Source organism: Primorskyibacter flagellatus, assembly GCF_900176485.1.
GTDB lineage: Bacteria > Pseudomonadota > Alphaproteobacteria > Rhodobacterales > Rhodobacteraceae > Primorskyibacter > Primorskyibacter flagellatus.
This window is the reverse complement of sequence record NZ_FWYD01000003.1, coordinates 339,223-396,010: the sequence shown is the minus strand read 5'-3', so window position 1 is coordinate 396,010 and position 56,788 is coordinate 339,223. Positions and strand designations below refer to the sequence as shown.

The 56,788-nt window shown below is 60.5% G+C and carries 54 protein-coding genes; 28 read left to right on the top strand and 26 right to left on the bottom strand.

Going from position 1 to position 56,788, the window contains the following annotated elements; translation table 11 throughout:
• Positions 1–86: 86 nt before the first annotated feature.
• From B8991_RS07360 to phbB, 3 genes are all read left to right on the top strand, one after another.
• Complete coding sequence (locus B8991_RS07360; RefSeq protein ID WP_084351901.1) at positions 87–920, top strand: EAL domain-containing protein; 834 nt, start codon at positions 87–89, stop codon at positions 918–920.
• Positions 921–1,053: 133 nt separating this feature from the next.
• Positions 1,054–2,229: an acetyl-CoA C-acetyltransferase gene (locus tag B8991_RS07355; protein ID WP_084351899.1), complete on the top strand. Its 1,176-nt coding sequence runs from the start codon at positions 1,054–1,056 to the stop codon at positions 2,227–2,229.
• A 167-nt stretch (positions 2,230–2,396) separates the two neighbouring features.
• The gene (gene phbB, locus B8991_RS07350) at positions 2,397–3,119 is read left to right on the top strand and encodes an acetoacetyl-CoA reductase (protein WP_084351897.1); all 723 of its coding nucleotides are present in this window, start codon (positions 2,397–2,399) and stop codon (positions 3,117–3,119) included.
• A gap of 198 nt (positions 3,120–3,317) precedes the next feature.
• On the opposite strand, the gene B8991_RS07345 is transcribed toward phbB, so the two are convergent.
• From B8991_RS07345 to B8991_RS07335, 3 genes are all read right to left on the bottom strand, one after another.
• Positions 3,318–3,482, bottom strand: a complete 165-nt coding sequence (locus B8991_RS07345) for a YdcH family protein (RefSeq protein ID WP_084352246.1) — start codon at positions 3,480–3,482, stop codon at positions 3,318–3,320.
• A gap of 113 nt (positions 3,483–3,595) precedes the next feature.
• Positions 3,596–4,351: a tRNA1(Val) (adenine(37)-N6)-methyltransferase gene (locus tag B8991_RS07340; RefSeq protein WP_235866572.1), complete on the bottom strand. Its 756-nt coding sequence runs from the start codon at positions 4,349–4,351 to the stop codon at positions 3,596–3,598.
• Complete coding sequence (locus B8991_RS07335) at positions 4,341–4,556, bottom strand: putative signal transducing protein (protein ID WP_084351895.1); 216 nt, start codon at positions 4,554–4,556, stop codon at positions 4,341–4,343. The genes B8991_RS07340 and B8991_RS07335 overlap by 11 nt, the downstream gene beginning before the upstream one ends.
• A 55-nt stretch (positions 4,557–4,611) precedes the next feature.
• On the opposite strand from B8991_RS07335, the gene B8991_RS07330 reads away from it, so the two are divergent.
• Positions 4,612–5,613: a polyprenyl synthetase family protein gene (locus B8991_RS07330; RefSeq protein ID WP_084351893.1), complete on the top strand. Its 1,002-nt coding sequence runs from the start codon at positions 4,612–4,614 to the stop codon at positions 5,611–5,613.
• Here B8991_RS07330 and B8991_RS07325 read toward each other — a convergent pair.
• From B8991_RS07325 to B8991_RS07315, 3 genes are all read right to left on the bottom strand, one after another.
• A complete protein-coding gene (locus B8991_RS07325; RefSeq protein WP_084352240.1) occupies positions 5,589–6,437 on the bottom strand; it encodes a 4-(cytidine 5'-diphospho)-2-C-methyl-D-erythritol kinase in 849 nt (282 codons plus the stop codon). The genes B8991_RS07330 and B8991_RS07325 overlap by 25 nt on opposite strands.
• A complete protein-coding gene (locus B8991_RS07320) occupies positions 6,427–8,139 on the bottom strand; it encodes a tetratricopeptide repeat protein (RefSeq protein ID WP_084352242.1) in 1,713 nt (570 codons plus the stop codon). Before B8991_RS07320 ends, B8991_RS07325 begins: the two co-directional genes overlap by 11 nt.
• Before the next feature lie 187 nt (positions 8,140–8,326).
• A complete protein-coding gene (locus B8991_RS07315; RefSeq protein ID WP_084351890.1) occupies positions 8,327–9,973 on the bottom strand; it encodes an electron transfer flavoprotein-ubiquinone oxidoreductase in 1,647 nt (548 codons plus the stop codon).
• Between the two features lie 271 nt (positions 9,974–10,244).
• Between B8991_RS07315 and greA the strand changes: the two genes are divergently transcribed.
• The 4 genes from greA (at position 10,245) to B8991_RS07295 (ending at position 12,884) form a co-directional block, all read left to right on the top strand.
• Positions 10,245–10,715 (top strand): transcription elongation factor GreA, encoded by a 471-nt coding sequence (gene greA / locus B8991_RS07310; protein WP_084351888.1) that lies wholly within the window; start codon positions 10,245–10,247, stop codon positions 10,713–10,715.
• Positions 10,716–10,740: 25 nt separating this feature from the next.
• Positions 10,741–11,757: a hypothetical protein gene (locus tag B8991_RS07305; protein ID WP_084351886.1), complete on the top strand. Its 1,017-nt coding sequence runs from the start codon at positions 10,741–10,743 to the stop codon at positions 11,755–11,757.
• A 93-nt stretch (positions 11,758–11,850) separates the two neighbouring features.
• Complete coding sequence (locus B8991_RS07300; protein ID WP_084351884.1) at positions 11,851–12,564, top strand: AzlC family ABC transporter permease; 714 nt, start codon at positions 11,851–11,853, stop codon at positions 12,562–12,564.
• Positions 12,561–12,884 (top strand): AzlD domain-containing protein, encoded by a 324-nt coding sequence (locus B8991_RS07295; protein WP_084351882.1) that lies wholly within the window; start codon positions 12,561–12,563, stop codon positions 12,882–12,884. The genes B8991_RS07300 and B8991_RS07295 overlap by 4 nt, the downstream gene beginning before the upstream one ends.
• On the opposite strand, the gene B8991_RS07290 is transcribed toward B8991_RS07295, so the two are convergent.
• From B8991_RS07290 to B8991_RS07270, 5 genes are all read right to left on the bottom strand, one after another.
• Positions 12,872–13,501, bottom strand: a complete 630-nt coding sequence (locus B8991_RS07290) for a hypothetical protein (RefSeq protein WP_084351880.1) — start codon at positions 13,499–13,501, stop codon at positions 12,872–12,874. The two genes, B8991_RS07295 and B8991_RS07290, sit on opposite strands and share 13 nt — an antisense overlap.
• Before the next feature lie 46 nt (positions 13,502–13,547).
• Complete coding sequence (locus tag B8991_RS07285) at positions 13,548–13,682, bottom strand: aa3-type cytochrome c oxidase subunit IV (protein WP_084351878.1); 135 nt, start codon at positions 13,680–13,682, stop codon at positions 13,548–13,550.
• Positions 13,683–13,777: 95 nt separating this feature from the next.
• Complete coding sequence (locus B8991_RS07280; RefSeq protein WP_084351876.1) at positions 13,778–14,227, bottom strand: DUF6173 family protein; 450 nt, start codon at positions 14,225–14,227, stop codon at positions 13,778–13,780.
• On the bottom strand, positions 14,224–15,285 hold the full coding sequence (locus tag B8991_RS07275; protein ID WP_143514520.1) for an MBL fold metallo-hydrolase: 1,062 nt from the start codon (positions 15,283–15,285) through the stop codon (positions 14,224–14,226). Before B8991_RS07275 ends, B8991_RS07280 begins: the two co-directional genes overlap by 4 nt.
• Positions 15,285–17,003 carry an acyl-CoA dehydrogenase gene (locus B8991_RS07270; protein ID WP_084351872.1) on the bottom strand — a complete coding sequence of 573 codons (1,719 nt, stop codon included), beginning with the start codon at positions 17,001–17,003 and terminating at the stop codon, positions 15,285–15,287. Before B8991_RS07270 ends, B8991_RS07275 begins: the two co-directional genes overlap by 1 nt.
• 145 nt (positions 17,004–17,148) lie before the next feature.
• On the opposite strand from B8991_RS07270, the gene B8991_RS07265 reads away from it, so the two are divergent.
• The gene (locus B8991_RS07265; protein WP_084351870.1) at positions 17,149–18,090 is read left to right on the top strand and encodes an L-threonylcarbamoyladenylate synthase; all 942 of its coding nucleotides are present in this window, start codon (positions 17,149–17,151) and stop codon (positions 18,088–18,090) included.
• 128 nt (positions 18,091–18,218) lie between these two features.
• Here B8991_RS07265 and B8991_RS07260 read toward each other — a convergent pair whose 3' ends face one another.
• Positions 18,219–18,785, bottom strand: coding sequence for a YqgE/AlgH family protein (locus B8991_RS07260; RefSeq protein WP_084352239.1), 567 nt, complete (start codon positions 18,783–18,785; stop codon positions 18,219–18,221).
• Between the two features lie 143 nt (positions 18,786–18,928).
• Between B8991_RS07260 and B8991_RS07255 the strand changes: the two genes are divergently transcribed.
• Positions 18,929–19,720: a protein-disulfide reductase DsbD domain-containing protein gene (locus B8991_RS07255; RefSeq protein WP_143514512.1), complete on the top strand. Its 792-nt coding sequence runs from the start codon at positions 18,929–18,931 to the stop codon at positions 19,718–19,720.
• A gap of 25 nt (positions 19,721–19,745) precedes the next feature.
• Here the strand turns inward: B8991_RS07255 and B8991_RS07250 are convergent, their stop codons facing one another.
• The 4 genes from B8991_RS07250 to B8991_RS07235 form a co-directional block, all read right to left on the bottom strand.
• Positions 19,746–23,147: an efflux RND transporter permease subunit gene (locus B8991_RS07250; protein WP_084351866.1), complete on the bottom strand. Its 3,402-nt coding sequence runs from the start codon at positions 23,145–23,147 to the stop codon at positions 19,746–19,748.
• 5 nt (positions 23,148–23,152) lie between these two features.
• Positions 23,153–24,610: an efflux RND transporter periplasmic adaptor subunit gene (locus tag B8991_RS07245; RefSeq protein WP_084351864.1), complete on the bottom strand. Its 1,458-nt coding sequence runs from the start codon at positions 24,608–24,610 to the stop codon at positions 23,153–23,155.
• Positions 24,611–24,889: 279 nt separating this feature from the next.
• The gene (moaB, locus tag B8991_RS07240; protein ID WP_084351862.1) at positions 24,890–25,432 is read right to left on the bottom strand and encodes a molybdenum cofactor biosynthesis protein B; all 543 of its coding nucleotides are present in this window, start codon (positions 25,430–25,432) and stop codon (positions 24,890–24,892) included.
• Entirely contained in the window at positions 25,429–26,220 is a 792-nt protein-coding gene (locus B8991_RS07235; RefSeq protein ID WP_084351860.1) for a uracil-DNA glycosylase, read from the bottom strand. The genes moaB and B8991_RS07235 overlap by 4 nt, the downstream gene beginning before the upstream one ends.
• A gap of 118 nt (positions 26,221–26,338) precedes the next feature.
• Between B8991_RS07235 and B8991_RS07230 the strand changes: the two genes are divergently transcribed.
• Genes B8991_RS07230 through plsY form a run of 4 tightly spaced genes read left to right on the top strand, consistent with a single transcriptional unit; the run spans position 26,339 to position 29,829 of the window.
• Positions 26,339–27,289 carry an aspartate carbamoyltransferase catalytic subunit gene (locus B8991_RS07230; protein WP_084351858.1) on the top strand — a complete coding sequence of 317 codons (951 nt, stop codon included), beginning with the start codon at positions 26,339–26,341 and terminating at the stop codon, positions 27,287–27,289.
• Positions 27,286–27,867, top strand: a complete 582-nt coding sequence (locus B8991_RS07225) for a hypothetical protein (protein ID WP_084351856.1) — start codon at positions 27,286–27,288, stop codon at positions 27,865–27,867. Before B8991_RS07230 ends, B8991_RS07225 begins: the two co-directional genes overlap by 4 nt.
• Positions 27,868–27,916: 49 nt before the next feature.
• The gene (gene pyrC / locus B8991_RS07220) at positions 27,917–29,209 is read left to right on the top strand and encodes a dihydroorotase (RefSeq protein WP_084351854.1); all 1,293 of its coding nucleotides are present in this window, start codon (positions 27,917–27,919) and stop codon (positions 29,207–29,209) included.
• Positions 29,209–29,829, top strand: a complete 621-nt coding sequence (gene plsY, locus B8991_RS07215) for a glycerol-3-phosphate 1-O-acyltransferase PlsY (RefSeq protein WP_084351852.1) — start codon at positions 29,209–29,211, stop codon at positions 29,827–29,829. The genes pyrC and plsY overlap by 1 nt, the downstream gene beginning before the upstream one ends.
• On the opposite strand, the gene B8991_RS07210 is transcribed toward plsY, so the two are convergent.
• Positions 29,826–30,425 carry a 2-hydroxychromene-2-carboxylate isomerase gene (locus B8991_RS07210; RefSeq protein ID WP_084351850.1) on the bottom strand — a complete coding sequence of 200 codons (600 nt, stop codon included), beginning with the start codon at positions 30,423–30,425 and terminating at the stop codon, positions 29,826–29,828. The two genes, plsY and B8991_RS07210, sit on opposite strands and share 4 nt — an antisense overlap.
• A 108-nt stretch (positions 30,426–30,533) precedes the next feature.
• Between B8991_RS07210 and B8991_RS07205 the strand changes: the two genes are divergently transcribed.
• The gene (locus B8991_RS07205) at positions 30,534–31,550 is read left to right on the top strand and encodes a ribose-phosphate pyrophosphokinase (RefSeq protein WP_084351848.1); all 1,017 of its coding nucleotides are present in this window, start codon (positions 30,534–30,536) and stop codon (positions 31,548–31,550) included.
• Positions 31,551–31,760: 210 nt separating this feature from the next.
• On the opposite strand, the gene B8991_RS07200 is transcribed toward B8991_RS07205, so the two are convergent.
• From B8991_RS07200 to B8991_RS07175, 6 genes are all read right to left on the bottom strand, one after another.
• The gene (locus B8991_RS07200) at positions 31,761–32,195 is read right to left on the bottom strand and encodes a F0F1 ATP synthase subunit epsilon (protein WP_084351846.1); all 435 of its coding nucleotides are present in this window, start codon (positions 32,193–32,195) and stop codon (positions 31,761–31,763) included.
• Between the two features lie 50 nt (positions 32,196–32,245).
• Positions 32,246–33,670, bottom strand: coding sequence for a F0F1 ATP synthase subunit beta (atpD, locus tag B8991_RS07195; protein WP_084351844.1), 1,425 nt, complete (start codon positions 33,668–33,670; stop codon positions 32,246–32,248).
• Positions 33,671–33,687: 17 nt separating this feature from the next.
• A complete protein-coding gene (locus B8991_RS07190) occupies positions 33,688–34,569 on the bottom strand; it encodes a F0F1 ATP synthase subunit gamma (protein ID WP_084351841.1) in 882 nt (293 codons plus the stop codon).
• Positions 34,570–34,584: 15 nt separating this feature from the next.
• Positions 34,585–36,123, bottom strand: coding sequence for a F0F1 ATP synthase subunit alpha (gene atpA, locus B8991_RS07185; RefSeq protein WP_084351839.1), 1,539 nt, complete (start codon positions 36,121–36,123; stop codon positions 34,585–34,587).
• A complete protein-coding gene (locus B8991_RS07180; RefSeq protein ID WP_084351837.1) occupies positions 36,124–36,690 on the bottom strand; it encodes a F0F1 ATP synthase subunit delta in 567 nt (188 codons plus the stop codon).
• Positions 36,691–37,036: 346 nt separating this feature from the next.
• Positions 37,037–37,780, bottom strand: a complete 744-nt coding sequence (locus tag B8991_RS07175; RefSeq protein ID WP_084351835.1) for a class I SAM-dependent methyltransferase — start codon at positions 37,778–37,780, stop codon at positions 37,037–37,039.
• Positions 37,781–37,841: 61 nt separating this feature from the next.
• Here B8991_RS07175 and gloB point away from each other — a divergent pair, with 61 nt between their 5' ends.
• The 3 genes from gloB (at position 37,842) to B8991_RS07160 (ending at position 42,050) form a co-directional block, all read left to right on the top strand.
• A complete protein-coding gene (gene gloB, locus B8991_RS07170) occupies positions 37,842–38,603 on the top strand; it encodes a hydroxyacylglutathione hydrolase (RefSeq protein ID WP_084351833.1) in 762 nt (253 codons plus the stop codon).
• Positions 38,604–38,766: 163 nt separating this feature from the next.
• Positions 38,767–41,088: an ATP-dependent Clp protease ATP-binding subunit ClpA gene (clpA, locus tag B8991_RS07165; RefSeq protein ID WP_084352237.1), complete on the top strand. Its 2,322-nt coding sequence runs from the start codon at positions 38,767–38,769 to the stop codon at positions 41,086–41,088.
• On the top strand, positions 41,088–42,050 hold the full coding sequence (locus tag B8991_RS07160) for a M23 family metallopeptidase (RefSeq protein WP_084351830.1): 963 nt from the start codon (positions 41,088–41,090) through the stop codon (positions 42,048–42,050). The genes clpA and B8991_RS07160 overlap by 1 nt, the downstream gene beginning before the upstream one ends.
• Before the next feature lie 14 nt (positions 42,051–42,064).
• Here the strand turns inward: B8991_RS07160 and B8991_RS07155 are convergent, their stop codons facing one another.
• On the bottom strand, positions 42,065–42,811 hold the full coding sequence (locus B8991_RS07155) for a glycosyltransferase family protein (protein ID WP_084351828.1): 747 nt from the start codon (positions 42,809–42,811) through the stop codon (positions 42,065–42,067).
• 219 nt (positions 42,812–43,030) lie between these two features.
• On the opposite strand from B8991_RS07155, the gene ffh reads away from it, so the two are divergent.
• The 9 genes from ffh to B8991_RS07110 all read left to right on the top strand — a co-directional run bounded on the left by ffh (position 43,031) and on the right by B8991_RS07110 (position 49,432).
• Positions 43,031–44,530, top strand: coding sequence for a signal recognition particle protein (gene ffh, locus B8991_RS07150; protein WP_084351826.1), 1,500 nt, complete (start codon positions 43,031–43,033; stop codon positions 44,528–44,530).
• Positions 44,531–44,611: 81 nt separating this feature from the next.
• Positions 44,612–45,142 (top strand): GNAT family N-acetyltransferase, encoded by a 531-nt coding sequence (locus B8991_RS07145; protein WP_084351824.1) that lies wholly within the window; start codon positions 44,612–44,614, stop codon positions 45,140–45,142.
• Between the two features lie 102 nt (positions 45,143–45,244).
• On the top strand, positions 45,245–45,541 hold the full coding sequence (locus B8991_RS07140) for a chorismate mutase (RefSeq protein ID WP_084351822.1): 297 nt from the start codon (positions 45,245–45,247) through the stop codon (positions 45,539–45,541).
• A gap of 45 nt (positions 45,542–45,586) precedes the next feature.
• Entirely contained in the window at positions 45,587–45,976 is a 390-nt protein-coding gene (gene rpsP, locus B8991_RS07135) for a 30S ribosomal protein S16 (protein ID WP_084351820.1), read from the top strand.
• Positions 45,977–46,203: 227 nt separating this feature from the next.
• Complete coding sequence (gene rimM, locus B8991_RS07130; RefSeq protein ID WP_084351818.1) at positions 46,204–46,707, top strand: ribosome maturation factor RimM; 504 nt, start codon at positions 46,204–46,206, stop codon at positions 46,705–46,707.
• 178 nt (positions 46,708–46,885) lie between these two features.
• Entirely contained in the window at positions 46,886–47,707 is an 822-nt protein-coding gene (trmD, locus tag B8991_RS07125; RefSeq protein WP_084352234.1) for a tRNA (guanosine(37)-N1)-methyltransferase TrmD, read from the top strand.
• 51 nt (positions 47,708–47,758) lie between these two features.
• Complete coding sequence (gene rplS, locus B8991_RS07120; RefSeq protein WP_084351817.1) at positions 47,759–48,142, top strand: 50S ribosomal protein L19; 384 nt, start codon at positions 47,759–47,761, stop codon at positions 48,140–48,142.
• Between the two features lie 11 nt (positions 48,143–48,153).
• The gene (gene rpmE, locus B8991_RS07115; protein WP_084351814.1) at positions 48,154–48,375 is read left to right on the top strand and encodes a 50S ribosomal protein L31; all 222 of its coding nucleotides are present in this window, start codon (positions 48,154–48,156) and stop codon (positions 48,373–48,375) included.
• A gap of 247 nt (positions 48,376–48,622) precedes the next feature.
• Positions 48,623–49,432: a division plane positioning ATPase MipZ gene (locus tag B8991_RS07110; protein ID WP_084351812.1), complete on the top strand. Its 810-nt coding sequence runs from the start codon at positions 48,623–48,625 to the stop codon at positions 49,430–49,432.
• A gap of 164 nt (positions 49,433–49,596) precedes the next feature.
• On the opposite strand, the gene B8991_RS07105 is transcribed toward B8991_RS07110, so the two are convergent.
• Together B8991_RS07105 and carB are read right to left on the bottom strand one after the other, a co-directional pair.
• Positions 49,597–50,901: a calcium-binding protein gene (locus tag B8991_RS07105; RefSeq protein ID WP_084351809.1), complete on the bottom strand. Its 1,305-nt coding sequence runs from the start codon at positions 50,899–50,901 to the stop codon at positions 49,597–49,599.
• A 187-nt stretch (positions 50,902–51,088) separates the two neighbouring features.
• A complete protein-coding gene (gene carB, locus B8991_RS07100) occupies positions 51,089–54,421 on the bottom strand; it encodes a carbamoyl-phosphate synthase large subunit (protein ID WP_084351806.1) in 3,333 nt (1,110 codons plus the stop codon).
• 418 nt (positions 54,422–54,839) lie between these two features.
• Between carB and aspS the strand changes: the two genes are divergently transcribed.
• Entirely contained in the window at positions 54,840–56,699 is a 1,860-nt protein-coding gene (aspS, locus tag B8991_RS07095) for an aspartate--tRNA ligase (protein WP_084351803.1), read from the top strand.
• Positions 56,700–56,788 lie beyond the last annotated feature (89 nt).

The window sequence follows — 56,788 nt, the reverse complement described above, 5'->3', positions numbered from 1 at the left end:
AATGATTCAAATTAGAACAAAACGTGAAATTTAAGCGTAATTTAAGGTCTTAAGGTCCAGTCTGCAAGCAACCGAATGGAGGGCACATGGGTCTTCAGAGAAAAGCCGCACTGAACGAACAGCCTCGTAATGCGCTGACGCTTGCGATAGAACAGCGCGATGCAAACACCATTAAGATGGTCGAGGCCGCAGTGCGCCATCGGCAGGTTCTCCTTGCATTTCAGCCAGTCGTCCAGGCCCGCGATCCGAGGCGCACGGCATTCTATGAAGGGCTGATTCGCGTCCTGGATGAAACCGGACGGGTGATCCCCGCCAAGGACTTCATCAACGTCGTGGAAGAAACAGAAACCGGGCGCCTGCTGGATTGCATCGCCCTGGAAAAGGGTCTGCGTGCGCTGGAAACGCAACCCACGTTGCGGCTGTCGATTAACATGTCGGCCCGATCCATCGGATACAAGAAATGGCTACGCGTCTTGCAACGCGGGCTGGCACGCAATCCAACTGTCGGCGAACGTCTCATTCTGGAAATCACTGAGAACTCCGCGATGCTGGTTCCTGAACTGGTGGTCGGGTTCATGCAAGACCTGCAACACAAGGGCATTTCTTTCGCGCTTGACGATTTCGGGGCAGGCTATACCGCCTTTCGCCACTTCAAGGACTTCCAGTTCGACATCCTCAAGATTGACGGGCAGTTCATCACTGATATTGCGCGTGATGCCGACAATCAGGTTCTTACCCGCGCCATGGTCTCTGTCGCACAGCAATTTGACATGTTCACCGTGGCTGAACGGGTTGAGCGGGCAGAGGATGCCGCATTTCTGCAAGACCTTGGCGTCGATTGCCTGCAAGGGTATTTCTACGGCTCTCCGACTGTCTGTCCGCCGTGGGAAAAAGACGCGCTACAACGCGCCTCAGCCTGAGGCAATTTCGGGTCATGACTGTAGTTGCCCCCCACCAATGCATAATATAGTTACGTTACGGTAGGGTGGGGGTTGTGCGCTTTGCTGGAACTGTGCGGACCTCCGTCGCAATTAGTTAAGGTGGAGCACATCTATGACCAATGTCGTAATCGCATCTGCGGCGCGGACCGCAGTCGGCAGTTTTGGGGGCGCGTTCGCCAATACCCCCGCCCACGATTTGGGATCGGCCGTTCTGCAAGCGCTGGTAGAGCGCGCCGGGATTGACGCTGCGGACGTCTCCGAAACGATCCTGGGGCAGGTTCTGACCGCAGCGCAGGGACAAAACCCGGCGCGTCAGGCACATGTTAACGCAGGCCTGCCGATTGAATCCTCGGCCTGGAGTATCAACCAAGTTTGTGGATCCGGTCTGCGCGCCGTAGCGCTTGCCGCCCAACACATCCAGCTAGGCGATGCAGATATCGTCTGTGCCGGCGGTCAGGAGAACATGACACTCAGCCCTCATGCCGCGCATCTGCGAGCCGGTCACAAGATGGGCGATGTAAAATATATCGACACGATGATCCGCGACGGTCTGTGGGATGCATTCAACGGCTATCACATGGGTCAGACCGCCGAAAATGTTGCAGAAAAATGGCAGATCAGCCGTGAACAACAGGACGAGTTCGCCGTCGCGTCGCAAAACAAGGCAGAAGCGGCACAGACAGCCGGCAAGTTCGATGACGAGGTGATTGCCTTTACCGTCAAGACCCGCAAAGGCGAAACTGTTGTCGATAAGGACGAATACATCCGTTACGGCGCGACGATCGAAGCCATGCAAAAGCTGCGCCCAGCCTTTACAAAAGATGGCAGCGTCACAGCGGCCAACGCATCCGGCCTTAATGACGGGGCCGCCGGTGCCCTGCTGATGTCCGCACAGAATGCCGAAAAGCGCGGGATTACCCCGCTTGCACGCATCGCCTCCTACGCCACTGCGGGACTTGACCCGTCGATCATGGGCGCAGGTCCGATCAACGCCAGCCGCAAAGCGCTGGAAAAGGCGGGTTGGAAACCGGAAGATCTGGACCTTGTCGAAGCGAACGAAGCTTTCGCCGCTCAGGCTTGCGCCGTGAACAAGGAGATGGGCTGGGATCCGGCTATCGTGAACGTGAATGGCGGCGCAATCGCCATTGGTCATCCGATCGGTGCCTCCGGTGCCCGTGTCCTCAATACCCTCCTATTTGAAATGCAGCGCCGCAATGCCAAGAAAGGCCTCGCGACATTGTGCATTGGCGGCGGTATGGGTGTGGCGCTCTGCGTTGAGCGTCCCTGACTTCAGCAGTTCGGAAAGGGGCGCCTCAGGCGTCCCTTTTCCAGTCCCTCTCAGGCCAAAGCCAACAGAAATTCCCCCAAAGCGCCGATATCGTGACGCAATATTGTTGCGCATGATGCAATCAAACGGTAGCAAAGTTACTGGACCCTGACAGATTGGAGAATATCATGGCAAGAGTAGCACTCGTAACAGGCGGCAGCCGAGGCATCGGTGAGGCGATCTCGAAAGCGCTGCAAGCCGCCGGTTACACGGTCGCAGCAACCTATGCCGGAAATGACGAAGCCGCGGCCAAATTTACCGAAGAAACCGGTATCAAGACATACAAGTGGAACGTCGCCGACTACGATTCCAGCGTCGCCGGCATTGCCAAGGTCGAAGAGGATCTGGGTCCGGTTGATGTGGTCGTAGCCAATGCCGGGATTACCCGCGATGCCCCCTTCCACAAGATGACCAAGGACCAATGGCAACAGGTGATAGACACCAACCTGACCGGCGTGTTCAACACCGTGCATCCGGTCTGGCCCGGCATGCGCGAGCGCAAGTTCGGCCGCGTCATCGTGATCAGTTCCATCAATGGTCAGAAGGGTCAGTTCGCTCAGGTCAACTATGCCGCGACAAAGGCCGGCGATCTTGGCATCGTCAAAAGCCTTGCTCAAGAAGGTGCCCGCGCCGGGATCACCGCCAACGCGATTTGCCCTGGATATATCGCGACCGAGATGGTGATGGCTGTGCCTGAAAAGGTACGCGAATCGATCATCGGCCAGATCCCGGCAGGACGCTTGGGCGAGCCTGAAGAGATTGCACGTTGCGTGGTGTTCCTGGCGTCTGAGGATGCCGGTTTCATCAACGGTTCGACAATCAGTGCGAACGGCGCCCAATTCTTCGCCTGATACCCCGCGAACATCGCGTCAAAACATTGCGCCCCTGCCTGTATGGCCGGGGCGCTTTCATATTGAGATACTTCTTTTTGTCTTCTGCCTGGTTTTATGCAACCTGGCCGGCTTTTGGATGGTTTGGACCAAACCTCAGCTTGAGCCATGATTTTCAGAAACGGGCCTCCGGCCCTAAAAGCTACCAGAACAACGACTTCAGACGCTGAGTCGTTCGATTTCTTCTTTCAGCTTCAGTTTCTGTTTCTTCATTTCAGCGATATGAAGATCGCTAACGCTGGGGGCACGCTGTGCCTCTTCCACAGCAGCCGAGAGGTGTTGGTGTTTCTTCTTCAGTTCCTGCACATGCGAACTCAAGCTCATCACGTCCTCCATTGATATGACAACATCTTCAGTCCAGCATATTCCAGCACGTCTGTCACGCTGCATTGTCACCAGTTGTTTTCCAAAGCACTAACTTGCCGGTGAAGCTTACATTACGCCGGAAAATTCAGCGGGGCTCCGCGCCTTAACACGTCGCTGATCGGGGCCGCGTAATCTTCGCCGTCCTGTCCATGGGTGTGCCCTTCGTGAAGAATCACCGGGGCGTGCAACCGGAAATCGGCCCGCCCGCCTTTGCGCCCCCTCACCAGCACCAGCCGAGGGTCACGCCCGACGCGCGGGGCCAGTGGCAGAACCTGAACAGACCCAAGCCTTTCTTGCATCGCAGTCAACAGCTCTGGCAGCCTTTCCATCCGCTGAATGAATGTCGCCTGACCACGCGGGACCAATCGTCGCGCCGCCACGTTGACCCAAGCGGAGAGCGGCGTTTGCGCGGCGAGTGCGATTTCCCGGCCGTCATCATCTGCCTGGCTGCGCTTGCCGGATTTGAAATAAGGCGGGTTCGCAAAGACATGGTCAAATTGACGCGCCAGAAGCGACGCGGGCGGAGATGAAAGGTCAGCCTCAACCACCTCTGCCGTCAACCCGTTCTCGGCCAGATTGCGGCGCGCGAGGTTGACGTAGAACGGTTGGATTTCCACGCCGGTCAACGTCAGGCCCGGGACGCGGACACCAAGGCAACATAAGCCAGGGGCAGCGCCGCAGCCAAGTTCCAGCACCGAATCGCCTGAAGTTGCTGCGACGCTTGCAGCCAACAGGACGGGATCTATCCCGGCCCGATAGCCGCCGATCGGCTGGAACAGGTGAACCCGTCCGCCTAAAAAAGCGTCGCGGCTCAGCTCAGCGGTCAAGCGGAACGCCACTATCAAGCATCAACTGTCGGGCCGCCCTCAGATCCGCAGACCGCACCATCAATCGCCGCGGCAAAATGCCGATGCTGCCTTCAAGAACGCTCATGTTTACGTCCAATTCAAAGCTGTCTATACCCTCGTCCTGCAAGAGCGCGCGGGCCAGCGGGATGATCGTGATGTCGGTGGTGCGCAAAAGCTCTTCCATGTCGGGGATGTAAGGACAAGGTGGCACGATTGTCGAGCCTTGTGACGGGAGTGTGATGAGTTTGGACGACGCCACCGTGAAACCACATGACCGCCTCGCTGCCGCATTGGCCGAGGATATGATGGCGGTCAACGATTTGATTCGGCTGCGCATGGCCTCTGAGCATGCGCCGCGCATCCCCGAAGTGACGGCCCATCTGGTCGAGGCCGGCGGCAAGCGTCTGCGTCCGATGCTGACATTGGCCGCGGCGCGGATGTGCGGCTATGACGGTCCCTATCATGTGCATCTGGCCGCAACGGTAGAGTTTATTCACACCGCAACGCTGCTGCATGACGACGTGGTGGATGAGAGCGCGCAGCGGCGTGGACGGCCGACAGCGAACCTGCTTTGGGACAACAAATCCAGCGTGCTGGTCGGCGATTATCTGTTTGCGCGCAGCTTTCAGTTGATGGTCGAAACCGGGTCGATCCGCGTGCTCGACATTCTGGCAAATGCCGCCGCCACCATTGCGGAAGGCGAGGTGCTGCAATTGTCGGCAGCGCAGGATCTGCGCACCGGCGAGGATATTTACCTCAAGATCGTCCGTGGCAAGACGGCCGCGCTGTTCTCGGCCGCGACAGAGGTCGGCGGCGTCATCGCCGGTCAGCCCGACGAGATTGTGCGCGCGTTGTTTGACTATGGCGACGCCTTGGGGATTGCGTTCCAGATCGCCGATGATCTTCTGGATTATCAGGGCGACAGCGGCACGACCGGAAAAAACATCGGTGACGATTTTCGCGAACGCAAGCTGACACTGCCGGTGATCAAGGCCGTCGCGGCAGCCGATGCAGAGGAGCGCGCTTTCTGGTCGCGGACCATCGAGAAGGGCAAGCAGATGGATGGCGACCTGGACCACGCCATCGCCTTGCTGCACAAGCACGACACGCTGACGGCGACACGCGATGATGCAAATGCCTGGGCGGCAAAGGCCAAGGACGCGCTTGGCACCCTGCCCCGGTCCGATCTTCGGGACATGCTGATTGATCTTGCCGATTATGTGGTGGCGCGCCTCGCCTGACCCGCGCCTTCGGTTTGCGTGTGCACAACCCACCAATCCGGATGTCGGGCCGCGATTTCGCTGGCGGTTTCGTGCGCCTGTGCAGGGGTTTCGTAGATCCCGAAACATGTCGCGCCGGAGCCCGACATACGCGCAAGCAGAGACCCGCTTAAGGCGTCAAGCGCAACTCTGATCGCCGGGGCCAGATCACAGGCTGGCTGCTCCAGATCATTGCGCTGCCGGGTCAACCAGTTGATGAACTGCGCTTCGCACGTCCAACCATCACAATGGGGCATTTCTGGGTTTTCGCGTTGGGCGAGGGCACGAAAGACCTCTGGCGTCGCGACTTGAACGCCCGGGTTAACCAGCACGAGGTTCAGCACCGGCACAGGGCTGACCAGCCTCAGCCGTTCGCCGATACCTTGCATCCGCTGCGGTATTGGGGTCAGGCACACAGGCACATCCGCCCCAAGCGCAAGAGCCGTGTCCAACCCGATCACCTTCGCAGCATCTGCCCCGCACAGGCTACGCAATACGGCTGCGGCATCGGCAGAGCCACCCCCCAGCCCCGCGCCATGCGGAAGGCGTTTTTCAAGCTCGATCCGCCCCGTCCAGCCGACAGCCTCGGCCGCGTGCCAGATCAGATTGCGACGATCCACCGGGACGCCTGCGGCAAACGGGCCCGTCACATCCAGAACCATCTCGGGTTCGGGCGTAAGACGAAGCCTGTCACCGACATCACCGAACACGACCAGCGAATCGAGCAGATGATAGCCGTCCGGCCGCCTGCCGGTCACATGAAGTGTAAGGTTGATCTTGGCCGGGGCAAACGCCTCAACCGCCATCATTGGCGACCTTCAGAGGTGGCAACCCTTCTTCTGAAAGCAGCGCGTCCAACCCGATGTCCAGCTTGCGGCGAATCCGGTCCGGATCCACCTCGTCAGAGGCCACTTCGGAATCCACGAAACTCAGCGCGCGGTGCCACATGAATTCCGCCTCAAGCTTGCGTCCGACGGCCCAGTAGACATCTCCCAGATGGTCGTTCACCACCGGATCGACAGCCATCAACTCTGCCGCGCGCTCCATATGGGGCACCGCCTCGTCGTAGCGCCCAAGCCGGTAAAGCACCCAGCCCAGAGAATCGACGATGTACCCGCTGTCAGGACGTGCCGCGACTGCGCGCTCAATCATACTCAACGCTTCATCCAGCTTTTCCTGCTTTTCGACCAGTGAATAGCCAAGATAGTTCAAAACCTGCGGCTGCTCGGGATTCAGTTTCAGCGCAGACCTGAAATCCGCCTCCGCCTTTGGCCAGTCGTCAAGCCGTTCGTGGCTGATCCCGCGGGCATAGTAGAGAAACCATTGGCCGGGCTCGGGCCCATCGAACGCCGCTAACGCGCGATCATAGGCTGTCACGGCGTCATCAAAGCGTTCCAGTTGCCGCATCAGGTCGCCCAACGTCGACTGAACCACTGGCAGATCACCGTGGGTTTCGGCAAGTCGTTCCAGAACCTCAACCGCCGCGTCGACCTTGCCACTGGCGCGCAGAGCGTCCGCACGGCCCAGCTCTGCGGCATGGAAGGCCGGATCGTCACGGGGCACGCGTTTGTATGTCGCAACGGCAAGCTCGTGCTGTTCAAGCCGTTCAAGCATATCGGCAGACAGCAGGATCGCGTCAACGTGGTCCGGGCGCAGATATTCTGCCACGCGCGAATAAAGCAGGGTGTAGTCGTCCTCGGCTTCGTTGGAAAGCGCCACGGCCAGCGTATAGAACACCTCGGCAAGGCCCTGACGTGCGCCTGAAACAGCCGTCCAGGGCAGGTTTTCACCTGCCTCCAGCCGCCTGCGCAACGCCTCGATTCCGGGATCGCCGCCCTCGGCAAAGGTATCGTTGATCAGTTGCAGCGCGTCGTCGTTCCGGTCCAGTTGCGACAACACCTCGACATGGGCAACGATCGCGCGGCGCGTCTGTTGTATCGGGCCGGTTTGCTTGCTGGCAAAGATCGCCTCGGCGCTTTCGTGATCGCCAACAGAAGCCAGCGCAAGCGCCTTGTGATAAAGCGCAAAGCCCTCAAGCCCGCGCTGGTCGGATACGTCGTCAAAAGCCACAAGCGCCGCGCTCATGTCACCGCGCCCCAATTCTGACCATGCGTCGGCCAACCCGTCAATCAGCGGCCCTACGCCGCGATCTTCACGCAGCCGCTTCAGGATCTCGGGATAGGCCTCGCGGTGCGCTTCACCAGCCATCAACGCGATCTGGGCGATCTGGCTGCGCTCGCCGTCCTTTTCCAGGCGCGCCGCAAGATCAACGGCACGTTCCAGATTGCCAAGCGATAGATTTGCCAAAACAGCGCGTTCCAACAATTGCGGATTGGCAGAATCGTAATAGAGCGTCCGGTTGTAATACTTGGCCGCAGCCGTGAAGTCCCCGATATAGCTGGCCTGCCTTGCGGCCAGATATGAACCGGACAGGCCGTTTGCCGCGACCACCTCGGGAAGACACAAGCCTAGAGCCAATATCGCCGCGCCGATCGTTCTCGCTGTCATTCTGGGCACCAAGGCCTCCATCGTTCATGCGTCGCAGTTGTGGAAAAACTAGCCCGCAGCCGATCATTACGCAATGCGGCGCGTCAAAAACGTCCTTTCCCAGCCTTATCGCGAGTTTAAGGCGCTCGAATCATCGTGAGCAGGGCGTTGTCGCGACGACGTAGCGCCACGGCAACGCAGCAGCGGCTTACATATTCGGATAGTTTGGCCCGTCGCCGCCTTGCGGGGTTGTCCAGGTGATGTTCTGTGCGGGATCTTTGATGTCGCAGGTTTTGCAGTGCACGCAGTTCTGAAAGTTGATCACGAATGCCGGCTTTCCGTCCTTTTCCACAAATTCGTAAACGCCCGCCGGACAATAGCGCGCCGATGGGCCGCCATAGGTCGCCAAACCGACCTTTACCGGAACGTCGGGATCCTTCAGCTTCAGATGCGCAGGCTGGTTTTCGTCATGGTTGGTGAAGGAAAAGCTGACATTGGTCAGCCGGTCAAAACTCAGCTTGCCGTCGGGTTTGGGGTAGTCAATCGGCTTGTGCTTGTCCTCGGGGTCGGTCGCCTCGGCATCCGTTTTACCATGGCCAAGGGTGCCAAAAAACGAAAAGCCAAGCGTGTTGGTCCACATATCCAGACCGCCAAGCGCCAGACCCGCCGTCAGGCCCCACTTTGACCACATCGGTTTGACGTTACGCACTTTTTTCAGGTCTTGGCCAATCGCACCATCGCGCACATCAGCCTCGTAATCGTTCAACTCATCCGACGCCCGCCCGGCCTGAAGCGCCGCATGGGCCGCTTCTGCCGCCGCCTTGCCGGACAGCATCGCGTTGTGGTTGCCCTTGATGCGCGGCACATTGACCATGCCCACCGAGCAGCCCAGCAATGCCACCCCCGGCGCGACCATCTTCGGCATCGACTGATAGCCGCCTTCGGTAATCGCGCGCGCACCATAAGCCACGCGTTTACCGCCTTTCAGCAGCTCTGCCACCATCGGATGATGCTTGAAGCGCTGGAACTCCATATACGGGTAAAGATGCGGATTCTTGTAGTTCAGGTGCACCACAAAGCCGACATAGACCTGATTGTTATCAAGGTGGTAGATGAAGGATCCACCGCCCGCATTGCTGCCCAGTGGCCAGCCCATGGTATGGGTGACGCTGCCTTCGCGATGCTTGGCAGGGTCAATTTCCCATATTTCCTTCATCCCGAGGCCGAATTTCTGCGGCTGTTTTCCGGCGGAGAGGTCGTATTTGGCGATCACCTCTTTCGACAGTGACCCGCGCACGCCTTCGCCAAGGAAGACGTATTTTCCGTGCAATTCCATCCCCGGCTCATAGCCCGGCCCCGGTGTGCCATCGGGGGCCTTTCCGAACTCTCCGGCGACCACGCCTTTGACACTGCCATCCTCGGCATAAACCAGTTCGGAGCAGGCCATGCCGGGGAAAATCTCGACACCCAACTCCTCTGCTTGTTCGGCCATCCAACGGCAGACATTGCCCATCGAGACGATGTAATTGCCGTGGTTGTTCATCAGCGGCGGCATCGGGAAATTCGGTACCTTTTTCTTCCCCGCTTCGCCCAGAACATAGAAATTATCGTCTTTTACAGGCACGTTAAGCGGCGCGCCCCTGCTCTTCCAGTCCGGGATCAGCGCATCAAGACCGCAAGGATCAAGGACCGCGCCGGACAGGATATGCGCCCCAACCTCAGAGCCTTTTTCCAACACCACGACCTGCAAGTCCGCGTCCAACTGTTTCAAGCGGATTGCCGCAGACAGTCCGGCAGGCCCTGCCCCCACGATTACCACATCATATTCCATCGCTTCGCGCGCTTCGTCGGCCATGTTGCTCCTCTTCCCGGCCCGTGCGGCCGCAATAATGTTGCGCGAATGGCTATAGTGATGGGCCTATCCGGTCAATCGCGACACTGCGTTATTGCCAGAATCAAGGTCGGTATTTTCCCGCCTATGCCCAGAATTGATCCAATTGCGCGTCAACCTCTTCTATCCTATTGCAATAGGCTACGGCGTCGGGTCAGTCTTGCAGCGCCTGAAATGTCGATCATTCATCAATTATGCGGCACCGACGACAGGGTGCCTGCTTCGGAACAGACCAATGGAAAAGATACCTATGACCCGCGCGGGCCATACCGCGCTCGAGACCGAATTGAAGACGCTCAAATCCGAGGAGCGTCCGGCGATTATCCGCGCCATCGCCGAAGCGCGCGAACATGGTGACCTGTCGGAAAATGCCGAATATCATTCCGCCCGCGAAAAACAGAGCTTTATCGAAGGCCGGATCAAGGAACTGGAAGGCGTTATCGGTCTGGCCGAGGTGATTGACCCGACGAAGCTGTCCGGCGCGATCAAATTCGGCGCGACCGTGACGCTGGTGGACGAGGACACTGACGAGGAAAAGACCTGGCAGATCGTCGGCGAACATCAGGCGAATATCGAAAAGGGGCTTCTCAACATCAAGTCGCCCATCGCCCGCGCCCTGATCGGCAAGGAAGAAGGCGACAGCGTCGAGGTGCGCACACCGGGCGGCGACAAATCCTACGAAGTACTCAAGGTCGCGTATATCTGACACGAGGCTAGCCAGAGGCACGGATATGGCCAACGTTCCTGACAGTCGCCCGACACCGTTGGGCATCTATGACCGGCCCCGCGCCAAAGGGATAACGGGGATAGAGGTCGCTGCAATCGCACTTTCGGCGCTGTGGTTACTGGTGGCCGGAGCGTTTTTGCTGTTCGGATCATCAGACGATGACAGCTTTGGCGGGTTGCGCGTATTGCTGTCGTTGATGTCCGTGTTTCTGCCTGTCGCAATGGTCTGGGTGGCCGCGATAACAGTGAAATCGTCGCGCGTGATGCGCGACGAAAGCCGCCGGATACAGGCTGCGACCGACGCCATGCGACAGGCCCATGTGGCGCAAACCCAAGGCAAGGGAGACACTGGTTCCGCCAGTATCGCCAAAAAGCTGGATGAGATCGCCGCCGCCCAACGCAAGACCGACTCGGCGCTGGCGATGTTCACATCATCGCGCGAAATGCCCCGCGCGACACCTGGCCCTGCACCAACGGCCCCGTCTTCTGCACCGCAGGCCGACGAACAGGGCATGTTGGCGCTTGGCACCCCTGCCGAGGCACTGGCACCGCCCTTGCCCAAGGCCGACATGATCCGCGCACTGAATTTCCCCGACACGGCCGAGGATGAGGAAGGCTTTGCCGCGCTACGTCGCGCCCTGAAAGACCGCGCCACGGCGCAATTGATTCAGGCGGCACAGGACGTGCTGACCCTGCTGTCGCAGGATGGCATTTATATGGATGACCTGCCTCCTGACATGGCCCGCACCGAAATCTGGCGCCGCTTCGCCACCGGAGAGCGGGGCCGCACCATTGCGACGCTGGGCGGCATCCGTGACCGGTCCTCGCTGGCGCTGGCCGCGGGGCGGATGAAGCAGGATCCGATCTTCCGCGACGCCGCGCATCATTTCCTGCGGCTGTTTGACCGCAATTTCGCCAGCTTCGAGACCGACGCCAGCGATGCCGATATATCGGAGCTTGCCAACACCCGCACCGCACGCGCCTTCATGTTGCTGGGGCGGGTCGCGGGCACGTTCGACTGACGCGGCGTCGCTGACAAGAGCTTCCGCACATTTGCAACTCTGCCCCGGTTTGACTAGGACATCCGGGAAGAGTTCATTCCGGACGACATCCCCATGACCCTACCCACCGAAAATGCCACCTTCTGGCGCGGCGTTGTCGACGGCCTGCCGTTCGTTCTGGTCAGCGCGCCCTTTGGTGTGCTGTTCGGTGTCTTGGCAACCGAGGGCGGCTTGAACCTGCTGGAGATTCTGTCTTTCAGCCTTGTCGTTGTGGCAGGTGCGGCACAGTTCACGGCCCTGCAACTGATGCTTGATAATGCCCCGACCATCGTGGTTCTGGCTTCTGCGCTGGCGGTCAACTTGCGGCTGGTGATGTATTCGGCGGGCCTTGCCCCGCATCTGGGTGGGGCACCGCTAAAGGCCCGTCTGGCCGCCGCCTATATGCTCGTCGATCCGGTCTATGCGCTAACTGCCGCGCGCTACGATGCACAGCCCTCCATGCCGATGCCGCTGAAGGTGGCGTATTTCTTCGGAACAGCCGCGCCGGTGATGATCGGCTGGTTTGCCAGTACGCTGATCGGTGCCGCACTCGGCACCCAGATCCCCGAGGCCTATGCGCTGGATTTCGCACTGCCCATCGCCTTCATTGCCATGGCCGGCCCGATGATGCGCACCGCCGCCCATATGGCCGCTGCCTTTGTCGCCGTGGTTCTGGCACTTAGCCTGACATGGTTGCCCTACGGCACCGGACTGCTGGTGGCGGGGCTGGGCGGGATGCTGACCGGCGCCCGAGTTGAACTGATGCAACGCGAAAGGATCACGCCATGATTGATCGTTGGCAATTATGGGTGGTGATTGCCGGGCTTGGCCTTGGCAGCTATGCGATGCGATTCGTCTTCATGGGACTTGTCGGGCGACGCCCCCTGCCCGAATGGGCCTTGCGCCACCTGCGCTATACGGCCGTGTCGATTTTTCCCGCCTTGGTGGCTCCGCTTGTCGTCTGGCCGGAGGCGACCGGCGGCACGCTTGACGCGCCGCGCGGACTTGCGGCTCTTGCGGCGCTGGCCGCGGGCATTCTTACGCGCAACGTCTTTGCATCGATGGGTGCCGGTGCGCTGGTGCTGTTCGCCATGCTTTACTGGTTCTGAGCCGCGACTTTTTGCGGATCATAGGCGCGCAAGGCCACGCTTTTGTCCTCGTCGTCATATTCGTAGAACCGTTCGGTGACAACGCCGGGAACCTGCCCAAAGCTCTCGCTCAGCTTCACCGGGAACCAAGTTGATTTCACGCCCTGAAAGCCCGGCAGCTGCCGCAGGATAGCAGACACACTCAGCGCGCATTGCGCCTGACCGACGGATCCGTTGGATATTGCGAGTTGCAGCGCGCGTTCCGCCACTTCCGGCGACACGACGATCCGCTGTACGACAACATGATGCGTCGCGCGGGCATGGGCACGGGTGTAGAAATCCGCAACGCCCGGCGTGATCCCGTACAGGACGTCATTGCGTTCGGGCACCGTTTCATGGCGCACGGAGCCTGCGGGGTCAAAGATCACCCGTTGCGAGCCGTTGATCATCAGGCTTGAATGCCCGCCCGCGCCGGTACGATTGTTGACCATGGTGAAAAGCGTCAGCGCCGGTGGTCCGCTGTGAACGTACCGCGCCTGCGATACGACTTCGGGCGGCGCATTGCCCGCCTGGTGCGCGCCGCAAGCCGATAGCAGCACGGACGCCATGACGACCAGAATTACCGTATAGAAACGCATCGCAAACCCCTTTAGCAACGCACCCGCCAAGGGGCCGCGCCAATCGTTAACCGTTAATCAAAGCCACCAGAATCAGCATCACGATGACCACGATGACCGCGTTCGTGGCGAAGCGGATAAATCCCGCAAACGTCTTTTCCTGTGCTTCGATATCCATCGAGCCATGCTTGTGTTCAGCCATGTCAGTTCCGCCCTTCGCTAAGCAATTTCCAGCCTCATACTTCATTTGAAAATATCTGTCACCACGTCAAGGCCGCGCATGTCGCACAAGCCGCCCTAGGCCTTGTCCAGTTCCTGCACCAGACGAAAGCCGATACGTTGCGCATTGGCCTGTTCAGGCTCTTTCGGCACGGCGCGCAGCATCACGTTCAACTGGCTGACATGCTGGATCAACTGGGTCCGTTTGCCCCCCGGTTCGCTGCCATAGAAGGTCAGAATGTCAGGATCGAAAAAGCCCATGCCCTCGATTCGCAGCACGCCGACCTGCCCGCCGGCCAGCCCCATGGCGACCTCATGTTCGTTGTCCAGCTGCTCCTCGAAGCTTTGGATATACAGCACCAGCCGCTCATAGGCCCATTCGGCCTGGCTTTTGTGCTTCAACGGTTTGCGTTGCACCGCCTGGGGAAGATCGGCGGTGCCAGAGCATCCTTCCTCGCCATTGGTATGCACTTCGTGGCGGCGTGGCAGGGCATCGTTTTCGGCATATTCCGCCGAGGTTTCGATCATCCCTCGTTCTGTTTGCTTGTCCTGCGGCAATATACCATCGCTCCATCGCTGCGTGTCGACTGAGTCACCAGCCCCTGACGATGAAGATGGTTCAAATGTGCCACGGCCTCAACCATGGCGAGGCCGAATTCCGCGTCGCCAATCTGGCGTTTGAACAGGACCGGGAAGCAATCGGTAGCCGCTTTTGGCGTTTCCAACTCCACCAGAAGGCGCTTCAGCGCACCGTGATGGTTGTCGATCAATTGTCGCATGCGCGTCGGCAGACCCGTGAAAGGCAGCTTATGCCCGCCCAGAACAAGGTGATCGGGACGCGCGAGCTGCGACAGTCGTTCACACGCCTCCAGCCAGTCACCCACCGGATCGGCCTTGGGTTCCGTCGCATAGACCCCGAGGTTGGAACTGATAGAGGGCAGGATCTGATCGCCCGCGATCACCAGATTGTCATCACGGCTCCAAAGCGTTGCATGCTCGGGCGCGTGGCCATTGCCGATATGTACGTCCCAATCGCGCCCGCCTGCGCGAATCACGTCGCCCTGCTTGATCCGGGTAAACCCCAGCGGCATCGGATAGACGACATCCGAGAAGTTGAACGGTCGTTCCTCGGCCCGGCGCGCGATGTCCTTTGCGCCCATGCCAGCCCGGCGATAGTAGGCCAGCGTTTCACTGGCGGGGCGCGCCTGTTCGTCCAGTTGCAACATACGCGCGAACAGCCAGGCGGTGCGCGTCGCGATCAGCTCTGCCCCGTGTTCGGTCTGGAACCACCCGGCAAGCCCCACATGATCCGGGTGGTGATGCGTGACAATGACACGTCCAACGGGCTTGCCCGCCAACGGGCCATCCAGCAAACCCTGCCACAGCGCGCGAGTTTTCTTCGACGAAAACCCGGTATCGACCAGGGTCCAGCTGTCGCCCTCGTCCAGCGCATAGACATTGACATGGTCAAGCTTCATCGGCAGCGGCAGGCGCATCCACAACACGCCCGGTGCCACCTCGATCGCCTGATCGCCTGAGGGTGGGTCTGCCCATGGGTAACCGATCACCTCCGTGCCACCATCCATCATGATACCAACTCTTCGATACCCAGGGCGTATACCCCGTCGGCACCCTCGCGGGCATGCGTCAGCGCACCTGCATATTCCGGCAACATCCGTTTGATATAGAATCGGGCCAGGCCGCTGCGCGGGCCGTCGCCGCCTTCGGCCTCCGCGGCCAGAAGATGGAAATGCGCGCCCAAGACACGGGCAAAGCCCTTCAGAAACGGCACCGAGCCTGCAAAGCGGTTGTTCATATCCTTCTGCGCCACCATCCATTCAATGGTCTCGCGCAGGGTCTCTGCCGCTTCCCACACGGGCTCGGCAAGATCGGACAGCGTGCCGCGCGTGCGTTCGGCCACGGCCTCGATCTCGTCCATCAGGCGGAAAGCGGCCTCGCCGCCATCCATCAGCTTGCGCCCAACAAGGTCCATCGCCTGAATGCCATTGGTGCCCTCGTAGATCGCGGTGACGCGCACATCGCGGGAGTATTGAGCGGCACCGGTTTCCTCGATGTAGCCCATACCGCCATGCACCTGCACACCCATCTCTGCCACGGCGATGCCCGTATCGGTGCCGAACGCCTTGACGATCGGCGTCAGCAGGGCAGCGCGCGCACCCCATTCGGCATCGCCGGTCGCTGTCTTCATGTCGATGGCGACAGCACAGGCCAGCGCGATGGCGCGCACCGCGAAAATATTCGCCTTCATCGTCATAAGCATCCGCCGCACATCGGCGTGATCAATAATCGTGCCCGTGCCGTCGCTGACCGGCACCCGGCCCTGCTTGCGTTCCTGCGCATAGGCCAGCGCATGCTGATAGGCACCCTCGGCCACGCTCAGCCCCTGAATGCCGACACCCAGCCGCGCGTTGTTCATCATCGTGAACATGGCGCGCATGCCGTCATTCTCTTCACCGATCAGCCAGCCTGTCGCGCCGTCATATTGCATCACCGCGGTGGGCGATCCGTGCAGGCCCATCTTGTGCTCCAGACTGACGACCTTGAGGTCGTTGGTGCGGCCCGGATTGCCCTCTTCATCCGGCAGGTATTTGGGCACCAGAAACAGGCTGATCCCCTTGGTTCCGGGAGCCGCGTCAGGCAAACGCGCAAGCACGAGGTGACAGACATTGCCGGTAAAATCATTGTCGCCCCAGCTGATATAGATCTTCTGGCCGGTGACGGCATAGCTGCCATCCCCATTGGCCACGGCCTTGGTGCTGAGCGCGCCGACATCCGACCCGGCCTGTGGCTCGGTCAGGTTCATCGTGCCGCACCACTCGCCCGAGATCAGCTTGGGCAGATAGGTCTCTTTGATCGCATCGCTGGCGTGATGCTCCAACGCTTCGATCTGGCCCTGTGTCATCAACGGGTTCAACTGCAAGGACAGGCAGGCCGCGCCCATCATTTCATTGACCGCCGAGACCAGAGCCATCGGCAGCCCCATGCCGCCATGTTCCGGATCGGCCCCCATCGAGACCCATCCACCATCTGCAATGGCCCGATACCCGTCCGCAAACCCCGGCGAAGTACGCACAACGCCGTTTTCCAGCTTTGCCGGCGTCAGATCGCCATTGCGTTGAAGCGGCGCGAGAATCTCTTCGCACATCCGCCCAGCTTCGGTCAGGATCGCTTCGATCATGTCCGGGGTTGCTTCGGCAAATCGTTCTGTCGCAGTGACCTGCGTCAAGTCCAACACCTGATCAAAAAGGAAACGATAGTCAGACAAGGGCGCGCGATAGGGCATGGGGCCTCCAGAATTCTGCGTCGGTATAATCGGGCTATGAGACAAACTTGGCAACAACCGTGCAGAGTTGTATGCACGGGAACCTTTGCTGCGCAGCCTAAGCAAGCGCGCGGCAGCATCAACCCGAAACGCGGCGTCACAAACCATGTCCCATCCATCGCGTCTTTCCGCCGATCAGTCTGGCATCACCGAGGCAGCAAGGCTGTTGCGGCAAGGCGCGCTGGTCGCTCTGCCTACGGAAACCGTCTACGGGCTTGGGGCCGATGCGCGAAATGATCGCGCCGTCGCGCGCATTTTTGAGGCGAAGGGCCGACCGAGCTTCAATCCGCTGATCGTGCATGTACCGGATGTGGATGCCGCCCGCGCCTATGTGCAGTGGACGCGAACCGCCGAGATACTCGCCTCGGCTTTCTGGCCAGGCGCGCTGACGCTTGTACTTCCACTGCGCGCCGACAGCGGCATCGCACCGCTGGTCTCTGCCGGGCTGGCCACCGTTGCGGTGCGCGTCCCCGCCCATCCGTTGGCGCAAGCGCTGCTCCGCGAATTTGGCGGCCCGGTTGCGGCCCCTTCCGCCAATCGTTCCGGCCAGATCAGCCCGACCACCCCCGACCATGTGGCGCAAAGCCTTGGCACGCGGGTCGCGGCGATTCTTGATGGTGGGCCGTGCCCCGTCGGGGTCGAATCGACCATAGTTGAGGCATCAGGTACGCCACGCCTATTACGACCGGGTGGCATTCCGGCCGAGGCGCTGGAACAGGCGCTCGGTCACCCGCTTGCAATCCGCGACGGATCCGAGGCGATCTCTGCCCCCGGACAGCTTCGTTCACATTATGCGCCTGCCGAGACGGTCAGGCTAAACGCGGCCGATTGGCGCGAAGGCGAAGCAACGCTGGGATTCGGCAAGGTGGCGGCCGATCTGAATCTTTCGCCCTCGGGTGATCTGACAGAGGCTGCGGCCAATCTTTTTGGCCACCTCCACACTCTTGATGCAACCGGTCGGCCCATCGCCGTTTCGCCAATCCCCATGCACGGGCTGGGCGCGGCAATCAACGATCGTCTGAGCCGCGCCGCCGCGCCACGCGACTGACCGGTTTTGCCTGAACGAAGCCGCGCGATCGCCTGCGTTTCTTGGTGTCGAAATTCATCGCTGCGGTCAGCGAACGCGCCAAAGGCGACACCCTCGCGACGGCAGGCAACGGCATGGCTGAAGCCTGCCTATGCCCGCCCGGCATCCGGGGACAGTGCCAGCGCAGCCACACCCAAAGTCTCCAGCGCCGCTTCCCATTTGTCCGCATCGGGTATGTCAAAAACCAATGCGTTGGATGCGTCGCAGGTCAGCCAGCCATTCTCGACAATCTCGGATTCAAGCTGCCCCGGCCCCCATCCGGCATAGCCCAGCAGCATCAATTGACGCTCTGGCCCCTTCCCGGAGCCGATATCTTCGAGAATATCCAAGGTCGCGGTCATTGCAAAACCACCGGGAACCTTCAGCGTCGAGACCACGGATTCGTATTCGTCCGAATGCAGGACAAAGCCGCGTCCCTGCTCCACCGGACCACCGAAACGCACAGGCTGTTTCATGTGATCGCCCGATGTCTCGATCGACAATTGATCCAGCAGGGCCTCCATCGTGACATCTGGCGTCGGCTTGTTCAGGATCAACCCCATCGCGCCCTCATCGGAATGCGCGCACAGAAACACGACTGAGTGGTCAAACCTCGGGTCGCCCATGCCCGGCATGGCGATCAACAGCTTGCCGGTAAGGTCGGTGGTTTCGGTCATTTCGGTCAGCACTCCCCGGTTGGTGCCTTCTGACAATGGCCCCGCGCATCCGCAGGTTCAAGGGCTGCGCTCATATGCGCCTCGCCGGAAAGTGACTTGGCATTTCAGGCAGCATGGCCCATCTCGGATGAATGATACGTCACATGATAACCGCCGCGGTACTGAGCTTTGGCCTTCTTGGCACCGCCTTGCAGGCCGCAAGCTCGTCCTCGCCGATCCGGGCAGAACTGTTGCCGGGTTGGCGATTGGCCTCTGGCGATCACATCGCCGCCCTTCGGCTGGTCATGTCGCCGGGGTGGAAAACCTACTGGCGCGCGCCGGGCGATGCGGGCATTCCGCCGGTCTTTGGTTGGCAAGGCTCGCAAGGCGTGTCCGGTGTTCAAGTCATGTGGCCGGTGCCGCATGTCTTTGATCAGCAGGGGATGCAGTCCATCGGCTACGCCAAAGAGGTAATCTTGCCCCTGCGCATTTCCACGACAAGCGATGACATTGCCCTGAATGGCCGCGTCCAGATCGGCATCTGCAAGGACATCTGCATCCCGGAAGAGCTGCGCTTTCGCGCCGATCTGTCCGCCAAGAACGCACGCCCCGACCCGCGCATTTCAGCCGCGATGGCGAATGTGCCGCTGACCTCGGCGGAGGCTGGCGTGGGCCGTGTGAGTTGCGAACTTGCACCGTCCCGTGATGGTCTAACCGTAACCGCGCGCATCGATATGCCCCGCGCCGGAGGAACCGAGGTTGCAGTGGTAGAGACCGCCAACCCCTATCTCTGGGTGGCCGAGGCGCAATCCGAACGGCAGGCAGGTACTTTGGTTGCGCGCACTGAAATCATGCATGTGGACGGCAAGGCCTTTGCCCTGAAACGAGACGGCATCCGGATCACGGTGCTTGGCAGCAAGAGGGCGGTGGACATACAGGGCTGCCCCGCGCCCTGATCCGCACAGTCGCTGCCGATTCCAGTCAAACAACCCGTCTGCGGTCTGGGCGAGACAGTATCCAGACAACGCCGCTTAGCACATAGATCGACAGCACCAATGCGGCGCTGCCTGCGACAAACAGCGCAAGGGCCGCCGTCAGCGGTGCAATTCCTGCAAGAAGCGGCAGCGCGGCAAGAAACATGGGCAGCAACGCGCCGGTCAGCACGACATATCCCAGCGTCGCCATCAGCCAACAAAGCACAGCCAGCAGCGCCGCGCCCATTCCAAGCCGCACGGCCGAGCGGCGAAAGCGCAGCGCGGTCTTCAGCGCCGCCATTTGCCGCGACACGTCATGCTGCATCGCGATCAGCGAGGGCACGACCAAAAGCACCAGCAGCATGCCGAACCCTAGCCCGTAGACCAGCGTGATCACCGTGGGTTTCAGAAATTGCGCATCGGCAGAGCGTTCATAAAGCAACGGCGCCAGTCCCAGCACGGTCGTCGCCGTGGTCAGCATCACCGGGCGCAATCTGTCCGCCGCGCCGTCAATGATCGAGGGCACTAGGCCACGATCTTCGGCGTATTCGTCAATCGTCGTCACCAGCACGATGGAATCGTTGATGATGATACCTGTCATCCCCAGCAGACCCACGACCGAGAACATGCTTAGCGGCACATCCCATAACGCATGGCCGTAAATCGTACCGACAAGGCCAAATGGTATGATCGCCATGACCACCAGTGGCCGGGTCCAACTGGCAAAAACCCAGGCCAGCACGACATAGATGCCCAACAGCACAAGAATCAGCCCGGTCCGCGCATCATTCAGGAACCGGTCTTCCTGTTCGGACAGGCCGGACAGATGCCATTCAACCTGCTGTTCCGCCGCAATCCTGGGCAGGATGTCCTGCTCCAGCAACAGACTGATCTCTTCCGCGCGCGCGGGATCATCCTCGGATATGTCGCCGGTGACCGAGATCAGCCGCACGCCATTCTCGCGCCTTACGGTGGAAAATCCCGTGCTGCGCGTCACACTGACAATATCGGCAAGCGGTACATATTCACCCGCAGGCGTGCGCATCCGGGTGCGCTCCAGAAAATCCGCCGTCAATTCACCATCCGGCAGTTCCACCCGGATCGCCGCACTGCGCGGCCCGTCCGGATAGGTCGCGGCCTCGATCCCGCCCAGACGGTTGCGCAGCACGCGGCCCAACCCGTCAATGGTAAAGCCAAGCGCCTGCCCCTGTGCCGTTAGCTCTAGGACCAGCTCTTCCTTGTCATAGGCCAGATTGTCCTCGACTGCCGAAACTTCGGGGAATTGCAGCAGCGCCGATTTCAGCGCCTCAGAGGCCTGTTTCAGCGTCTCTGCGCTGGCACCGGAAAACTGCACATCCAATGCATCACCGCCCGGCCCGGACCGCCCGCCGCGAAAGCTGACCGTCTCGGCCAGCGGGTGCATTTGTACGGCGTCCTGAAGTTCTCCGACAAAGGCGAAGGACGAATAGGGGCGCAAGTCAGACTCGATCAGTTCAATGGAAATGCCGCCCAGTTGATCGGCATCTTTTGTGTCGGTGCCAGACAATCCGCGCCCGGCATTCCCACCAATCTCTGCGATGACATAATCCAATGGGTTAAGACCGTAACGCTCCTCGTAATCTTTGGCCAATGCCTCGGTCGCGCGCTGCATCTCGCGCATCATTTCCAGCGTGTCGGCGCGCGTCGCCCCAGGTGCCATGGCAAAATTGCCGGTGACAGAGGCCTGCTCGGGCGAGTTGAAAAACCGCCATTGCACATCGCCGCGCACCAAATCGGCCACCTGGCTCGCCAGCAGCGCAATCGTCATCGCAAACACCACATAGCGGGCCTTGACGACACCTGCGATCAGTTGCCGGAACAGGTTTTCACGCACCCAGCGAAAACCCCGGTTTACCACCCGTGAAGGCAGGTCATACCAATGCTCTTTGGCGGAATGCGCCAGAGCGTGGCTCATATGGTTGGGCAGGATCAGAAAACATTCCACCAGTGACGCCAGCAGCACAACAATCACCGTAAACGGAATGTCAGAGATCAGATCGCCAAAGCGCCCGCCCACCGCCACCAGCCCGAAAAAGGCAATCACGGTGGTCAGCGTGGCCGAAAACACCGGCAGCGCCATCCGGCGCGCGGCAGTTTCAGCCGCCTCAACCGATGTCATGTTCTGGCGTGACAGATGGTCGGCATGTTCGCCCACGACAATCGCGTCGTCCACCACGATGCCCAGTGTGATGATCAGCGCGAACAGCGAGATCATGTTGATCGTAATCCCGAACAGGAACATCAGTGCAATCGCCGCCAACATCGAAGTGGGAATGCCCAGTGCCACCCAAAATGCGGTCCGCGCGTTCAGGAACAAGAACAGCAACAGCAGCACAAGGCCCAAGCCCGTCGCGCCATTGTAGAGCAGTATTTTCAAGCGCCCCGTGATCGCCTCGGCACGGGTGCGGATCAGGTCGATGCTGACACCTGCTGGCAGGGTTGCCTGCATGTCGCGCGCCACCGCTTCAACACTGCGCTGGATGCCGATCGCATCCCCCTTGTCGGACCGATCAACGCGCACGGAGAGGGCTGGATTTTCACCCACGAAATAGCTGCGTTGCCGGTCGATCCCCTCTACGCGGATCAGCGCCACATCCCCGACGGTCAGGTTCGACCCGCCGGGATTTGACCGCAAGACGATGTCCGCGATCTGATCGGCCGAGCGTTTTTCCACCCCGGTGCGCACCCGCGCATTGGCACCGCCCACATCGCCGGCCGGGTCTGCATCAACCTCTTCGGCAATTGCCGCGGCAATCTCGGCCATTGTCACATCATGGACGATCAGGTGGGAGCTTGGCACTTCGATCACCGTCTCGGGCGCCGCCAGACCGCGAATCGTCGTCCGGGTTACGCCTTCGGTGAACAGCCGCGCGACCAGCTCATCCGCGAACCTACCCAGCTGATCGACGCCCACAGGCCCGGTGATCACCAGATCGGTGACCCTGTCGCGCCATGTGCCGCGACGCACTTCGGGGTCTTCTGCATCCTCGGGCAGCGTGCTGACGGCATCTACCGCAGACTGCACATCGTCAGCCGCCCGGCTCATGTCCCAACCGGGTTCAAACTCCAGCCGGACGCTGGCGGATCCTTCCCGCGAGGTGGAGTCACTGCTCTCGACCCCCTCAACCGCCATCAGAGCAGGTTCCAGAACCTGCACGATGGCCCCGTCCACATCGGACGCGCCGGCCCCGTCCCAGCGAACAGAGACCGAGACACTATCAAGAATCACATCCGGGAAGAACTGCGCCCGCATGCGTGGCAATGCCATCAAGCCTGCCGCAATCAGCAACACCAACAGCAGGTTCGCCATGGTCCGGTGGCGGGTGAAATAGGACAGGATACCACCGGCACCGTCTGGAATGGCTCGCATACGCCCTATCCTCCGATCCGCGATTCAAGGCGCTGCACCGTTGCGGCGGGCACTCTGGTCTCTTCAAGCAGCGACAAAAGCTGCGCCTTGGCTTCGGCAGGCATCCGTTTGTTGGCCTCGACAAAGGCCACCAGCCGCGCCCGTCGATCTTCGGTCAATTCCAGCAGTTCCGGCTCTGCGGGAGGGGTCACACCGCCCGGCTGTAGCGCCCGCACCTTGATCCCGGCCCCCAGCAAAGGTGTCCGTTCTGCCACAACGCTGCGTCCAGCCAGCCCTTCGCCCCGCACCAGCACCTCGTCGCCCTGACGCCGCAGCAAACTGACCGGCAGGCTCGTCAACCTCGCGTCCTGATCCAGAACCAGCACTTCCGACCCGGCATTCAGGGCCGAGGCAGGAAGGCGCGCGATGCGTTCCAGCGGCGGCTCGACAATTTCGACTGTGACAAAATCGCCGGGTTTGAAACCGGCAGCCTCCTCCAGACGCGCAAACAGCAACCGGCCGGTCTGTCCCTCGCCCACGGACGCCCCCTCCCGGTTCAGCATGCCCTGCGCCGTCAGGTTTGTACCGAAAAGGTCCAGCGTCACTGTCACAGGCGCATCCCGCAAACGGCCCGCATCGTCCAACAGGCGCGCGTATTGCTGCGTCGAAACCCGGAATGCCACCTCCAACGCGTCTGGATCAAGCAACTCAGCCACCTGTTCATTGGTCGAGACAAGTCGCCCTTCGACGACGCTGACGGCGCTTAACATCCCTGAGAACCCGGCCCGCACTTCGGTATCTGCCAGCCGCCGCTCGGCCTCCGCCAGGGCGATCTCGGTGCGCGCCAAAGTGGTAGCTGCCTGATCAACGCGGGCCTCGGCCTGCGCCACCGCCTGGCGTCGCGCCAACACCGCCTGCCGCGCAGACGAGGCTGTTAGCTCGGCCTCTTCCACTGCCGCGGCCGTGCCAACCCCACGCTCCACCAGATCCTGTTGTCGCGCAGCAGCACGGTTGCGCAGTTCTACCTGCTCTTCGGCAGCGGCCTGTTCGTCACGCGCCAGAACCAACGCTCGTGCCGCCTCGCGCCCTTCGGCCTCGGCATCCAGAATATCGCTCTTGACCCGATCGACCGCCGCCTGCGCATCTGCGGGATCAATCCGCGCCAGCAATTGCCCGGCCTCGACACGCCCGCCCTCGACAAAGGCTGGGTCCAGTTCGAGAAGCGCCCCGCTGGCAGCAGCCCGTATTTCCAAAGTCCGACGGCTCTGCACCTCGCCATAGGATTGCAGAACAGGCGAAAGCGTTTCCTCTTCCGCCACAAGCACATTTACCGCAAAAATCCGCTCCCGCGCCTCAACCGCGCGCGGCGCGCGTCCTAAACGATCCTCGACCGCCTCACGCACGGTCTGACCTGCATAGACCAAAAACCCCAGTGTCAAAGCCAGTAGGAACAAGCCAGTCAGGCTTTTTCTCAGAAATCGCATCGCCGCCACATACTCCAAACGGATGGCTGCGCCACCACTGCCCAAGTCTACCCGGCCCGGATACCATGCCAAGCCACAAGACTGTTACGCGTCAACCAGGCATTTCCGTCACAAAGTCTCCGGACCACGGCGTTTTTCTATCGTAATTCTGCCACGACATGCTCATTGCCCATTCTCATCGGCACAAATACTGCGGGGAGCGCGAGGGGCTGGCCCCTCGTTCCCCATCTCTCAACTGGAAAATGCTGTTCTCACCAGATCATCCGGGGCAGCCTAAAGCTACTTCCGCCGCAGATGTTCATCCAAGCGGGGCATGATCTCGACAAAGTTGCAGGGCCGGTGACGATAATCGAGCTGGAATACCAGGATCTCGTCCCAAGCATCCTTGCAGGCCCCCGGGCTCCCCGGCAGGGCGAAAAGATAGGTGCCCTGTGCGACGCCTCCCGTGGCGCGGCTTTGCACGGCACTCGTCCCGATCTTCTTCATCGAGACGATGGTGAACACGGTCCCGAACGCCTCGATCTCTTTTTCATAGACGTCGCGATGCGCCTCCACAGTCACGTCGCGTCCCGTCAACCCCGTACCACCGGTCGAAATTACGACATCCACCTCCGGATCAGCGCACCACTCACGCAATTGTGCGGCAATCGCGTCCCGCTCATCGCGGATGATCTTACGGTAGGCCAAAGCGTGCCCGGCCGCTTCAATCCGCGCCACCAAGGCGTCGCCGGAGCTGTCGTCGGCAAGCGCCCTGCTGTCGCTGACGGTCAGCACGGCGATTCGCACCGGCACAAATGGTTTGTCTTCGTCAATCTTGCTCATGTCCGCCCCTTCAGCCGAGCATTCACCTCTAGCAGGTCCGCCCATGTCTCGCGTTTGGCAGCCGGGTTGCGCAACAGGTAAGCGGGATGAAACATCGGCATTACCGGTTTGCCGAATGCCTCGGCCCAGCCCCCCCGCAAGCGGGTAATGCCACGCCGTCCCAGCAGTGCCTGACACGAGATATTGCCCACCGCGACCAGAACCTGGGGTTGCGCCAGCGCGATGTGCCGCTCCAGAAACGGTAGCATCATCGCAATCTCTTCGGCCTCCGGGTCTCGATTGCGCGGTGGCCGCCACGGGATGACGTTGGTGATATAAACCGCGTCTGCGACCTGAGCAGCGCCACGGTCCAAGCCGATTGCGCCCACCATCCTATCCAACAACTGTCCGGCCCGTCCGACAAAAGGTTTGCCCTGCAAATCTTCATCGCGCCCGGGTGACTCCCCGACGATCATCACCCGTGCGCCGGGGACCCCGTCTGAAAACACCAGCTGGCGCGCGCCCAGTTTCAGCTCGCAATGCGGGAACGCGTCCATGGCTGCGCACAACGCGTCCAGGCTATCGGCAGCGCCTGCGGCAGATCGCGCTTCTGCCACAGCGTCAACCCGCGGTGTCGCCGGAACGCCCACGGGGCCTGCGGCAACGCCTGGCTTCGCAACCTCAGCCTTTGGGGTCGCGGCAACCTCATAGCGGTTGACCGGCGTGTCGCCCACCGCGTCTGTCGCGCCCAGTTCGACCTGCCATTCCAGCAGTGCCCGCGCTCTATGCCAATCCATCGCCGAATCCATGCGCTCACCCTACTGCCGTGTTCGCGCGGGGGGAAGGTGCGGCACCTGCCCGATGCAGCCCTTGCCGCCCGGTGCCCCACTTCCTATAAGCGCCACAGTTACGGCAGGGAGCCCGCCCATGCGCTTTTCACACAAGCATCTCCTGGGAATAGAACCGCTCGCCCCGCATGAGATCACCATGATCCTCGACTTGGCAGAGCGGTATGTCGACCTTAATCGCGGCCACGCAAAACATGGCGACGCGCTGACGGGTCTGACCCAGATCAACATGTTCTTCGAAAATTCCACCCGGACGCAGGCGAGTTTTGAGCTGGCGGGGATGCGGCTTGGCGCAGATGTGATGAACATGTCCATGCAGGCGTCGTCCATCAAGAAGGGCGAAACGCTGATCGACACGGCGCTGACGCTGAACGCCATGCATCCCGACCTTCTGGTGGTGCGCCATCCGCATTCGGGCGCGGTGGATCTGCTGGCGCAAAAGGTCAACTGCGCGGTTCTGAATGCGGGTGACGGACGTCATGAACACCCGACACAAGCGCTGTTGGACGCGCTGACCATCCGGCGCGCCAAGGGCCGGTTGCACCGGCTGAGCGTGGCCATCTGCGGCGATATTGCCCATAGCCGCGTTGCACGGTCAAACATTCTGCTGCTGGGCAAGATGGAAAACCGGGTTAAGCTGATCGGCCCGCCCACGCTGATGCCGTCAGGCATCGCGGAGTTCGGTGTAGAGGTCTATCAGGACATGGCCGAAGGCCTGCAAGACGTCGACGTCGTGATGATGCTACGCCTTCAGAAAGAGCGCATGGATGGCGGATTTATCCCGTCGGAGCGCGAATATTACCACCGCTACGGGCTGGACGCCCAAAAACTGGCCCATGCCAAACCGGACGCTATTGTCATGCATCCGGGCCCGATGAATCGCGGGGTCGAGATTGACGGCACCATCGCCGACGATATCAACCGTTCGGTCATTCAGGAACAGGTCGAAATGGGCGTCGCGGTGCGCATGGCCGCAATGGACATACTGGCCCGCAATCTGCGCGCCACCCCGCAAGAGGTAATGGCATGAGTGACCGTTTCGACATTCCCGCGCATGAGGCAGAGGTTGTCCGCGTATTCCTGATCGACCTGCCGGACGACGGGCAGCGACAGACCTTTCTGGATGATAGCGAAGGAACATGGGGGCCGATAACGGCGCTCAACCCCACGTCCGAAGGCGAACCATTTACCGGCATGGATCGCAGCTACATGGATGTGGTCGATCCGGACGACCTTGACGAAGTGGGTCTTGGCGGATTGCTGACCGAAGGCTATGGCATCGCCGAGGCCGAGGTCGCACCGCTGCGTGCCCGTCTGGGCGCGATCCGCGACAGCGTGCTGATCGTCAGTTCCAAGGCATTCGCCGGCACAGCGGTGGCGATCGAACCCCGCGCACCGCTGAGATGGGTCGCGACGCTTCGTCAGGAAGCGGCCCGTGGAACGATGGAGCAACTTCATGTCGAATCCGCTGTGGGTCAGGTCACCGCCGACGAGGCCGCCGAACCGGTCAAACCCGCCCTGCCGATGGTCTTGAAGCTCACACTTGTGCTGATGGCGGTTGCCGTGCTCGTCGCCATTGTGCTGGGCTTCTCAGGGGCTGGCGAATGACTGCGGATCTGCATGCGGGTCAGCCAATTTCACGGATGGGGTGCTGAATATGACAACACTTCTGTGCAATGCCCGGCTGATTGATCCGGAAGCCGGGACAGACTGCCTTGGTGCCGTGCTGCTCGACGGGGCAAAAATCAGCGCCGTCCTGACCGATGTTTCCGAAATCGAGGGTGCCAAGGCGCGCGCCGCGCAGACCCTCGACTGCGGTGGAAAATGCCTCGCACCCGGCATTGTCGATCTGGGTGTGAAGGTCTGCGAACCGGGCGAACGCCACAAGGAAAGCTTTGGCTCTGCCGGATTGGCGGCTGCGGCGGGCGGTGTGACCACGATCATCACCCGGCCAGACACGCTGCCCGCGATCGACACGCCCGAGACGCTGGAATTCATCCGCCGCCGCGCCAACGAGGCCGCGCCCGTCCACGTCCTGCCGATGGCCGCGCTGACCAAAGGCCGTCAGGGCCGCGAAATGACCGAAATCGGGTTCCTGCTGGATGCGGGTGCGGTGGCGTTTTCCGATTGTGACCATGTGGTGCGCGACACCAAGGTGCTGTCGCGGGCGTTGACCTATGCGCGCAGCCTTGGGGCGCTTGTCGTGGGCCACCCGCAGGAACCAACACTATCCGCAGGTGCTGCGGTGACATCCGGCAAATTCGCGTCACTGCGCGGGTTGCCAGCGGTTTCACCGATGGCCGAGCGTATGGGGATGGACCGTGATATTGCCCTGCTGGAAATGACCGGGGCGCGCTATCACGCCGACCAGATCACCACCGCCCGCGCCCTGCCCGCCCTGGATCGGGCGCGGAAAAATGGGTTGGACATCACCGCCGGCGCGTCGATTCACCATCTGACGCTGAACGAGTTGGACGTGGCCGACTACCGTACCTTCTTCAAGCTGAAGCCGCCATTGCGGTCTGAAGATGACCGGCTGGCCGTGGTCGAGGCGCTGGCATCCGGCCTGATTGATACGCTGAGTTCTATGCACACCCCTCAGGACGAAGAAAGCAAACGCCTGCCTTATGAAGAGGCTGCTTCTGGCGCGGTCGGGTTGGAAACGCTGCTGCCTGCCGCGCTGCGCCTTGTCCATGCAGGTCACCTTGACCTGCCCGCACTGTTCCGCGCGCTGTCGCTAAACCCGGCAAAACGGTTGGGGCTGCCCTGTGGTCGACTGAGCAAGGGCGCGCCTGCCGATCTGGTTGTTTTCGACCCCGACACACCATTCATCATGGACCGCTACACGTTGCGATCCAAGTCGCGCAACACGCCCTTTGACGGCCAAAGGATGCAAGGTCGGATTCTGGCAACCTATGTAAGCGGCCAACAGGTCTACGGGAGAGAGTGATGCCAGTCATCGAACATTCATCCGCGATTCTAATGGTTTGGGCGATCATCGGCTATCTTCTGGGGTCTGTGCCGTTTGGCATGGTCATCACCCGCGCCATGAACCTTGGCAATCTGCGCGAAATCGGCTCTGGCAACATCGGCGCGACCAACGTGCTGCGCACCGGCAACAAGGGCGCGGCGCTTGCGACATTGCTGCTGGATGGCGCGAAAGGCGCGGTTGCGGTGCTGATCGCCCGCTTGCTGGCGGGTGACGATGCGGCGCAGATCGCAGGGCTTGCTGCCTTTGTCGGTCATTGCTGGCCAGTGTGGCTGGGCTTTCGCGGCGGAAAGGGCGTTGCGACATTCCTAGGCTTGATGCTGGCGCTGGCTTGGCCTGTGGGGCTGGCCTGCTGTGCGACATGGGCCGCCGCTTTCGCCGCGACGCGCATATCCTCAGCAGGCGCTTTGACCGCCGCGGCAAGCACCGCTCTGTGGGTCTTGATCCTTGGCCCGTTCCGCATATTTGTGCTGGCACTCATCCTGACCGGGCTGGTGTTTCTGCGTCACAGCGCCAACATCGTCCGGCTGCGCGCCGGGACAGAACCCAAGGTCGGTCAGAAGAAAACGCCTGAAAGCTAAAGCTTCCCCGCCAGATGCAGGTCCAGATCACCAATCCGGTCCTGCCCCCAGAAACGCTGGTCGGTATCGGTGATGTAGAACGGCGCGCCAAACACGCCACGGCTCACCGCCTCTTCAAGGTTGGCCGCATAGGTTTCCGCCCCGGTCAGCAACCCCTCATCGGCGAGCGACGGAGCAAACCCGGCTTTTTCCAGACAGTCGCGGATCACGTCATCCTGTGCGATGTCACGGTCCTCTGCCCAACAGGCGCGCAGGAACGAATGCACCAATGCCCCCAGATCACCACCACCCGCATTCTGCGCCGCGATGATGGCATAGCCGGAAAGCGCGGCATTGGTTGGCCAATGCGCAGGTTTGATGTTCAGCGGCATGCCCAGTTTCCTGGCCTGACGAACGATCTCCTGTACCCGCCACTCCTGACGCGAAACGTGCCGCTGCATCGGCGGCGTGCCACCCGTCCGCCCGAACGCCGTGATCAGGTCGAACGGTTTGTAGGTGATGGTCGCCCCATGTTTTTGCGCCACCTCTTCCAGACGCAAGCCTGCAAGATAGGAATAGGGCGAAAGCGTGGTGAAGAAGTAATCGATATGAGCCATTTGGTCCCTCTGACGCCGGAGCAGCTTTGCGGCACGGTAACCGCGTGTTAAGCGGTGCGCAATCTCTCGATTCTCATGTCACAGATCTGCGCGGAGCCCTCCAGACACATGCCCTCGATCATCGAACCCAAGCTTATTTCCGGCAATGCCAACCTGCCACTGGCCACTTCAATCGCACGGCGCATGTCGATGCACCGTGGCATGAATATCGGCCTCGTGGACGCACGAGTCGAACGGTTCAACGATCAGGAAATCTTTGTCGAAGTCTACGAGAACGTCCGTGGCGAGGATATGTTCATCATCCAGCCGACATCGAACCCGGCCAATGACAACCTGATGGAACTGTTGATCATGTCGGACGCGTTGCGCAGGTCGAGTGCGGCGCGCATCACGGCGGTGATCCCGTATTTTGGCTATGCACGGCAGGATCGCAGATCCAAGGCCCGCACGCCGATCTCTGCCAAGCTGGTCGCGAACATGATCGTCGAATCCGGGATCGAGCGGGTCTTGACGATGGATCTGCACGCGGCACAGATTCAGGGGTTCTTCGACATTCCCGTCGACAACCTCTATGCCAGCCCGATATTTGCACTGGATATCCTCCACCAGTTCAAGGACCAGTTGGGCGACGTCATGGTGGTGTCTCCGGATGTTGGTGGTGTGGCACGGGCTCGTGAATTGGCCAAGCGGATCAATGCGCCGCTGGCAATCGTCGACAAGCGCCGCGAAAAGCCGGGCGAAATCGCGGAAATGACTGTGATCGGCGATGTCAGCGGCAAGAAATGCATCATCGTGGATGATATTTGCGACACGGCCGGCACGTTGTGCAAAGCGGCCGAAGTGCTGATGGAGCACGGCGCAACCGAAGTTCATTCCTACATCACCCACGGCGTGCTGTCCGGTCCGGCGGTAGAGCGGATCACCAATTCGGTGATGAAATCCCTCGTCGTCACGGATTCGATTCACGCCCCCGAGCCGGTCAAAAGTGCACCCAATATCCGCATCGTCCCGACCGCGCCGATGTTTGCCCAGGCGATCCTGAACATCTGGAACGGCACCTCGGTTTCGTCTCTGTTCGAGACAGAGACCCTGACGCCGATCTATGAGGGCATGTACTACGCCTGAGACGGTGCTCTGGCGGATCAGGATCGGATCTGGAAGATTCCCCTTTGCCCTCGCGTGTTTGCGTCGGGCAAAGGGCTGACTGCTGGGAACATTGTGGGCCGGTTCCCTCAAACACGGGCTTAAACGGCAACTTCCAGCCACGATTGCCACATAGAATAAGGGGCACCGCTTTCGCGATGCCCCTTGTTTTGTATGGTTTATTGCGGCGGGTCAGAGCGACGGTTGTTTCGTCGACAGTCCGATCTTGCCGCCGATCGCGACCATGTCGTGCAGCAGTTTCACCGCGTCATCAACCGGGCCAGGCTCGTTCTTGAACACTTCCTTGGCCTTGCCATAGGCTTCGTGCGCCTCGTCCACCAGTGCCTCATATGTGGCTTGGTCAACGTCAGTGCGATGCATCGCTTTCTCGGCCAGGACGGTCACGCCCTCACCCAGTTCGGCAAACCCGCCGGTCACGATGTATTCTTCAGCACCCTTTTCAGTCTCGACACGCAAGATGCCGGGGCGCAGCGTGGTCAGCGTCGGTGCATGGTTCGGCAGAGCCGTCAGGTCACCTTCAGCGCCCGGAATCTCGACCGATAGCACGGGGCCCGACATCAGGCTGCGTTCCGGGCTTACCAGATTGAATTGCATAGTTTCAGCCATTTGGGCCTCCTGTCAGGCGCGGGGGGCAAGCCCCCCGCAAGCTCTAGCGATTAGGCGGCGTCTGCGGCCATGCGCTCTGCCTTGGCCTTCACCTCGTCGATGCCGCCAACCATGTAGAACGCACCTTCGGGAAGGTGATCGTACTCACCAGCAACGACGGCCTTGAACGACGCGATGGTTTCTTCCAGCGGAACCTGAACACCGTCAGAGCCGGTGAACACTTTCGCCACGTCGAACGGCTGCGACAGGAAGCGCTGAAGTTTCCGGGCACGGGCCACGGTCAGCTTGTCCTCTTCGCTCAACTCGTCCATCCCGAGGATCGCGATGATGTCCTGAAGCGACTTGTAGCGCTGAAGGATCTGCTGAACGTCGGTCGCAACCTTGTAATGCTCCTCGCCAAGCACGGCCGGGTCAAGCAGGCGCGAGGTCGAATCGAGCGGGTCAACCGCCGGATAGATCCCAAGCTCCGAGATCGCACGCGACAGAACGGTTGTCGCGTCGAGGTGCGCAAACGAAGTTGCAGGCGCGGGGTCGGTAAGGTCATCCGCGGGAACGTAGACGGCCTGAACGGAGGTGATCGAACCGGCTTTGGTCGATGCGATACGTTCCTGCATGGCGCCCATGTCGGTTGCCAGTGTCGGCTGATAGCCCACAGCGGAAGGAATACGACCAAGCAGGGCCGAAACCTCGGAACCCGCCTGCGTGAAGCGGAAGATGTTGTCGACGAAGAACAGAACGTCCGAACCGGATTCGTCACGGAACTGCTCGGCCAGGGTCAGACCCGACAGGGCGATCCGCATACGCGCACCGGGAGGCTCGTTCATCTGGCCGTAAACCAGCGAAATCTTCGATTCCGACAGGTTGTCGGGCACGATAACGCCGGATTCGATCATCTCGTGATACAGGTCGTTGCCTTCACGCGTCCGCTCGCCCACGCCGGCGAAAACCGACAGGCCAGAGTGCACTTTGGCGATGTTGTTGATCAGTTCCATGATGAGAACCGTCTTGCCCACGCCGGCACCGCCGAACAGACCAATCTTACCACCCTTGGTGTAGGGGGCCAGCAGGTCGATCACCTTGATGCCTGTCACCAGGATCTCGGTCTCGGTCGACTGCTCGGAAAAGGCCGGTGCTTCGCCGTGAATCGCGCGGGTGCCGGTGGATTCAACCGGACCCTTTTCGTCAACCGGATCACCGGTAACGTTCAGAATGCGGCCCAGTGTCCCGGTGCCAACAGGCATCTGGATCTGCCCGTCGGTGTCAGTCACTTCCTGACCGCGCACCAGACCTTCGGTCGCGTCCATCGCGATGGTCCGGACGGTGTTTTCACCAAGGTGCTGTGCAACTTCCAGAACCAGTTTCTTGCCGTTGTTGTCGGTGGTCAATGCGTTCAGGATCTGCGGCAGATGATCGCCGAACTGCACGTCGACAACGGCGCCGATCACCTGGGTGATTTTGCCTTTTGCGTTTGCCATGTTTCGTCTCCGGTTCCTTAGAGCGCCTCAGCGCCCGAGATAATTTCGATAAGCTCGTTGGTGATGACGGCCTGACGAGAGCGGTTATATTCGATCGTCAGCTTGTCGATCATCTCGCCTGCGTTACGGGTTGCGTTATCCATGGCGGACATCCGTGCGCCCTGTTCGCTGGCACCGTTTTCAAGCAGAGCTGCAAAGATCTGGGTCGCCACACCACGCGGCAGCAAGTCGGCAAGGATCGCCTCTTCGCTGGGCTCGTATTCGTAGACGGTGGCGGCTGCATCGCCTTCGTCATCGGCGGTGTCAAATTTTGCCGGAATGATCTGCTGAGCGGTCGGGGTCTGTGCAACCACGTTGACAAACTCCGAATAGAAGATCGTCGCCACGTCAAATTCACCTTCGTCAAAGCGCGAAAGGACATTCTTGGCAATGCCCTGCGCGTCGGCATAGCCCACACGCTTGACGTCGCTCATGTCGACATGCTCGATGAACAGCTTGCCGAAGTCGCGCCTCATACTGTCGCGCCCCTTCTTGCCAACGGTGATGATTTTCACCGTCTTGCCCTTGGACAGCAATTCCGTGGCATGCTGTTTGGCAAGCTTTGCGATATTGGCGTTGAAACCACCGCAAAGACCACGCTCTGCGGTCAGGACGACCAGCAGGTGAACATCGTCGCTGCCGGTTCCGCGCAACAAGCGCGGCGCGGAATCCGACCCGGCAACAGACGCCGCCAACTGCCCGAGCACTTCGTTGAAGCGCTCGGCATATGGGCGGGCGGCCTCGGCAGAGTCCTGCGCGCGGCGCAGTTTCGCCGCGGCAACCATCTGCATCGCCTTGGTGATCTTGCGGGTCGATTTGACCGACGCGATCCTATTTTTCAGGTCCTTGAGATTCGGCATGGGCCTATCTCCTTCTTATGCGAAGTCTGCGGCGTATTCGTCCAGTGCGGCGCGGATCTTGTCTTCGGCTTCGCCTTTGATCTTGGGATCTTCGTTGGTGATGAAGTCCAGCAGATCAGAATGCTTGCCGCGCAGATGCTGCAACAGGCCCTGCTCGAAACGACCCACGTCCTTGACGGCGATCTTGTCGAGGTAACCTTTGGTCCCGGCGAAGATCACGCAGACGATCTCCGCGTTGGTCAGCGGCGAATATTGCGGCTGCTTCATCAGCTCGGTCAGACGCGCACCGCGGTTCAGCAATTGCTGGGTTGCGGCGTCGAGATCGGAACCAAACTGCGCAAAGGCCGCCATTTCGCGGTACTGCGCCAATTCCAGCTTCACCGGACCCGCGACAGATTTCATCGCGTTGGTCTGGGCCGAGGACCCAACCCGCGAAACCGACAGACCGGTGTTCACAGCAGGACGGATGCCCTGGTAGAACAGTTCGGTTTCAAGGAAGATCTGACCGTCGGTGATCGAGATCACGTTGGTCGGAATAAAGGCTGAAACGTCGCCACCCTGAGTTTCGATGATCGGCAGCGCCGTCAGCGACCCGTTGCCGTGATCGTCGCCCAGTTTGGCCGAGCGTTCGAGCAGACGGGAGTGAAGGTAGAAAACGTCGCCAGGATAGGCTTCGCGGCCCGGCGGACGGCGCAGAAGCAGCGACATCTGGCGATAGGACACGGCCTGTTTGGAAAGGTCATCATACACGATCAGCGCGTGGCGACCGTTGTCGCGGAAATGCTCTGCCATCGCGGTCGCGGAATACGGTGCGAGGAACTGCATCGGCGCGGGATCGGAAGCGGTGGCCGCAACAACGATGGAGTATTCCATCGCGCCGGTCTCTTCGAGCTTCTTGACCAACTGCGCAACGGTGGAGCGCTTCTGACCGATGGCAACGTAGACGCAGTAAAGCTTCTTGCCCTCGTCGTCGCCTGCGGCTTCGTTATAGGACTTCTGGTTCAGGATCGCGTCAAGTGCGACAGCGGTCTTGCCGGTCTGACGGTCGCCAATGATCAACTCGCGCTGGCCGCGGCCGATCGGGATCATCGCGTCGATCGACTTCATGCCCGTCGCCATCGGCTCGTGCACCGATTTACGCGGGATGATGCCGGGTGCCTTGACGTCGGCAATGCCGCGCTTGGACGCATTGATCGGGCCTTTGCCATCCAGCGGATTCCCCAGACCGTCAACAACGCGGCCCAGCAGCTCGTCACCGATGGGCACGTCCACGATGGAGTTGGTGCGCTTGACGGTGTCGCCTTCCTTGATGTCCCGGTCGGAACCGAAAATAACCACACCGACGTTGTCGGATTCAAGGTTCAGCGCCATGCCCTGGATACCACCGGGAAACTCGACCATCTCGCCCGCCTGGACGTTGTCGAGACCGTAGACTCGCGCAATACCGTCACCGACGGACAGCACGCGGCCCACCTCAGCAACTTCGGCCTCCTGACCAAAGTTCTTTATCTGCTCCTTTAGGATCGCAGAAATCTCGGCTGCTTGGATACCCATTTATCCGACCTCTTTCATTGCATTCTGGAGGGAATTGAGCTTGGAGCGGATCGACGTGTCGATCATCTTCGAGCCCACCTTGACGACAAGACCGCCGATGAGGCTTTCATCGACGGTCGCATTAATCTTGACGTCCTTGCCCACCTGGGCCTTGAGCGTCTTGGAAAGTTCTTCTGCCTGCGCAGGCGTCAGCGCCGTGGCCGAGACAACGTCTGCGGTCACCTCGCCTTTTTCGACGGCAATCATCGCGCGCAGCTGGTCGATCATCGCAGGCACCACGAAAAGGCGGCGCTTGGACGCCATCAGGCTCAGCGCGTTTTGCAAGGCTTGCATCAGGCCCGCCTTCTTGGCGATCGCGTCGATTGCCTGGCGCTGTTCGTCACGACCGTAGATCGGCGACGTGATAAGCGCGCGCAAATCTGCGCTCTCTTTCAGGGCTCCGTGAAGCTCATCGAGGTTGCTTTCCAATTGGGCAAGCCCGTTATTCTCCTTGGCAATCTCGAACACTGCTGTCGCATAGCGTTCGGCGATGCCGGAGGAAATCGAAGCTGATTCAGACACGTCCACCCTTCCGATATCTTTGCCCCGAAACCCTGCCGCAAATGGCAGTGCGTCCGGGGGTGTTGTGCCCCGGATCGGTCCGGGGCGACTAAATCAGCGCGGATGTAGCAGAGGCGTCCTCACCTAGCAACATAGTAGGGGTGAATAGCAAAATCTGCAAAACCACGCATTTACAATCAGTTAGACAAAGTGCGACTTTCTGCGCGTGCAAAAAGATGAAGAAATTGCCGCAATTCCACGTCGTTTGTGCGATTCTGAAGCGTCCGCGCGGCACTCAAAGCGCCCATGTGATCCGCAGCCTGCCCTTTTTCCGGGCGCTGCGCCAGCGATTTTCCAGATTGCGCCGCGCCTCTCAGATCGGCTTGGGCTTGGCCTCCGCATTGCCGAGCACGGCCAGCGGCGACGGCACCCGCACACGTTCTCCGGGGCCAGACGGTGCCTGCACCCGCTTTGACGCCTCGATCATCAGAACCCCGCCCGACATCAGGGCAGACACCGAATGCCCCAGCCGTTCCCACATCGGGCCGGTTTTCATCCAGAACCGTCGACGCGAGGGAGGCTGGTAAAGGGCGGTCACTTGCTGTTCCGGCATGAAGTTGTGCTTTTTCAGCTGCGTTTCCAGCTGGCGCGACGTATAGGGACGCCCATAGCCGAACGGCGTCTCGTCGCTGCGTGACCACAGGCCCGCGCGGTTGGGGACAATGAACAGCGCCTTGCCGCCCGGCCCCAACACCCGAAAACACTCGTCGAGAACCGCCGTCGGCTGTTCCGACGCCTCCAGCCCGTGCATCACCACCAGCTTGTCGACATGACCCGTCTCGATCGGCCAAAGCGTTTCGTCACACAGCACACTGACATTGGCCATGCCCGGTGGCCAGGGCATGACGCCCTGGGGGCCGGGCATCAGTGCGACCACCCGGCGCGCATTGGCCAGGTAGGGGCGCAGCAGCGGTACCGCAAAGCCGAATCCGGCGACCATCTGCCCCTGCGCCTCGGGCCAGAGCCGAAGCATCTGGCCACGCAGAACCTTCTGTGCCTCGCGACCCAGCGCGTTGCGATAATAGAAGTTGCGCAGGTCCTGCACGTCGAGATGCATTGCAGCCCTCTCATTGATCGGCGAAGCTGGCCGCAGTTTATCCAAGACCGAAGGAAAGACCATGCCTCTTGAGATCATCACCGTGCCTTGCCTGTCCGACAATTATGCCTATCTCGTCAAGGGGCCGGATGGCGTTTGCCTGATCGACGCTCCGGAAGCCGCCCCGATCATCAAGGCGCTGGAGGACCGAGGCTGGGGTCTGGATGTAATTATGATCACCCATCACCATCACGATCATGTCGGCGGCGTTAGTGAATTGCGCGCGCGCTACGGATGCAAGGTGATGGGCCCCAAAGCTGAAGAGGCAAAGTTGCCCCCGCTGGACAGGGCGCTGGAGGAGGGCATGAACGGCGGCACGGATGCAGGGTATGTCGTGCCGATGATGGTGCCCGGCCATACGCTTGGCCATATGGCGTTTCATTTTCCCAATGCCGGTGCCGTCTTTACCGCCGACAGCCTGATGGCCCTGGGATGCGGTCGGGTCTTCGAGGGCACGCCGGAAATGATGTGGGACAGCCTGTCCAAACTGGCCGCGTTGCCGCCCGAAACGAAGATTTACTCCGGTCACGAATATACGATGAGCAATGCAAAATTCGCGCTGAGTATTGAACCGGAGAATCCGAGCCTTAAATCAAGGTGCGAGGCGGTTGCAGCTGCGCGCTCTGAAGGCCGCCCCACGGTGCCCTCCGTTCTGTCAGAGGAACTGGAGACCAACCCGTTCCTGCGCGCGAACCTTCCGCAAGTCAAAGAAGCGCTCGATATGCCGGATGCTTCGGACGCCAGCGTTTTCGCAGAAATACGGACGCGCAAGGACAACTTCTAGATGCATTTCACGTCAGGTTGCAGCACTACTCCCAAATGTGACCGGCCAAAATGCAGAAAAAACTTGTAGATGTGGGGGAACATCCACCACACTTTAATACCAAGAGGCCATGGTTGAGCAGGCTAAGACCGGCACCGACCCAGATAAGAGGAGCACCAACACCGTGCCTTCATTCTCAACGACCCTAGAACAGGCGATTCACGCAGCGTTGGCGCTGGCAAATTCACGGGCGCATGAATTTGCCACGTTGGAACATCTTCTGCTTGCCCTGATTGACGAACCGGAAGCCGCGCGGGTGATGAAGGCCTGCTCGGTCGATACAGAGGAATTGCGCACGTCGCTTGTCGAATACATCGATGACGACCTGTCCAACCTCGTGACTGATATCGAAGGCTCCGAAGCTGTGCCGACGGCCGCGTTCCAGCGGGTGATCCAGCGCGCCGCGATTCATGTGCAAAGCTCTGGCCGGACCGAAGTGACCGGTGCGAACGTGCTGGTGGCAATCTTTGCCGAACGCGAAAGCAACGCCGCCTATTTTCTGCAACAACAAGATATGACGCGCTATGATGCGGTGAATTTCATCGCCCATGGTGTCGCCAAGGATCCTGCTTACGGCGAAGCGCGCCCCGTGCAAGGGGCCACGGAGATCGAGGAAGAAACACCTCCGGTCACTGACGGCGACCAGAAGGAATCCGCTCTGGCCAAGTATTGCGTCGATCTGAACGAAAAATCCCGCAAGGGTGACGTGGACCCTCTCATCGGTCGCAATTCCGAGGTGGAACGCTGCATTCAGGTTCTCTGCCGTCGCCGCAAGAACAACCCGCTGCTGGTCGGTGATCCCGGCGTTGGCAAAACCGCCATCGCCGAGGGGCTTGCGCGCAAGATCGTGTCGGGCGACACGCCCGAGGTTCTGTCGGAAACAACCATCTTCTCGCTCGACATGGGCGCACTGCTGGCCGGCACCCGCTATCGTGGCGACTTTGAGGAACGGCTGAAGGCTGTGGTGACAGAGCTTGAGGATCACCCCGACGCGGTGCTGTTCATCGACGAGATCCACACCGTCATCGGTGCGGGCGCGACCTCTGGTGGGGCGATGGATGCCTCCAACCTGCTGAAGCCCGCGCTTCAGGGCGGCAAGCTGCGTTGCATGGGCTCCACCACTTACAAGGAGTTCCGTCAGCATTTCGAGAAGGATCGCGCGCTGAGCCGTCGGTTCCAGAAAATCGATGTCAGCGAGCCGTCGGTGGATGACACAGTGAAGATCCTGAAGGGCCTCAAGCCCTATTTCGAGGATCACCACAACATCAAGTATACCGCCGACGCGATCAAATCGGCGGTGGAACTGTCTGCACGCTACATCAACGACCGCAAGCTGCCCGACAAGGCCATCGACGTCATCGACGAGGCCGGTGCCGCGCAACATCTGGTGGCCGAATCGAAGCGCCGCAAGACCATAGGTGCCAAGGAGATCGAGGCGGTGGTGGCCAAGATCGCCCGCATCCCGCCCAAGAACGTCTCCAAGGACGATGCCGAAGTGCTCAAGGATCTGGAGGCCAGCCTGAAGCGCGTGGTTTTCGGTCAGGATGCGGCCATAGATGCGCTTTCCTCGGCGATCAAACTGGCGCGTGCCGGTTTGCGCGAACCCGAGAAGCCCATCGGCAACTACCTGTTTGCCGGACCTACGGGTGTGGGTAAAACCGAAGTGGCAAAGCAACTGGCCGATACGCTGGGTGTGGAACTGCTGCGTTTTGACATGTCCGAGTACATGGAAAAGCATGCGGTTTCGCGCCTCATCGGCGCTCCTCCGGGCTATGTCGGCTTTGATCAGGGCGGCATGCTGACCGATGGGGTGGACCAGAACCCGCATTGCGTGCTGCTGCTCGACGAGATGGAAAAGGCGCATCCGGATGTCTACAACATCCTGTTGCAGGTGATGGATCACGGCAAGCTGACGGATCACAACGGGCGCACGACGGATTTCCGCAACGTGATCCTGATCATGACCTCGAATGCCGGCGCGACGGAACTGGCCAAGGCGGCGATCGGCTTTGGCCGTGACCGCCGCGAGGGCGAAGACACCGCCGCGATCGAGCGGACGTTCACGCCGGAATTCCGCAACCGTCTGGATGCGGTCATTTCCTTCGCACCGCTGCCGAAAGATGTGATCCTTCAGGTCGTCGAGAAGTTCGTTCTGCAACTCGAAGCGCAGTTGATGGACCGCAATGTCCATATAGAACTGACACGGCCCGCTGCCGCCTGGCTGGCCGACAAGGGCTATGATGACAAGATGGGCGCCCGCCCGCTGGGCCGCGTGATCCAGGAACACATCAAAAAGCCACTGGCCGAAGAGCTGCTGTTTGGCAAACTGACGAAGGGCGGATTGGTCAAGGTCGGGTTGAAAGATGGCAAGCTGCATCTTGAAATGAGCGGCCCGGAAAGCAAGCGCCTGTCAGGCGACAAGCCGCCTTTGCTGACCGCAGAGTAATGTTCCGGCATCTGGCCGCGATTGCAATCTCCCTCGCCGCGACATCTGCGGCGGGGGAGTTTTCGTTACAGATCCCGGTCGATTGCACGCTGGGTGACACATGCCACATACAGCATTACATGGACCGGGCGCCGGGGCCGGAAGTGCTGGATTTTCTCTGTGGCGCACTGAGCTATGACGGCCATCAGGGCACGGATTTTGCGCTGGCGACTATCGCGGACATGCAGAAGGGCGTGGCTGTTCTGGCGGCGGCGGATGGCACTGTCCGTGCAACGCGCGACGGCATGGCGGACCGGATATTTGCCAATTCGGACATAACAGCCATCGACGGTCGGGACTGTGGCAATGGCGTGGTGATCGACCACTCGGATGGTTGGCAGACGCAGTATTGCCATATGCGCCGTGGCTCTATCGCCGTGCAACAAGGGCAGACCGTAGCCGCCGGGCAACAACTGGGCGCAATAGGCCTGAGTGGCCGCACCCAGTTTCCGCATCTTCATCTCACCCTTCGGCGCGACGGCACCGTTGTCGATCCGTTCGAACCAAACGGTGTCGACGGCTGTGATGGTGCCGACGCCCCCGCCCTTTGGCAAGATCAGTTTCCTTCCTTCGCGGGTGGCATCATTGATGTCGGCCTGGCAGAGGCCGTGCCCGACTATTCCGACATCAAAGCGGGCAAAGCAGGACAGATGCTAAGTACCGCGTCGCCGGCGATGGTCGTCTTTGGTCTGGCCTATGGCGGGCAGAAAGGCGACATGATCGAGATGACCCTGACCGGCCCTGAAGGGCGGATCATTCGCCAATCGGTGACGCTGGACAAACCGCAGGCACAGTTTTTCCGGGCCACCGGTCGCAAACGCAGCGGAAGCACCTGGCCAAGGGGCCTCTACCACGGCACCATCAGGCTGCTTCGAGGTGGCGCAGAACTAAACAGTCGCAGCGTGCAGCAGACTGTTCGTTAGCGAACACGGCCATTTCAACGCCGCCACGGCCCCTCGTCCCCCAACGATGCCCATTCCGTTTCCAGCGCCTCGCGTTCCAACTCTCGCAGGACCTCAAACGTGGTGACGCGCGCGCCCTGCCCGCGTAAATGCTGCAACAATCGATGCGAATGCAGGATTGTCGGGATGGCATCCAATGGCTCCCAAGCGTCCAACTCGGTCACGCGGCGCAGGTTGAATTCCGGCGGCAGGACATAGAAACGCAGGTCGCTTTCCCACAACAGATCCTTCAATGTCACCTGATCGCGCGCGATGCCGGCCTCGACATACCGCTGTTTCCACTCGGCAAAGAATGCCGCCATCGCTGTGTCATTTCGATACAGCATGACGCCGGAATTCAGTTGCGGAAACGCATAGGGTGTCGTGACAGCGTGGCCCTGACGTATCAACGGCGAACAGCGGCGCATGTCATGCGCCAGCGACAGCGCAAACCGATCCGCCAACCCAAACAGATCCCCCAGGGGTGCCAGCACCAGAACGTCACAATCCAGATACAACACCCGTTCGAATCGCGCGCGGGCGAAGCAATCCAGCTTGGCGCGCGTGTGCGAATCCTGCGTGGCATGCACGTCGTCGAAAAGGTCCAGCCCCGGTGCATCCGGCAGATCTGTAAACAGATCCACCGGCAAACCCGGATTGGTGGCGCGCAGACTTTCTGCCGCCTGTATTGCCAGTTCGAGATAGCCCTGCCCCGTCGCTACAAAGATCACACCGTCCCGCATCGCATCCTCCCTGTGCCGGATATGACCGTGCGGACTTGACTCCTTACGCCCTTTTAGCCTATCCGCGCGGCATACATCCGGAAGTCTGTCATACTTCCGGTCCCTGAGTGGTCAGGGATCGCCCCCCGTCAGCGAGTTTCGCCCACGGGGGACAATTGTATTTGGGCCGGTCCTGCTTACCTGTAGGACCATATCGAAACGGGCGAAGGAGCCGCGGGAATGTTTGAAAATCTATCCGAGCGTCTCTCCGGCGTTTTCGACCGGCTTACCAAACAGGGTGCCCTGTCCGAAGACGATGTCAAGACCGCCCTGCGTGAAGTGCGTGTCGCCCTGCTGGAGGCAGATGTTTCGCTGCCCGTCGCCCGCGATTTCGTCAAGGCGGTGCAGGACAAGGCGACCGGTCAGGCCGTGACCAAATCGGTCACACCCGGCCAACAGGTCGTCAAGATCGTGCATGACGAGCTGGTCCATGTGCTGACCGGCGACGAAGATCCCGGCAAGCTGAAGATCGACAACCCGCCCGCGCCGATCCTGATGGTCGGTCTCCAAGGCTCGGGTAAGACCACGACAACCGCGAAACTGGCCAAGCGGCTGAAGGAACGGGACGGCAAGCGCGTGCTGATGGCCTCGCTTGACGTCAACCGCCCCGCCGCGATGGAGCAGCTGCAAATCCTCGGTGTGCAGATCGGTGTGGACACCCTGCCGATCGTGAAGGGCGAGGATCCTGTCCAGATCGCCAAGCGAGCCAAGACACAAGCCAGCCTTGGCGGATACGACGTCTATATGCTGGACACCGCTGGACGTCTGCACATTGACGAGGAACTGATCGCACAGGCCGCCGCCGTCCGCGATGTCGCCAACCCGCGCGAGACGCTGCTGGTGGTCGATGGCCTTACCGGTCAGGACGCGGTCAACGTCGCCACTGAATTTGACGACAAGATCGGCGTGACCGGCGTTGTCCTTACCCGGATGGATGGTGACGGGCGTGGCGGTGCGGCGCTTTCGATGCGCGCCGTCACTGGCAAGCCTATCCGCTTTGTGGGCTTGGGCGAAAAGATGGACGCGCTGGAGACGTTCGAACCGGAACGGATCTCGGGCCGTATTCTTGGCATGGGCGACATTGTTGCGCTGGTCGAGAAGGCTCAGGAAACGCTGGAGGTCGAACAGGCCGAGCGCATGATGCGTCGCTTCACCAAGGGTCAGTTCAACATGAACGACCTGAAGAGCCAGCTTGAGCAGATGATGAAGATGGGCGGCATGGAAGGCATGATGTCGATGATGCCCGGTGCCGCGAAGATGTCCAAACAGATGGACGGCGCAGGAATCGACGACAAGATGCTGACGCGTCAGGTCGCGCTGATCCAGTCGATGACCAAGAAGGAACGCGCCAACCCCGCGCTGCTTCAGGCCAGCCGCAAGAAGCGCATCGCGCGCGGCGCGGGCATGGAGGTGTCCGACCTCAACAAGCTTCTGAAGATGCATCGCCAGATGGCGGACATGATGAAGAAGATGGGCAAGATGGGCAAAGGCGGCATGCTGAAGCAGGCGATGAAAGGCATGATGGGCAAAGGCGGCCCAACGCCAGAGCAGATGGCGCAAGGCATGGACCCCAAGGCGCTTGAAGCGGCGGCCAAGCAGTTGGGCGCAGGCGGCAAGTTTCCCGGATTGGGCGGCGGCGGGCTGCCACCCGGTCTCAGCGGTTTCGGCAAGAAGAAGTAGTGTAATGCCCAGACTCACCTTTCATACACGCGCGTCATATCTCGACGTCCTGCTCTGCCTTGCGGCGGCGGGAGTGCGCGTATGAACCTGACTCAAGCCCCCGTGCTGGACACGAAAAACCTGATTCTGCGCGGCCCGGAAGAACGTGACATCGAACCGATGATCGCCTTTCTTCTGGATCAGGACCGCGCCGCCGGCTTTGGCGCGTCGCCCAACCGCGGTGACGCATGGCGCTGGTTTGCCCTGAATGTCGGACATTGGCATATTCACGGGTATGGCTATTTCACCATCGAAATCCGTGAGACCGGCCAGCCCGCAGGCATCTGCGGCATCTGGAATCCCGAAGGTTGGCCAGAGCCAGAAATCGGCTGGGTGGTGTTCGAAGGGTTCGAGGGCCGCGGCATCGCCTATGAGGCTGCAACCCGCGCCCGGCAATATGCTTACGAGGATCTGGGGCTGAAGACGCTGACCTCCAACATCGTGCCCGGCAATGCGCGTTCCGTGGCACTGGCCGAACGTCTGGGTGCCGGCTTTGAGCGCAGCTACAAGAACATCCATATGGGCGACGAGATGCTTTATCGTCATCCCGGACCGGCAGAGGTGCTGGCATGACCCCGGTGCTGGAAATCCAGAACGACAGTGACCCGCTGCTCAAGCCCATGGAGGTTTGCAATTGACGGATCGCGATCTCCACCCCATGTCCGAGGCCCGCACATGACCGATAGCGTGACCCGCGCCGCCGAATTGCTGAAATCGCATCGCGAAAGCATCGACCGGCTGGACGCGATCCTCGTTTTCACTCTGGCTGAACGCTTCAAGCACACCCAAGCCGTGGGTGTGCTGAAGGCAGAGCACGACCTTCCGCCCTCTGACCCTGCCCGCGAATCGCAGCAGATCGAGCGGTTGCAAGACTTGGCGACGCAGGCCGATCTCGACCCGGAATTCGCCGCCAAATTCCTGAATTTCGTGATTCAGGAAGTCATCAAACACCACGAACAACACAAATCGTAAGGCGGGACCACCCCGCCGACCCCTGCCATTCAAAGGAGAAACTCAATGGCTACCAAAATTCGTCTCGCCCGTGGCGGTTCCAAAAAGCGCCCCTTCTACCGCATCGTCGTGACCGACACCCGCATGCCGCGCGACGGCCGCTTCATCGAGAAGCTGGGCACCTATAACCCCCTGCTGGCCAAAGACAGCGAAGAGCGCGTCAAGATGGACATTGACCGTGTCAAGCATTGGCTGGGCGAAGGCGCGCAGGTCACCGACCGCGTGTCGCGCATGCTCGAGGCCGCTGGCGTTCTGGACAAGAAAGAGCGCAGCAACCCCAAGAAAGCTGTTCCGGGCAAGAAAGCCCAGGACCGTGCCGAGGAAAAAACCGCCAAGGCGAGCGCCGCAGCCGAAGCCGCTGCAGCACCAGCCGAAGAAGAAGCCTCCGCAGAATAAGCGGGTGCCGCCGGGGATGGTGGGCGGGGCGATTTTCAGCCATGCTGAAAAAGCGCCGATCCCATCCCCAGCCTATCGGGTTTCCAAATGTTCCGCTTATTGCGTCTTGCCATCTTCACGCTTCTCGCCTTTGCTGCGGGCGTGATGTTCGAACGTAACAACGCGGCAGAACAATGCACGCAAGGGGCCGGGCAAATGCGACAAGGCCATTGCGTCGGGGCAATCAAATGAGCGATCTGATCTGTGTCGGGGCCATCGCGGGTGCCTTTGGTGTCAAGGGCGAGGTGCGCCTGAAAAGCTTCACCGCTGACCCTGAGGACATTGCCGACTACGCGCCGCTCTGCACGGAAGACGGCAAGCAGAGCTTTGACATCACCCTGACCCGCCCCGTCAAGAACGGCTTTGCCGCGCAGATGTCTGGCATCCTCACCAAGGAACAGGCCGACGCCCTGCGCGGCACCAGGCTGTTCGCGCCACGCGACCGCCTGCCGTCCCTTCCCGATGACGAATATTACCATGCCGACCTGATCGGCCTCACGGTGCATGACACCGGCGGGACAGAGCTTGGCCGCGTGAAAGCGGTGCTCAACCACGGTGCCGCAGATCTTCTGGAAATTCAGGCCTCGGGGCAGAGCGAAACCGTGCTCCTGCCCTTCACGATGGCCAGCGTGCCGACGGTGGATATCGCCTCTGGCCGCATCGTTGCCGACCCGCCTGACGGCCTGTTCTGACATCCGCCAAGCCATGGCCCTCCAGCCTTGTGCAAGGCCAGTTCGACAGAAACTGTGCAGTGCCGAACCATGTGCGGATTTTAGACACCAGCGCCGCTGTTCCGCGACGCACCGACGCGTCCCTTTACCGACGCAATAGGCATTCCCAAGCCCGCACAAAGCCCCTATGCAGCGCCTTATGACTGACCAGCCAAAATCCCACGGACGCAAGACCATCCGCGCCTCGCTCAAGCCGCAAGAGCTGATGACCCACACACCAGAGCTTCGGGGCGCATGGGTGGCGCGAGTCATCACGCTCTTCCCGGAACTGTTCCCCGGTGTTCTCGGCGGGTCTTTGACCGGCAAGGCGCTGAAAGAAGGGTTGTGGCAGCTTGACGCAATCGACCTGCGTCGCTTTGGCGAGGGCAAGCACCGCAATGTCGATGACACGCCATCGGGCGGCGGTGCGGGCATGGTCCTGCGCGCCGATGTCATGGGTGCCGCGATCGAGCATGCGCAATCCAGGACCCGCGGCAATGCTCCTCTGATCTATCTTTCGCCGCGTGGACGCCCGTTTGATCAGTCGATGGCCCGCAGCCTTAGCCGGACAGACGGCGTGACACTGATCTGCGGCCGTTTTGAGGGTCTCGATCAACGTGTCATCGACCATTACGGCATCACCGAGGTCTCATTGGGCGACTTTGTCATGACCGGCGGAGAGATTGCCGCTCAGGCCTTGATTGACGCCACGGTCCGGCTTATACCCCGCGTGCTTGGGAATCAGGCGTCCACGGAAGAGGAGTCCTTCTCCCATGGCCTTCTGGAACACCCCCAGTACACACGTCCAACTGTCTGGAACGGTCGCGACATACCTGACATTCTTCTGTCAGGCCATCACGCGAAGATTGCGGACTGGCAGCGGGACATGGCCGAAAGGCTGACCAAGGAACGACGACCTGACCTCTGGCGGGCTTGGTGTGCGGCGCACAACAGGGACCCGGAAGAAGACCAAGAGCTCTGAGGACGCGACAGAACTTTGCGGAACAACCGCAGGCAACATAGGAGTAGGTCAATGGACCTCATCGCTCAACTGGAGGCGGAACAGATCGCTTCCCTCGGGAAAGACGTTCCCGATTTCAAAGCCGGAGACACGATCCGTGTCGGCTATAAAGTGACGGAAGGGACCCGCACACGGGTTCAGAACTACGAAGGCGTTTGCATCAGCCGCAAGAACGGCCACGGCATTGCCGGATCGTTCACCGTCCGCAAGATTTCCTTTGGCGAAGGCGTGGAACGCGTATTCCCGCTGTTCTCGACCAATATCGACAGCATCACCGTGGTGCGTCGCGGCCGTGTGCGCCGTGCGAAGCTGTACTATCTGCGCACCCGTCGCGGCAAGTCGGCCCGGATTGCGGAAGTCGCAAACTACAAGCCCAAAGCGGGCGCTCAGGCGTAAGGATCGGCGAGATGAAAAAAGACATTCACCCCGAATACCACGAGATCAACGTCAAGATGACCGATGGTACCGTCGTACAAATGCGCTCCACCTGGGGCAAGGAAGGCGATCAGCTTTCACTGGACATCGACCCTTCGGTGCACCCTGCCTGGAACGGTGGCACATCGCGTCTGATGGACACCGGTGGCCGCGTCACCAAGTTCAAGAAGAAATACGAGGGCCTTGGCTTCTGAAGCTTTCGTTCAATCGAATTTGCAGAACGCCGCTCCATCTGGGGCGGCGTTTTTCTTTGCTGCCTCCGTTCGTCTATTCCAACAAATGCCCATCGTGACTGCTGCTAGAGTTGCGGCCCGGCGGCCACGTCACGACATTCGGTTGGTGACAAGGTCTTGCGGCCCTTTTCTTGGGAAATCACGCAAGATAGAGTGTTCGCAAAGGCACCACAGCCAAACATGTGGGTTCAAAGACAAGGGTCGGTCAGTGGCGCATATTATCGTAGTGGGGAATGAAAAGGGCGGCGCGGGCAAGTCTACCGTGTCGATGCATGTGGCGACGGCCCTTGTCAGGCTGGGCCATACGGTCGGCGCGCTGGATCTTGATCTGCGCCAGCAGACATTCGGGCGCTACACGTTGAATCGGCGTGAATTTCTTGCCCATGAAGGTCTGGACCTTCCGACGCCGAATTTCATGCAACTTCCGGATATTGATCCAGCGAACATTCCGGAAGGCGAAAACATCTATGATCACCGCCTGTCCGCCGCCATTGCCGAACTGGAAAGCAAAAGCGACTTCATCCTGATCGACTGTCCCGGCTCGCACACCCGGCTTAGCCAGGTTGCCCATTCGCTGGCCGATACACTGGTCACGCCCTTGAATGACAGTTTCGTGGATTTTGATTTGTTGGCCCAGACGGATGCCAACGGAACCACGATCAAGGGTCCTTCGGTCTATTCTGAAATGGTGTGGAATGCGCGGCAGTTGCGTGCTCAGGCTGGGCTGAAGCCGATCGACTGGGTGGTGCTGCGCAATCGCCTGGGTTCACAAAACATGGTCAACAAGCAGAAAATGGAACAAGCGCTGGACCGGCTGTCGAAACGGATCGGGTTTCGCGTCTCCCCTGGTTTTAACGAACGGGTGGTATTCCGCGAGCTGTTTCCACGCGGGCTGACCCTGCTGGACCTCAAGGATATCGGGGTCAAGCAGCTTAACATTTCCAATATCGCTGCGCGTCAGGAACTGCGCGATCTGCTGAAGGCGCTGAAACTGCCCGACGTCACGATCAACTTCTAGCATCCTGCCCGGTCAGATGTCGGGTTGGATAATCCCCACCCTTTTTCGCCGTTCCTTGATCGGACGAGCTGACGCAAATTTAGGTCGATCGCTGATCGCAGGAAAAAGGGCACCTGACCCGGTGCCCTCTCGCTGTTTTCGAGAATTGTTTCCCGCGCAAACGGTCAGCCTAGAAGGTCGTAGACTTCGCCGCCGATCTGCAAGTTGATCTCGTCCTGTGCGCCGCCATCGACCAATGACCACAGGATCATGCCTGAAGGTTGGTGAACGACGAACGCTTCGTCGACATCGCCGTCACCCGCCCCCGGCGTGTTTCCGAAGTTAACGGCGAAGTCGCTGGCTTGCGCGCCCTTGCGATAGACCAGAAGGTCGCCTTCAGAGGCATCGTAATCAGCCACCCAATCTGTCGCGTGCTTTTTCGTTCCGGCATGGAAGAAGCTGTCGGCACCGTCGCCGCCGTTCAGACGGTCAAATCCGAAACCACCGTTGAGGAAGTCATCACCATTGCCGCCCAGCAGCTGGTCACCGAAATCGTTTCCTGTCAGGATGTCGTTGCCGTCCAAACCAACAAGACGGTCACTGCCGCCGCCGCCGGTCAGACGGTCATTGCCCGTGCCGCCAATCAGATGATCCGTACCTGCCCCGCCGTCGAGCACGTCATCACCCGCGCCACCGTCAATGAAGTCGTCATCGGTGCCGCCGGAAAGCGTATCATTCCCGTCACCACCGCGCAGCACGTCATCCCCTGCTCCCGCGTCGAACACGTCAGCACCGGCACCAAAGATGAAGATGTCGCTGGCATCGGCCCGCTGGTCTTCGAGGATATCAAGCGCTTGGGTCAGATCGATCTGTTCGATCTCGCCCGCCGCAGCAGGTAGCAGTGTGACAAGGCCATTCTGGTTGCCATCAACTTCGCCACCCGTGCCGGAGCCGATACCCGTAGGCACTTCAACCCCGTGCAGAACAATCTCGCGCAGGGACAGAGGCATGATGTCGTCAGAGGTGTAATCGTTCGAAGTTACCGGGCTGAAGAAGTTGGAATCGTCTTCCAGATTATAGGACTGAAGGAACGACAACTCCCCGTTCACATCTGCCATCGGCGATGCGCCACCTTCGGGTGAAACCAGCGGCAACAGGATGTCACCATATTTTGTCAGACCTTCGAGAACCTCAACCATGCCGTCCAGATCGGCATCTTCTGTCAGGCCGGGCGTGGTGGAATCGATCGGGTTTCCATCTTCGTCAAACAGTCCGTGGATATGCTGGAGGTGGGTTACCGACGGGGCCAGCCCTTCAGCGGCGATGGACACATTCAGATAGCGGGTGCCATCGTCTTCGGTGGCCATTGCCAATACGGCATTACCGGTCACGCCAGAGGAATTCAGCGCGGCCAGATCGACCGACCAGAACGCATCCGCGCCCTTCAGAAAGGTTTCAAAGGATGTGTAGCTTGAGGCCAAATGGGCCATGGTGAGTCCTCCTGTTGATGATCTCTGCACGAAGTCACGAGCGGGCTTGGGCAGAGTTTCAGGAAAACTCAGATAATTTCCGGATCTCGCGAACTCGTGATCCGGGCGTGAGAAATCAAACGCACGAGATAACGCAAATGGCCGGGCACAAGCGCCCCCGGCCATTCTGGAAAGTCAGGTGCGGGCGTCAGCCTTGCAGGGGTTTTACCACAAGGTCAGCCTCGCCGCGTTCCTTCATCGCCAGCGCCGTGGCATGCGCCCCCGCCGCAGTCGTGTAATAGGGGATCTTGTCATAAAGCGCGACGGACCGGATTTCGCGACTATCTTCGACGGCCATCGCGCCTTCGGTCGTGTTCATCACCAGCGCGATCTGTTCGTCCTTCATCATATCGACGATGTTGGGCCGGCCCTCGTAAACCTTGTTGACCACCTGACAGTCGATGCCGTGCTGCTCAAGGAAGGCCGCTGTGCCGCGCGTCGCAATGATCTTCATACCCAGATCCACAAGCACCTGCGCGGTTTCAACCAGTTCCGGCGTCTTGTCATTATCCTTGATCGAAAAGAACACGTTGCCTTCGTCCGGCAAAATCACGCCCGCCCCCATCTGCGCCTTGAGGAAGGCCCGCGGGAAGGACCGGTCCCAGCCCATGACCTCGCCTGTAGAACGCATTTCCGGCCCCAGAATCGTGTCCACGCCGGGGAAGCGCGCGAAGGGCAGCACCGCCTCTTTCACGCTGAACCACGGCATGTTCGGATCGGCCAGTGTCATCGGGTCGCCCAGTGGCAGCACATCGTCATAGCCTGCATCCGCTGGATATGGTGCCCGCATCGGGAAGTTGGACAGCGGTTCGCCGGCCATGACCCGCGCGGCGATGGAGGCGATGGCCGAGTCCGTCGCCTTGGCAACAAACGGTACGGTGCGGCTGGCGCGGGGGTTCACCTCGATCAGGTAGATGTCGCCGTCCTTGACGGCAAATTGCACGTTCATCAGCCCCACGACGTTCAGCGCAAGCGCCAGCGCTTCTGTCTGGACCTTCAGTTCCGCGATGATCTCGTCGGACAGCGAATAGGGCGGCAGCGAACATGCACTGTCGCCCGAATGCACTCCGGCCTCTTCGATATGCTGCATGATGCCCGCGACATGCACCTGTTTACCATCGGAAATCGCGTCAACGTCGCATTCCACGGCACCCGACAGGTAGCTGTCCAGCAAGACGGGGCTGTCACCCGACACGACCACGGCCTCTTTGATGTAGCGTTCCAGATGCGCCATATCGCGCACGATCTCCATCGCGCGGCCGCCCAGCACATAGGACGGACGGATCACCAGCGGGAAGCCGATATCGTCGGCGATTGCCAGTGCCTGCGCGTCGGTCGAGGCGATGCCGTTGCGCGGTTGTTTCAGGCCCAACTGATTGACCAGCGCCTGAAAACGCTCGCGGTCTTCGGCAAGGTCGATGGCGTCCGGTGTGGTGCCGAGGATCGGAATGCCCTCTGCCTCCAGCGCGTTTGCCAACTTCAGCGGGGTCTGCCCGCCGAATTGCACGATCACGCCATGCAGCGTGCCGTTCTGCTGCTCCACGCGCATGATCTCCATCACATGCTCGAAGGTCAGCGGTTCAAAATACAGTCGGTCAGATGTGTCATAGTCGGTCGAGACGGTTTCCGGGTTGCAGTTGACCATGATGGTCTCGTAACCCTGATCAGTCAGCGCAAAACAGGCGTGACAGCAGCAATAATCAAACTCGATCCCCTGCCCGATCCGGTTGGGACCGCCGCCAAGAATGACAACCTTCTTGCGATCGGATGGGCGGGCCTCGCATTCTACCTCGCCCATCATGGGGGCCTCGTAGGTGGAGTACATATAAGGCGTCTGCGCCTCGAATTCGGCGGCACAGGTATCAATGCGTTTGAACACGGCGGTGACGCCAAGCGCGTGGCGCCGATTGCGCACGTCCTTTTCGGAAAATCCTGTCAGCTTGGCCAGACGCGCGTCCGTAAAGCCCATCATCTTGAGGTCCCGCATGCCTTCCTCATCGGTCGGCAAGCCGGTTTCACGCACGACGTCCTCGGCCTCGACGATCTCGCGGATGCGGGCCAGGAACCACGGATCGAACATGGTGACGCCGTGGATTTCATCGTCGCTCAGCCCGTGACGCATCGCCTGAGCAATAGTGCGCATCCGGTCGGGTGTCTGCTTGCCGATTGCCTTGATGACAGCGGATTTTTCGGGCGCGCCTTCGATGTCTACCTCGTCAAAGCCGGTCAGCCCGGATTCCATCGACGCCAGCGCCTTTTGCAGCGACTCGTGGATGGTGCGGCCGATGGCCATCGCCTCGCCCACCGATTTCATCGCGGTGGTCAGATGCGGTTCGCTGCCCGGAAACTTTTCGAACGCGAACTTGGGGATCTTGGTGACGACATAGTCAATGGTCGGCTCGAAGCTGGCGGGCGTGACCTTGGTGATGTCATTGTCCAGCTCGTCCAGCGTAAAGCCCACGGCCAGTTTCGCGGCGATCTTGGCAATCGGGAACCCTGTCGCCTTGGATGCCAGTGCCGAGGACCGCGACACGCGCGGGTTCATCTCGATCACCACCATGCGGCCGTCTTCGGGGTTGATCGCCCATTGCACGTTCGACCCGCCAGTCTCGACCCCGATCTCGCGCAGCACGGCAATAGAGCCGTTGCGCATGATCTGGTATTCCTTGTCAGTCAGCGTCAGCGCCGGTGCCACGGTGATGCTGTCGCCGGTATGCACGCCCATCGGATCGACGTTTTCGATGGCACAGACGATGATCGCATTATCCGCCTTGTCGCGGACAACCTCCATCTCGAACTCTTTCCAACCCAGCAGCGACTCGTCCACAAGGATCTGGTTTACCGGCGAGGCATCCATACCGGTGCGGCAATAATGGATGTAATCCTCGCGATTATAGGCCACGCCACCGCCGGTGCCGCCCAGCGTATAAGCGGGCCGGATGATCGCCGGCAGTCCGATCTCTTCAAGCGCATCAAGCGCCAGTTGCACCCCGGCGTTCAGATCCACCTTATCCTTCGCGCCTTTGGGCGCGGTGATGATGGTGGCTTTGGGGTTTTCCAGCCCGATCCGGTCCATCGCCTCGCGGAACAGTTTGCGGTCTTCGGCCATCTCGATGGCCTCGCGCTTGGCGCCGATCATCTCGACCCCGTATTTCGCCAGAACCCCCATTTCTTCCAGCTTGAGCGAGGTGTTCAGGCCGGTCTGGCCACCCATCGTCGGCAAGAGCGCGTCGGGCCGTTCTTTTTCGATGATCTTGGCGACGGTCTCTGGCGTGATCGGCTCGATATAGGTTGCATCGGCCAAGCCTGGGTCTGTCATGATTGTGGCGGGGTTGGAGTTTACCAGGATCACCCGGTAGCCTTCTTCCCGAAGCGCCTTGCAGGCCTGTGCGCCGGAATAGTCGAACTCACACGCCTGACCAATCACGATGGGGCCGGCGCCGATAATCATTATTGATGAAATATCGGTGCGTTTTGGCATGGTCAGACCTCTTTCAGCGTTGGCGGGGCTCAGGGTGCGGGGAGTCGCACCCCAAGGCGCAAATTGTCGTGGGTTATAGAGATCGCAACTTGACGTTCAAGCCCCAAACGACGCGCTTTTTCGTATTGGTGTGGGCACCGCAAACAGACAAATCACAATAGCCCGACGCGCAGGCTCGGGCCGCGTCTCAGTACACAGGCGCGGCCCCACAAGTCAAATCCTGCACGGTCTTTGTCTCTGCCCGCTGGCTTGCATCTTGCGCGCCAACAAGGTGCCGCAGATAGGTAGAATTACATTTCAGCGCCCAAACACAGCGGATGCGGGCGATTTCGCGCAAAATCGCGGGGCGTTTGGCTTGACTTCCCGCCCTATCGCGGGTGTACCGACGCGCAAACCATCCATTCGAAGAGGCAATGACATGCACGCATACCGCAGCCATACCTGCGAAGGGCTGAACAAGGACCATGTGGGCCGGACAGTTCGGCTCTCGGGCTGGGTTCATCGCATCCGCGACCACGGCGGCGTGCTGTTCATCGACCTGCGCGACCATTACGGCATCACCCAACTGATCTGCGATCCCGACAGCCCGGCCTTTGCCGAGGTCGAGAAAGTGCGCAGCGAATGGTGCATCCGCATCGACGGCGACGTAAAGGCCCGCGACGAAAGCCTGATCAACCCGAAGCTGCCCACTGGCGAGATCGAGGTCTTTGTCCGCGAGATCGAGGTTCTGGGCGCAGCCGAGGAATTGCCGTTGATCGTGTTCGGCGATCAGGAATACCCCGAGGAAACCCGCCTGCGCTATCGCTACCTCGACCTGCGGCGCGAGGCGATGCAGCGCAACATGACCCTGCGCTCGGACGTGGTGCGCAGCTTGCGCCAGCAGATGTGGGACCGGAAGTTCCGCGAGTACCAGACGCCGATCATCACCGCCTCCAGCCCCGAGGGTGCGCGCGACTTTCTGGTGCCGTCGCGTCTGCATCCGGGCAAGTTCTACGCGCTGCCCCAAGCACCACAGCAGTTCAAACAGCTGATCATGGTCTCGGGCTTTGACAAGTATTTCCAGATCGCGCCCTGTTTCCGCGACGAAGACCCGCGCGCAGACCGCTCGCCCACTGATTTCTATCAGTTGGACATGGAAATGTCCTTTGTCAGCCAGCAAGACGTGTTTGATACGATAAGCCCCGTGATCGCCAGCGTGTTCGAGGAATTCGGCGATGGCCGCAAGGTCGACGCGGCCGCAGACTGGCCGCAGATCAGCTATCGTGACGCGGCGCTTTGGTACGGGTCGGACAAGCCGGACCTGCGCAACCCGATCAAGATGCAGGTGGTGTCGGAACATTTCGCTGGCTCCGGCTTTGCCATCTTCGCCAAGCTGCTGGAACAGGACGGCACCCAGATCCGCGCCATCCCTGCGCCCACCGGCGGCAGCCGTAAATTCTGTGACCGGATGAACGCCTTCGCTCAAAAAGAAGGTCTGCCCGGAATGGGTTATATCTTCTGGCGTGAAAAGACGGCTGATGCCGTTGCACAGGAACAAGGTATCACGGTCAAGGAAGCGCAAGCCAAGCTGAAATCCGGCGAGATCGAAGGCGGCATGGAAGCAGCAGGCCCTCTGGCCAAGAACATCGGCCCCGAACGGACCGAAGCGATCCGTCAGCAGTTGGGCCTTGGCATTGGCGACGCGGCCTTCTTCCTGGGCGGCAAGCCCAAGGCGTTCGAAACCGTCGCGGGACGTGCGCGCAATGTCATCGGCGAGGAACTCGGCCTGACCGACAAGGACCGGTTTGCCTTTGCATGGATCGTGGATTTCCCGATCTACGAAAAGGACGAGGAAGCCGGCAAGATCGACTTCGAACACAACCCGTTTTCGATGCCGCAGGGCGGGATGGAGGCGCTGGACGGCGACCCGCTGGATGTTCTGGGCTATCAGTATGACCTTGCCTGCAACGGCTATGAGCTGGTGTCGGGTGCCATTCGGAACCACCGCCCCGAGATCATGTTCAAGGCGTTCGAAATCGCGGGCTACGGCAAGGATGAGGTTGAAAAACGCTTTGGCGGCATGGTCAATGCGTTCCGCTTTGGCGCGCCGCCCCATGGCGGCTGCGCGGCCGGTATCGACCGGATCGTGATGCTGTTGGCGGACGAGGCCAATATCCGCGAGGTCATCATGTTCCCGATGAACCAGCGCGCCGAAGACCTGATGATGAACGCCCCGTCGGAACCGACGTCAGACCAGTTGATGGAACTGTCGCTGCGCGTGATCCCACTAGACACCTGAAATCAGCACAGATAGACAACGGCAGTGTTGTCAGGCCACACTACCGCCAAAGTGGCGATGGCTTCGTTCATCTGGAGAGTGCCCCGGGC

Excerpts from the sequence above, each read along its gene's own strand:
- B8991_RS07360 (WP_084351901.1), top strand. The coding sequence starts at position 87 with ATGGGTCTTCAGAGAAAAGCCGCACTGAACGAACAGCCTCGTAATGCG.
- B8991_RS07355 (WP_084351899.1), top strand. The coding sequence starts at position 1,054 with ATGACCAATGTCGTAATCGCATCTGCGGCGCGGACCGCAGTCGGCAGT.
- phbB (WP_084351897.1), top strand. The coding sequence starts at position 2,397 with ATGGCAAGAGTAGCACTCGTAACAGGCGGCAGCCGAGGCATCGGTGAG.
- B8991_RS07345 (WP_084352246.1), bottom strand. The coding sequence starts at position 3,482 with ATGAGCTTGAGTTCGCATGTGCAGGAACTGAAGAAGAAACACCAACAC.
- B8991_RS07335 (WP_084351895.1), bottom strand. The coding sequence starts at position 4,556 with ATGGAAGAGCTTTTGCGCACCACCGACATCACGATCATCCCGCTGGCC.
- B8991_RS07330 (WP_084351893.1), top strand. The coding sequence starts at position 4,612 with ATGAGTTTGGACGACGCCACCGTGAAACCACATGACCGCCTCGCTGCC.
- B8991_RS07325 (WP_084352240.1), bottom strand. The coding sequence starts at position 6,437 with ATGGCGGTTGAGGCGTTTGCCCCGGCCAAGATCAACCTTACACTTCAT.
- B8991_RS07320 (WP_084352242.1), bottom strand. The coding sequence starts at position 8,139 with ATGACAGCGAGAACGATCGGCGCGGCGATATTGGCTCTAGGCTTGTGT.
- B8991_RS07315 (WP_084351890.1), bottom strand. The coding sequence starts at position 9,973 with ATGGCCGACGAAGCGCGCGAAGCGATGGAATATGATGTGGTAATCGTG.
- greA (WP_084351888.1), top strand. The coding sequence starts at position 10,245 with ATGGAAAAGATACCTATGACCCGCGCGGGCCATACCGCGCTCGAGACC.
- B8991_RS07305 (WP_084351886.1), top strand. The coding sequence starts at position 10,741 with ATGGCCAACGTTCCTGACAGTCGCCCGACACCGTTGGGCATCTATGAC.
- B8991_RS07300 (WP_084351884.1), top strand. The coding sequence starts at position 11,851 with ATGACCCTACCCACCGAAAATGCCACCTTCTGGCGCGGCGTTGTCGAC.
- B8991_RS07295 (WP_084351882.1), top strand. The coding sequence starts at position 12,561 with ATGATTGATCGTTGGCAATTATGGGTGGTGATTGCCGGGCTTGGCCTT.
- B8991_RS07290 (WP_084351880.1), bottom strand. The coding sequence starts at position 13,501 with ATGCGTTTCTATACGGTAATTCTGGTCGTCATGGCGTCCGTGCTGCTA.
- B8991_RS07285 (WP_084351878.1), bottom strand. The coding sequence starts at position 13,682 with ATGGCTGAACACAAGCATGGCTCGATGGATATCGAAGCACAGGAAAAG.
- B8991_RS07280 (WP_084351876.1), bottom strand. The coding sequence starts at position 14,227 with ATGATCGAAACCTCGGCGGAATATGCCGAAAACGATGCCCTGCCACGC.
- B8991_RS07275 (WP_143514520.1), bottom strand. The coding sequence starts at position 15,285 with ATGGATGGTGGCACGGAGGTGATCGGTTACCCATGGGCAGACCCACCC.
- B8991_RS07270 (WP_084351872.1), bottom strand. The coding sequence starts at position 17,003 with ATGCCCTATCGCGCGCCCTTGTCTGACTATCGTTTCCTTTTTGATCAG.
- B8991_RS07265 (WP_084351870.1), top strand. The coding sequence starts at position 17,149 with ATGTCCCATCCATCGCGTCTTTCCGCCGATCAGTCTGGCATCACCGAG.
- B8991_RS07260 (WP_084352239.1), bottom strand. The coding sequence starts at position 18,785 with ATGACCGAAACCACCGACCTTACCGGCAAGCTGTTGATCGCCATGCCG.
- B8991_RS07255 (WP_143514512.1), top strand. The coding sequence starts at position 18,929 with ATGATAACCGCCGCGGTACTGAGCTTTGGCCTTCTTGGCACCGCCTTG.
- B8991_RS07250 (WP_084351866.1), bottom strand. The coding sequence starts at position 23,147 with ATGCGAGCCATTCCAGACGGTGCCGGTGGTATCCTGTCCTATTTCACC.
- B8991_RS07245 (WP_084351864.1), bottom strand. The coding sequence starts at position 24,610 with ATGCGATTTCTGAGAAAAAGCCTGACTGGCTTGTTCCTACTGGCTTTG.
- moaB (WP_084351862.1), bottom strand. The coding sequence starts at position 25,432 with ATGAGCAAGATTGACGAAGACAAACCATTTGTGCCGGTGCGAATCGCC.
- B8991_RS07235 (WP_084351860.1), bottom strand. The coding sequence starts at position 26,220 with ATGGATTCGGCGATGGATTGGCATAGAGCGCGGGCACTGCTGGAATGG.
- B8991_RS07230 (WP_084351858.1), top strand. The coding sequence starts at position 26,339 with ATGCGCTTTTCACACAAGCATCTCCTGGGAATAGAACCGCTCGCCCCG.
- B8991_RS07225 (WP_084351856.1), top strand. The coding sequence starts at position 27,286 with ATGAGTGACCGTTTCGACATTCCCGCGCATGAGGCAGAGGTTGTCCGC.
- pyrC (WP_084351854.1), top strand. The coding sequence starts at position 27,917 with ATGACAACACTTCTGTGCAATGCCCGGCTGATTGATCCGGAAGCCGGG.
- plsY (WP_084351852.1), top strand. The coding sequence starts at position 29,209 with ATGCCAGTCATCGAACATTCATCCGCGATTCTAATGGTTTGGGCGATC.
- B8991_RS07210 (WP_084351850.1), bottom strand. The coding sequence starts at position 30,425 with ATGGCTCATATCGATTACTTCTTCACCACGCTTTCGCCCTATTCCTAT.
- B8991_RS07205 (WP_084351848.1), top strand. The coding sequence starts at position 30,534 with ATGCCCTCGATCATCGAACCCAAGCTTATTTCCGGCAATGCCAACCTG.
- B8991_RS07200 (WP_084351846.1), bottom strand. The coding sequence starts at position 32,195 with ATGGCTGAAACTATGCAATTCAATCTGGTAAGCCCGGAACGCAGCCTG.
- atpD (WP_084351844.1), bottom strand. The coding sequence starts at position 33,670 with ATGGCAAACGCAAAAGGCAAAATCACCCAGGTGATCGGCGCCGTTGTC.
- B8991_RS07190 (WP_084351841.1), bottom strand. The coding sequence starts at position 34,569 with ATGCCGAATCTCAAGGACCTGAAAAATAGGATCGCGTCGGTCAAATCG.
- atpA (WP_084351839.1), bottom strand. The coding sequence starts at position 36,123 with ATGGGTATCCAAGCAGCCGAGATTTCTGCGATCCTAAAGGAGCAGATA.
- B8991_RS07175 (WP_084351835.1), bottom strand. The coding sequence starts at position 37,780 with ATGCATCTCGACGTGCAGGACCTGCGCAACTTCTATTATCGCAACGCG.
- gloB (WP_084351833.1), top strand. The coding sequence starts at position 37,842 with ATGCCTCTTGAGATCATCACCGTGCCTTGCCTGTCCGACAATTATGCC.
- B8991_RS07160 (WP_084351830.1), top strand. The coding sequence starts at position 41,088 with ATGTTCCGGCATCTGGCCGCGATTGCAATCTCCCTCGCCGCGACATCT.
- B8991_RS07155 (WP_084351828.1), bottom strand. The coding sequence starts at position 42,811 with ATGCGGGACGGTGTGATCTTTGTAGCGACGGGGCAGGGCTATCTCGAA.
- ffh (WP_084351826.1), top strand. The coding sequence starts at position 43,031 with ATGTTTGAAAATCTATCCGAGCGTCTCTCCGGCGTTTTCGACCGGCTT.
- B8991_RS07145 (WP_084351824.1), top strand. The coding sequence starts at position 44,612 with ATGAACCTGACTCAAGCCCCCGTGCTGGACACGAAAAACCTGATTCTG.
- B8991_RS07140 (WP_084351822.1), top strand. The coding sequence starts at position 45,245 with ATGACCGATAGCGTGACCCGCGCCGCCGAATTGCTGAAATCGCATCGC.
- rpsP (WP_084351820.1), top strand. The coding sequence starts at position 45,587 with ATGGCTACCAAAATTCGTCTCGCCCGTGGCGGTTCCAAAAAGCGCCCC.
- rimM (WP_084351818.1), top strand. The coding sequence starts at position 46,204 with ATGAGCGATCTGATCTGTGTCGGGGCCATCGCGGGTGCCTTTGGTGTC.
- trmD (WP_084352234.1), top strand. The coding sequence starts at position 46,886 with ATGACTGACCAGCCAAAATCCCACGGACGCAAGACCATCCGCGCCTCG.
- rplS (WP_084351817.1), top strand. The coding sequence starts at position 47,759 with ATGGACCTCATCGCTCAACTGGAGGCGGAACAGATCGCTTCCCTCGGG.
- rpmE (WP_084351814.1), top strand. The coding sequence starts at position 48,154 with ATGAAAAAAGACATTCACCCCGAATACCACGAGATCAACGTCAAGATG.
- B8991_RS07105 (WP_084351809.1), bottom strand. The coding sequence starts at position 50,901 with ATGGCCCATTTGGCCTCAAGCTACACATCCTTTGAAACCTTTCTGAAG.
- carB (WP_084351806.1), bottom strand. The coding sequence starts at position 54,421 with ATGCCAAAACGCACCGATATTTCATCAATAATGATTATCGGCGCCGGC.
- aspS (WP_084351803.1), top strand. The coding sequence starts at position 54,840 with ATGCACGCATACCGCAGCCATACCTGCGAAGGGCTGAACAAGGACCAT.